Origin of the sequence: Pseudomonas sp. B16120, assembly GCF_044218845.1 — a bacterium.
In the GTDB taxonomy this organism is placed as follows: domain Bacteria; phylum Pseudomonadota; class Gammaproteobacteria; order Pseudomonadales; family Pseudomonadaceae; genus Aquipseudomonas; species Aquipseudomonas paracarnis.
On the sequence record NZ_CP162588.1, the window covers coordinates 4,954,920 to 5,012,590 of the forward strand.

At 60.6% G+C, this 57,671-nt stretch carries 47 protein-coding genes, 2 tRNA genes and 2 pseudogenes (1 of these 51 only partly in view); 24 read left to right on the plus strand and 27 right to left on the minus strand.

The features are described from left to right. Positions 1 to 126 precede the first annotated feature (126 nt). From gap to AB4P90_RS23180, 8 genes and pseudogenes are all read left to right on the plus strand, one after another. A complete protein-coding gene (gap, locus tag AB4P90_RS23145; RefSeq protein ID WP_003193921.1) occupies positions 127 to 1,128 on the plus strand; it encodes a type I glyceraldehyde-3-phosphate dehydrogenase in 1,002 nt (333 codons plus the stop codon). Positions 1,129 to 1,339: 211 nt separating this feature from the next. Continuing rightward, a complete protein-coding gene (locus AB4P90_RS23150) occupies positions 1,340 to 1,858 on the plus strand; it encodes an RNA polymerase sigma factor (protein WP_003193922.1) in 519 nt (172 codons plus the stop codon). 74 nt (positions 1,859 to 1,932) lie between these two features. Further along, positions 1,933 to 2,901 (plus strand): FecR domain-containing protein, encoded by a 969-nt coding sequence (locus AB4P90_RS23155; protein WP_019817338.1) that lies wholly within the window; start codon positions 1,933 to 1,935, stop codon positions 2,899 to 2,901. A gap of 115 nt (positions 2,902 to 3,016) precedes the next feature. Further along, positions 3,017 to 5,581, plus strand: a complete 2,565-nt coding sequence (locus AB4P90_RS23160; protein ID WP_395605402.1) for a TonB-dependent receptor — start codon at positions 3,017 to 3,019, stop codon at positions 5,579 to 5,581. Between the two features lie 137 nt (positions 5,582 to 5,718). After that, the gene (locus AB4P90_RS23165; protein WP_014719756.1) at positions 5,719 to 6,327 is read left to right on the plus strand and encodes a biliverdin-producing heme oxygenase; all 609 of its coding nucleotides are present in this window, start codon (positions 5,719 to 5,721) and stop codon (positions 6,325 to 6,327) included. A 169-nt stretch (positions 6,328 to 6,496) separates the two neighbouring features. Beyond that, positions 6,497 to 6,898, plus strand: a complete 402-nt coding sequence (locus tag AB4P90_RS23170) for a YbaN family protein (protein ID WP_014719757.1) — start codon at positions 6,497 to 6,499, stop codon at positions 6,896 to 6,898. 279 nt (positions 6,899 to 7,177) lie between these two features. Next, a pseudogene (locus AB4P90_RS23175) lies at positions 7,178 to 8,269 on the plus strand (cache domain-containing protein); the annotation flags it as partial. A gap of 381 nt (positions 8,270 to 8,650) precedes the next feature. Further along, positions 8,651 to 9,175 (plus strand): annotated as a pseudogene (locus AB4P90_RS23180) (methyl-accepting chemotaxis protein); the annotation flags it as partial. A gap of 135 nt (positions 9,176 to 9,310) precedes the next feature. Here the strand turns inward: AB4P90_RS23180 and AB4P90_RS23185 are convergent. Further along, on the minus strand, positions 9,311 to 9,874 hold the full coding sequence (locus AB4P90_RS23185) for an NAD(P)H nitroreductase (protein WP_038451385.1): 564 nt from the start codon (positions 9,872 to 9,874) through the stop codon (positions 9,311 to 9,313). A gap of 140 nt (positions 9,875 to 10,014) precedes the next feature. Here AB4P90_RS23185 and AB4P90_RS23190 point away from each other — a divergent pair, with 140 nt between their 5' ends. The 3 genes from AB4P90_RS23190 to AB4P90_RS23200 are packed head-to-tail and all read left to right on the plus strand — an operon-like array spanning position 10,015 to position 13,650. Beyond that, positions 10,015 to 11,454, plus strand: a complete 1,440-nt coding sequence (locus AB4P90_RS23190; RefSeq protein WP_191948876.1) for a di-heme oxidoredictase family protein — start codon at positions 10,015 to 10,017, stop codon at positions 11,452 to 11,454. A 31-nt stretch (positions 11,455 to 11,485) separates the two neighbouring features. After that, complete coding sequence (locus AB4P90_RS23195; protein ID WP_054918348.1) at positions 11,486 to 12,550, plus strand: imelysin family protein; 1,065 nt, start codon at positions 11,486 to 11,488, stop codon at positions 12,548 to 12,550. 2 nt (positions 12,551 to 12,552) lie between these two features. Then, positions 12,553 to 13,650, plus strand: coding sequence for a DUF1513 domain-containing protein (locus tag AB4P90_RS23200; protein ID WP_014719762.1), 1,098 nt, complete (start codon positions 12,553 to 12,555; stop codon positions 13,648 to 13,650). Positions 13,651 to 13,861: 211 nt separating this feature from the next. Here the strand turns inward: AB4P90_RS23200 and AB4P90_RS23205 are convergent, their stop codons facing one another. The 5 genes from AB4P90_RS23205 to colR all read right to left on the minus strand — a co-directional run bounded on the left by AB4P90_RS23205 (position 13,862) and on the right by colR (position 17,632). Beyond that, positions 13,862 to 14,089: a hypothetical protein gene (locus AB4P90_RS23205; protein WP_003193932.1), complete on the minus strand. Its 228-nt coding sequence runs from the start codon at positions 14,087 to 14,089 to the stop codon at positions 13,862 to 13,864. Beyond that, complete coding sequence (locus AB4P90_RS23210) at positions 14,086 to 14,805, minus strand: lipopolysaccharide kinase InaA family protein (protein ID WP_019817333.1); 720 nt, start codon at positions 14,803 to 14,805, stop codon at positions 14,086 to 14,088. The genes AB4P90_RS23205 and AB4P90_RS23210 overlap by 4 nt, the downstream gene beginning before the upstream one ends. Positions 14,806 to 14,809: 4 nt before the next feature. Next, positions 14,810 to 15,490 carry a class I SAM-dependent methyltransferase gene (locus AB4P90_RS23215; protein WP_034128620.1) on the minus strand — a complete coding sequence of 227 codons (681 nt, stop codon included), beginning with the start codon at positions 15,488 to 15,490 and terminating at the stop codon, positions 14,810 to 14,812. A 188-nt stretch (positions 15,491 to 15,678) separates the two neighbouring features. Then, positions 15,679 to 16,959, minus strand: coding sequence for a HAMP domain-containing sensor histidine kinase (locus AB4P90_RS23220; RefSeq protein ID WP_019817331.1), 1,281 nt, complete (start codon positions 16,957 to 16,959; stop codon positions 15,679 to 15,681). Beyond that, positions 16,949 to 17,632: a two-component system response regulator ColR gene (gene colR, locus AB4P90_RS23225; protein WP_003193936.1), complete on the minus strand. Its 684-nt coding sequence runs from the start codon at positions 17,630 to 17,632 to the stop codon at positions 16,949 to 16,951. The genes AB4P90_RS23220 and colR overlap by 11 nt, the downstream gene beginning before the upstream one ends. A 201-nt stretch (positions 17,633 to 17,833) precedes the next feature. Between colR and AB4P90_RS23230 the strand changes: the two genes are divergently transcribed. Together AB4P90_RS23230 and AB4P90_RS23235 are read left to right on the plus strand one after the other, a co-directional pair. Continuing rightward, complete coding sequence (locus tag AB4P90_RS23230; RefSeq protein ID WP_323558944.1) at positions 17,834 to 19,783, plus strand: LTA synthase family protein; 1,950 nt, start codon at positions 17,834 to 17,836, stop codon at positions 19,781 to 19,783. Between the two features lie 50 nt (positions 19,784 to 19,833). Continuing rightward, the gene (locus tag AB4P90_RS23235; protein WP_019817329.1) at positions 19,834 to 20,559 is read left to right on the plus strand and encodes a phosphatase PAP2 family protein; all 726 of its coding nucleotides are present in this window, start codon (positions 19,834 to 19,836) and stop codon (positions 20,557 to 20,559) included. 342 nt (positions 20,560 to 20,901) lie between these two features. Here the strand turns inward: AB4P90_RS23235 and groL are convergent, their stop codons facing one another. From groL to AB4P90_RS23260, 5 genes are all read right to left on the minus strand, one after another. Next, positions 20,902 to 22,548, minus strand: coding sequence for a chaperonin GroEL (gene groL, locus AB4P90_RS23240; protein WP_014719767.1), 1,647 nt, complete (start codon positions 22,546 to 22,548; stop codon positions 20,902 to 20,904). A 50-nt stretch (positions 22,549 to 22,598) separates the two neighbouring features. Further along, a complete protein-coding gene (locus tag AB4P90_RS23245; RefSeq protein WP_003193940.1) occupies positions 22,599 to 22,892 on the minus strand; it encodes a co-chaperone GroES in 294 nt (97 codons plus the stop codon). 247 nt (positions 22,893 to 23,139) lie between these two features. Next, positions 23,140 to 23,616 (minus strand): FxsA family protein, encoded by a 477-nt coding sequence (locus AB4P90_RS23250; RefSeq protein ID WP_003193941.1) that lies wholly within the window; start codon positions 23,614 to 23,616, stop codon positions 23,140 to 23,142. A gap of 66 nt (positions 23,617 to 23,682) precedes the next feature. Next, positions 23,683 to 24,414, minus strand: a complete 732-nt coding sequence (locus AB4P90_RS23255; RefSeq protein ID WP_102665942.1) for a HugZ family protein — start codon at positions 24,412 to 24,414, stop codon at positions 23,683 to 23,685. A gap of 102 nt (positions 24,415 to 24,516) precedes the next feature. Continuing rightward, entirely contained in the window at positions 24,517 to 25,524 is a 1,008-nt protein-coding gene (locus AB4P90_RS23260; protein WP_014719769.1) for a DUF481 domain-containing protein, read from the minus strand. Between the two features lie 193 nt (positions 25,525 to 25,717). Between AB4P90_RS23260 and AB4P90_RS23265 the strand changes: the two genes are divergently transcribed. The 4 genes from AB4P90_RS23265 to AB4P90_RS23280 all read left to right on the plus strand — a co-directional run bounded on the left by AB4P90_RS23265 (position 25,718) and on the right by AB4P90_RS23280 (position 30,495). Further along, a complete protein-coding gene (locus AB4P90_RS23265; protein ID WP_020301352.1) occupies positions 25,718 to 26,032 on the plus strand; it encodes an MGMT family protein in 315 nt (104 codons plus the stop codon). Between the two features lie 43 nt (positions 26,033 to 26,075). Beyond that, the gene (locus AB4P90_RS23270; RefSeq protein ID WP_014719771.1) at positions 26,076 to 27,608 is read left to right on the plus strand and encodes an AmpG family muropeptide MFS transporter; all 1,533 of its coding nucleotides are present in this window, start codon (positions 26,076 to 26,078) and stop codon (positions 27,606 to 27,608) included. Between the two features lie 197 nt (positions 27,609 to 27,805). After that, complete coding sequence (locus AB4P90_RS23275) at positions 27,806 to 29,521, plus strand: proline--tRNA ligase (RefSeq protein ID WP_014719772.1); 1,716 nt, start codon at positions 27,806 to 27,808, stop codon at positions 29,519 to 29,521. 20 nt (positions 29,522 to 29,541) lie between these two features. Continuing rightward, positions 29,542 to 30,495: a hypothetical protein gene (locus AB4P90_RS23280; protein ID WP_395605403.1), complete on the plus strand. Its 954-nt coding sequence runs from the start codon at positions 29,542 to 29,544 to the stop codon at positions 30,493 to 30,495. A 129-nt stretch (positions 30,496 to 30,624) separates the two neighbouring features. Here the strand turns inward: AB4P90_RS23280 and dinB are convergent, their stop codons facing one another. Then, positions 30,625 to 31,683: a DNA polymerase IV gene (dinB, locus tag AB4P90_RS23285; RefSeq protein WP_014719774.1), complete on the minus strand. Its 1,059-nt coding sequence runs from the start codon at positions 31,681 to 31,683 to the stop codon at positions 30,625 to 30,627. A gap of 278 nt (positions 31,684 to 31,961) precedes the next feature. On the opposite strand from dinB, the gene AB4P90_RS23290 reads away from it, so the two are divergent. The 4 genes from AB4P90_RS23290 (at position 31,962) to AB4P90_RS23305 (ending at position 36,484) form a co-directional block, all read left to right on the plus strand. Beyond that, positions 31,962 to 32,038: transfer RNA gene (locus tag AB4P90_RS23290), tRNA-Met, on the plus strand. A 166-nt stretch (positions 32,039 to 32,204) separates the two neighbouring features. Further along, positions 32,205 to 32,281: transfer RNA gene (locus tag AB4P90_RS23295), tRNA-Met, on the plus strand. Positions 32,282 to 32,561: 280 nt separating this feature from the next. Continuing rightward, positions 32,562 to 35,204 carry a bifunctional lysylphosphatidylglycerol flippase/synthetase MprF gene (gene mprF, locus AB4P90_RS23300; protein ID WP_014719775.1) on the plus strand — a complete coding sequence of 881 codons (2,643 nt, stop codon included), beginning with the start codon at positions 32,562 to 32,564 and terminating at the stop codon, positions 35,202 to 35,204. Then, positions 35,204 to 36,484: a virulence factor family protein gene (locus tag AB4P90_RS23305; protein ID WP_395605404.1), complete on the plus strand. Its 1,281-nt coding sequence runs from the start codon at positions 35,204 to 35,206 to the stop codon at positions 36,482 to 36,484. The genes mprF and AB4P90_RS23305 overlap by 1 nt, the downstream gene beginning before the upstream one ends. A gap of 135 nt (positions 36,485 to 36,619) precedes the next feature. Here the strand turns inward: AB4P90_RS23305 and recJ are convergent, their stop codons facing one another. Beyond that, positions 36,620 to 38,329 carry a single-stranded-DNA-specific exonuclease RecJ gene (gene recJ, locus AB4P90_RS23310; RefSeq protein ID WP_014719777.1) on the minus strand — a complete coding sequence of 570 codons (1,710 nt, stop codon included), beginning with the start codon at positions 38,327 to 38,329 and terminating at the stop codon, positions 36,620 to 36,622. Positions 38,330 to 38,486: 157 nt separating this feature from the next. Next, positions 38,487 to 39,029 carry a YaeQ family protein gene (locus tag AB4P90_RS23315; RefSeq protein WP_395605405.1) on the minus strand — a complete coding sequence of 181 codons (543 nt, stop codon included), beginning with the start codon at positions 39,027 to 39,029 and terminating at the stop codon, positions 38,487 to 38,489. A gap of 137 nt (positions 39,030 to 39,166) precedes the next feature. On the opposite strand from AB4P90_RS23315, the gene AB4P90_RS23320 reads away from it, so the two are divergent. After that, positions 39,167 to 40,366: a CaiB/BaiF CoA-transferase family protein gene (locus AB4P90_RS23320; RefSeq protein ID WP_038451405.1), complete on the plus strand. Its 1,200-nt coding sequence runs from the start codon at positions 39,167 to 39,169 to the stop codon at positions 40,364 to 40,366. A gap of 172 nt (positions 40,367 to 40,538) precedes the next feature. Here the strand turns inward: AB4P90_RS23320 and AB4P90_RS23325 are convergent, their stop codons facing one another. Then, positions 40,539 to 40,823 (minus strand): DUF3509 domain-containing protein, encoded by a 285-nt coding sequence (locus AB4P90_RS23325; RefSeq protein WP_020301357.1) that lies wholly within the window; start codon positions 40,821 to 40,823, stop codon positions 40,539 to 40,541. Between the two features lie 207 nt (positions 40,824 to 41,030). Here AB4P90_RS23325 and AB4P90_RS23330 point away from each other — a divergent pair, with 207 nt between their 5' ends. After that, positions 41,031 to 41,693, plus strand: a complete 663-nt coding sequence (locus AB4P90_RS23330; protein WP_003193955.1) for a response regulator transcription factor — start codon at positions 41,031 to 41,033, stop codon at positions 41,691 to 41,693. Here AB4P90_RS23330 and AB4P90_RS23335 read toward each other — a convergent pair. From AB4P90_RS23335 to xerD, 6 genes are all read right to left on the minus strand, one after another. Then, positions 41,662 to 42,906, minus strand: a complete 1,245-nt coding sequence (locus AB4P90_RS23335) for an EAL domain-containing protein (RefSeq protein ID WP_395605406.1) — start codon at positions 42,904 to 42,906, stop codon at positions 41,662 to 41,664. The genes AB4P90_RS23330 and AB4P90_RS23335 overlap by 32 nt on opposite strands. A gap of 276 nt (positions 42,907 to 43,182) precedes the next feature. Then, on the minus strand, positions 43,183 to 46,755 hold the full coding sequence (locus AB4P90_RS23340; protein WP_395606111.1) for a transporter substrate-binding domain-containing protein: 3,573 nt from the start codon (positions 46,753 to 46,755) through the stop codon (positions 43,183 to 43,185). Positions 46,756 to 47,019: 264 nt separating this feature from the next. After that, positions 47,020 to 48,429, minus strand: coding sequence for a threonine synthase (gene thrC / locus AB4P90_RS23345; RefSeq protein WP_014719782.1), 1,410 nt, complete (start codon positions 48,427 to 48,429; stop codon positions 47,020 to 47,022). A gap of 67 nt (positions 48,430 to 48,496) precedes the next feature. Next, positions 48,497 to 49,801, minus strand: coding sequence for a homoserine dehydrogenase (locus tag AB4P90_RS23350; protein ID WP_005791086.1), 1,305 nt, complete (start codon positions 49,799 to 49,801; stop codon positions 48,497 to 48,499). A 128-nt stretch (positions 49,802 to 49,929) separates the two neighbouring features. Beyond that, positions 49,930 to 50,661, minus strand: a complete 732-nt coding sequence (locus tag AB4P90_RS23355; RefSeq protein ID WP_005791088.1) for a thioredoxin fold domain-containing protein — start codon at positions 50,659 to 50,661, stop codon at positions 49,930 to 49,932. A 148-nt stretch (positions 50,662 to 50,809) separates the two neighbouring features. Next, a complete protein-coding gene (gene xerD, locus AB4P90_RS23360; protein WP_020301360.1) occupies positions 50,810 to 51,706 on the minus strand; it encodes a site-specific tyrosine recombinase XerD in 897 nt (298 codons plus the stop codon). 107 nt (positions 51,707 to 51,813) lie between these two features. Here xerD and AB4P90_RS23365 point away from each other — a divergent pair, with 107 nt between their 5' ends. Beyond that, on the plus strand, positions 51,814 to 53,622 hold the full coding sequence (locus AB4P90_RS23365) for a sodium:proton antiporter (RefSeq protein WP_014719784.1): 1,809 nt from the start codon (positions 51,814 to 51,816) through the stop codon (positions 53,620 to 53,622). On the opposite strand, the gene AB4P90_RS23370 is transcribed toward AB4P90_RS23365, so the two are convergent. The 6 genes from AB4P90_RS23370 to ffh all read right to left on the minus strand — a co-directional run. Next, positions 53,623 to 54,036 carry an acyl-CoA thioesterase gene (locus tag AB4P90_RS23370; RefSeq protein ID WP_003193963.1) on the minus strand — a complete coding sequence of 138 codons (414 nt, stop codon included), beginning with the start codon at positions 54,034 to 54,036 and terminating at the stop codon, positions 53,623 to 53,625. It abuts the gene before it with no gap. 82 nt (positions 54,037 to 54,118) lie between these two features. Further along, positions 54,119 to 54,469: a 50S ribosomal protein L19 gene (gene rplS, locus AB4P90_RS23375; protein WP_003175895.1), complete on the minus strand. Its 351-nt coding sequence runs from the start codon at positions 54,467 to 54,469 to the stop codon at positions 54,119 to 54,121. Positions 54,470 to 54,514: 45 nt separating this feature from the next. After that, positions 54,515 to 55,288, minus strand: a complete 774-nt coding sequence (gene trmD / locus AB4P90_RS23380) for a tRNA (guanosine(37)-N1)-methyltransferase TrmD (RefSeq protein ID WP_153475158.1) — start codon at positions 55,286 to 55,288, stop codon at positions 54,515 to 54,517. Next, positions 55,270 to 55,806, minus strand: a complete 537-nt coding sequence (gene rimM / locus AB4P90_RS23385) for a ribosome maturation factor RimM (RefSeq protein WP_395605407.1) — start codon at positions 55,804 to 55,806, stop codon at positions 55,270 to 55,272. The genes trmD and rimM overlap by 19 nt, the downstream gene beginning before the upstream one ends. Before the next feature lie 5 nt (positions 55,807 to 55,811). Further along, positions 55,812 to 56,063, minus strand: coding sequence for a 30S ribosomal protein S16 (rpsP, locus tag AB4P90_RS23390; protein ID WP_003175899.1), 252 nt, complete (start codon positions 56,061 to 56,063; stop codon positions 55,812 to 55,814). A 251-nt stretch (positions 56,064 to 56,314) separates the two neighbouring features. Then, positions 56,315 to 57,671, minus strand: partial view of a signal recognition particle protein gene (ffh, locus tag AB4P90_RS23395; protein WP_003193965.1) — the 3' portion only. It continues 20 nt past the right edge of the window; 1,357 of the gene's 1,377 nt are visible here — the last part of the coding sequence; its start codon lies beyond the right edge, outside the window — the gene reads right to left on this strand; it ends in the stop codon at positions 56,315 to 56,317.

A 57,671-nucleotide genomic window follows, 5' to 3' on the forward strand; every position in this document is an offset into this window, starting at 1 on the left:
CGGACCAGTTGATTCAGGTCACTCGTTGTAGATTGAACAAAATATTGCCACTAAAAAGGCTTGTTTTCTATTTTTATGCGAATAATCTTGTAATTCTTACAACAAATCGACGACAGGCACTTTCCGATGACTCTTCGAATCGCAATCAATGGTTTTGGCCGTATCGGCCGTAATGTCCTGCGCGCACTGTATACCCAAGGCTATCGCCAGGATCTGCAGATCGTCGCCATCAACGATTTGGGCGACAGTTCGATCAATGCCCATCTGCTCAAGTACGACACCGTACACGGCACTTTCGACGCAGAGGTTGCCCACGATCAGGAAAGCCTGACCGTCAATGGTGACCGGATTGCCGTGAGTGCCATTCGCAACCCCGCCGACCTGCCGTGGGCTGCGCACAAGATTGACGTGGTGTTCGAATGCACCGGTCTGTTCACCGACCGTGACAAGGCTGCCGCCCATATTAGCGCCGGCGCGCGCAAGGTGATCATTTCGGCCCCGGCCAAAGGCGCGGACGCGACTGTGGTTTATGGCGTAAACCATGACATCTTGCGTCAATCCCACCAGATCATTTCCAACGCATCGTGCACCACCAACTGCCTGGCGCCGGTGGCCCAGGTGCTGCACCGCGAGCTGGGTATCGAAAGCGGGCTGATGACCACCATTCACGCCTACACCAACGACCAGAACCTCACCGACGTGTACCACACCGACCCGTACCGCGCGCGTTCGGCCACCCAGAACATGATCCCGAGCAAGACCGGCGCCGCTGAAGCGGTGGGCCTGGTGCTGCCGGAACTGGCAGGCAAGCTGACCGGCATGGCGGTGCGTGTACCGGTGATCAACGTGTCGCTGGTGGACCTCACCGTGCAGTTGAAGAAAGAAGCCACGGCCGATGAAGTCAACGCCCTGCTCAAACACGCCAGCCAGCATTCGAAGATCCTCGGCTACAACACCCTGCCGCTGGTTTCCAGCGACTTCAACCATAACCCGCTGTCGTCGATCTTCGACGCTAATCACACCAAGGTCAGCGGCAAATTGCTCAAAGTGCTCGCGTGGTATGACAACGAGTGGGGCTTCTCCAACCGTATGCTGGATAACTGCCTGGCGTTGTGTAACGCCGAGTAACTCCACAAGATCGACCAGATCGTTCCCACGCTCTGCGTGGGAATGCCACCCTGGACGCTCCGCGTCCTGCTCTTAAAGTTGTGACGCGGAGCGTCACAGGATGTGTTCCCACGCAGAGCATGGGAACGAGCGGCAATCCACAGAAATAGCCACTTGCCATTTCAGTTGATGATAAGCATTATCATTCACTGCAAATCGGTCTGGTATCACTGTGAGCCAATCTCGCTTCAACCACGTCTTCCTCACCCAACGGGTGATCCTGCTACGAACTCTGCAACGCATGGTGCATAACCACAGCACTGCCGAGGACCTGTTGCAGGAAACCTACCTGCGCGTGACTCGGGCCCTGAGCGAGCGGCCAATCGACCACCTTGAACCCTTTGTCTACCAGACAGCCCGCAACCTGGCGCTGGATCACTTGCGTTCGCGCAGGATTCAGGCGCGTACCCTGCAGGAGGATGTCCCGCTGGATGTCCTGCAAAGCGTCGCCGCGCCGGCCAGCACGCCGGAGGAAGCTACCCAGGCAGAGCAGCTGCTGGAGCACCTGAGTGTCAGCCTCGGCCAGTTGAGCGCCCGCCAGCAGCGGATTTTCATCCTCAGCCGCCTGCACGGTTGCAGCTACCAAGAGATTGCCGATCAATTGGGCGTGTCCTTGAGCACGGTGCAAAAGGAACTCAAATTGATCATGGCTATCTGTGTGGGTGTGGCCGAACGGCTGGATCAGCCTTAAGCTTCACCCGACAGAGGTGTCGATCCAAGCTGTAGGAAAAATGAATAAAACGTGGCGAAGACCCGAGGAACACCGTGACGGACCCGAATAAACTGCGCCCCCATGCGTTGGCTCATGAGGTGTTGCAAGACGCGGCCATGGACCAAGCCCTCGATTGGCTGATCGCCTTGCAGTGCCCGCAACCTGGGCAGCAGGCCGCGTTCGACGCCTGGCTGGCCCAGGACCCGGCGCATGTCCACGCCTTCAGCAAGGCCCAGGCCGCTTGGGGTGACGCGCCGGTACACAGCGCCGCCGTGGCCCTCGCCGCACCGCGCAAGCCCAGCGGCTGGCGCCGGATCAGACCGCACTGGAAACCCCTGGCCACCGCCGCCGTGTTACTGGTCGGCCTGTTCAGTTTCAGCAATCTGCCGGTGCGTTTGCAGGCCGACCATCTGACGGTGGTGGGCGAGCGCCAGCGCCTGCAACTGGACGATGGCTCCAAGGTGCTGCTGAACACCAACTCGGCATTTTCCAGCACCATCAAGGACCACCAGCGCATTGCCCGCCTCTACCAGGGCGAAGCGTACTTTGAAATAGCGCCCACCCGTGGCCTGCCGCTGGAGATCGACGCGGGCCCGGTGCGCGCCAGCGTGCGCGACACCGCCTTTGCCGTGCGCTACCTCAATGGCGAAGCCCAGGTTCAAGTGCAGCGCGGCGATGTCGACCTGAGCAACACGTTCGACGATGCCCGCGTGCGCCTGAGCGCCGGTGAAAGCATCCGCATCGGCCCCAAGGGTTTCGGCCAACCGGCCAAGCTCGACCCCAGCAAGGATCTGGCCTGGGTGCAGGGCCGGCTGGTATTCGAAAACTGCCCGCTGAGCGAAGTGCTGGCTGAGCTGCGCCGCTATTACCCCGGCTGGATCGTCAACAACAACGAGCAGTTGGCCAGCGTCGCCGTCACCGGCAACTACCGCCTCGACCAGCCCCTGGACGTGGTGCGCTCTCTGGCTCACATCACCTCGGCCAAGCTGTCGGAGTACCCGGCGCTGGTGATCCTGAACTAAATGAGAATTATTTTTACTCGATGTTAACCGGCGATACGTCTCGTTATAGCCAATGCAACTGATTCCTATTTGGTTCGGTTCGCAACTATAAGATTCGTATCCCGGAGCGCTCTCGATGTCCTCTCGTTTCAACCGCCGGTCTGCTTCGCCCGTTTTGTCCTTGCTGACCGCCGCGATCCTGCTGGCTGGTGCGCCCGTCATGAGCGCCACCGCCGCGGAACCTGCCGCTCGCACCCATGCCAACTACACGTTCAGCATCGAACAGCAGCCACTGGTGTCGGCACTCAACGCCTTCACCGCAGTGACCGGCTGGCAAGTGGGCCTGCCGGCCGAACTGGGCCAGGGCGTGTCGTCCCCTGGCGTGCGCGGCCCGCTGCCAGCGGAAAAAGCCCTCGAGCGGCTGTTGGTGGGGACCAACCTGAGCTATCGCAAACTGGGCACTAACAACATCGTGCTGGAAAAACGTAGCGCCGGCAGCGCCCTCGCCCTGCAACAGGTGACCATCAGCGCCACCCGCAATGAACAGGATGTGAACAGTGTACCGAGCACCGTCAGCGTGCACGACCGCGCAGAACTGGACCGCCAGCACGTCAACAACATCCGTGAACTGGTGCGCTACGAACCCGGCGTCTCCGTCGGCGGCGCCGGTACGCGCTCGGGTAACGCGGGCTACAACATTCGTGGCATCGACGGCGACCGCGTCCTCACCCAGGTGGATGGCGTCGAAGTGCCGGACAATTTCTTCAACGGCCCTTACGCCAAGACCCGCCGCAATTACGTCGACCCGGAAATCGTCAAGCGCGTGGAGATCCTGCGTGGCCCGGCCTCGGCCCTGTACGGCAGCAGCGCCATCGGCGGCGCGGTGAGTTATTTCACCCTCGACCCGGATGACATCATCAAACCAGGCCAAGACGTCGGCGCCCGCCTGAAGACCGGCTACAGCTCCGCCGACGAGAGCTGGCTGACCTCCGGCACCTTCGCCGGGCGTGTGCAAGACTTCGACGGTTTGCTGCACCTGAGCCAGCGCAATGGCCATGAAACCGAGTCCTACGATGGCAACAACGCCACCGGCCTGGCCCGTACCGGCGCCAACCCGGAAGATGCGCGCACCACCAACGTGCTGGCCAAGCTGGGCTGGAACTATGGCGATGACAACCGCCTGGGCCTGACCTATGAGAAGTTCAAGGATGACCGCGACGTCAATCTGAAAAACGCAGTGGGCGGCCCGTTCATCGGTGGTCGGGGCATGAACCTGTACCGCGACCGTCGCGGTAACGACACCATTACCCGCGAGCGCTTCGGCCTGGAAAACACCTTCGCCCTGGAGTCGCCGATTGCCGACCGCATCAAGACCAGCCTCAACTACCAGATCGCCAAGACCGACCAGACCACCGCCGAAATCTACCAGGCCGGCCGTCGCGTCTTGCGTACCCGCGACACCCTTTACGAAGAAAAACAGTGGGTCTTCGACGCGCAACTGGACAAAGCATTCAGCCTCGGCGAAACCGACCACCAAGTGACCTACGGCACCACCCTCAAGCAGCAGAAAGTCACCGGCTCACGCGAAGGCTCGGCCTCGTGCCTGGCCATTGGCGCCGGCTGCACCGCCATCGGCGCGCCAAGCCCATCAGCCAGCGACAGCGTGAAAAAGGCCAGCGACTTCCCCGACCCGACCATCAACACCTACTCGCTGTTCGCCCAGGACCAGATCACCTGGGACAAATGGACCTTCCTGCCCGCCGTGCGTTATGACTACACCCGGCTCAAGCCCAAGCTGACCCAGGAATTCCTCAACACCGTCAACCCGACCGGCGCCTATGCCGTCGATGGCAAAGACAAGACCTGGAACCGCGTCACACCCAAGTTCGGCCTCACCTATGCCCTGACCGACAACTACACCTGGTTCGGCCAATACGCCGAGGGCTTCCGCACGCCGTCTGCCAAAGCACTGTACGGTCGCTTCGAAAACCTCAACCTGGGCTACACCGTCGAACCCAACCCCGACCTCAAGCCGGAAACCAGCAAAGGCATCGAAACCGGGATTCGCGGCAAATTCGACGAAGGCTCTTTCGATATTGCGGTGTACTACAACAAGTACCGCGACTTTATCGACGAAGACAACGCCGTGGTCGGCGGCACCGTGGAGCAGTTCCAGGCGGTCAACATCAAGCGCGCCACCATCAAGGGCGTGGAAGCCAAGGGCCGCCTGAACCTGGATACCTTCGGCGCGCCGAAGGGTCTGTATACCCAAGGCTCGGTTGCCTACACCTACGGTCGCAACGACGACAATGGCGAGCCGTTGAACAGCGTCAACCCGCTCAAGGGCGTGTTTGGCCTGGGCTACGACCAGGACAACTACGGTGGCCTGGTGAGCTGGACCGTGGTGAAAAAACAGGACCGCGTCGACAGCACCACCTTCCACGCGCCCGACGGCGGCACCGACGGCCCGTTCAAGACCCCGGGCTTCGGCATCCTCGACCTGACCGCTTACTACAAGGTGAGCAAAGACGTGACCGTCAACGGCGGCCTCTACAACCTCACCGACAAGAAGTACTGGAACTGGGATGACGTGCGCAGCTACGACAGCGTCGGCGAAGCCGGTGTGACCGGCCCGGCCAACCTCGACCGCCTGACCCAGCCCGGTCGCAACTTTGCGATCAACGTGATCTGGGACATCTGACCCATCCGCCTCACCTCGCCGCCCTTGCAGCCGCGGCGAGGTGAGGATTTTTTACTGTGCCGCGTCTTCTTGTTCGTCTAGTTGATAACAGCTCTCTTCAGGGCGCCCAGGCGCTTCTCTTCTCAAGGACTTTTTTCATGACCGCTTCTTCCACCGCAGAACGCCCAAGCCTGCGCTCCCAACGCCTGAACCAGATCACCAACGCGCCGCACACCAAGCTCGACGCCTTGGTGAAAGCTCACGCGCCGTTCGAAACCCAAGCCAACTTCGCCCGTTTCGTGGTGGCCCAGTACCTGTTCCAATCGGAACTGGTGGCCTTGTACAACGATGCCGAGTTGAACCAGATCATCCCTGACCTGGCCGCCCGCTGCCGCGCCGAAGCGGCCAAGCTCGACCTGGCAGACCTGGACACCGAAATCCCGGCCCCGGTTGCCGGTGCGGTGAATAACCCCAGCAAAGCCGAAGCTTTGGGCTGGCTGTTCGTCTCCGAAGGCTCCAAGCTGGGCGCTGCGTTCCTGATCAAGCGCGCCGTGGGCCTGGGCCTGAGCGAAACCTTCGGTGCCCGCCACCTGGGCGAGCCGGCCGGTGGTCGCGCCGAAGGCTGGAAAAGCTTCACCCGCACCCTCGACGGCCTGGCATTCAGTGCCGAAGAAGAAGCTGCCGTGGAAAAAGGCGCGATTGATGCGTTTGTGCGCTTCACCGTGTTGCTGGAACAGGCGTACGCTAGCGCCCCAGAACTGGCGTAAGTGTTCTGGTAATCAGCGGTTCAATGTGGGAGCTGGCTTGCCTGCGATGGCGGTGGGTCAGCTCCAGATATTTAACCTGATACACCGCCATCGCAGGCAAGCCAGCTCCCACACTTGGGTGCATTTCATGGCTGATAATGTGTAAACCTTCCCACCAGAAAACTGCAGCATGACCGGCAAACCCCAATCCTCCTCCAAAATCGCCCAAGTCCTCTTTGGCCTGCTGGCCTACGTGAGCCTGGGGATCGGCTTGGTGGCGATTGTCATACCGGGGTTGCCCACCACCGAATTCATCTTGCTCGCTGCCTGGGCCGCCACCAAAAGCTCGCCGCGCCTCAGCGCCTGGCTGGAAAACCATCGCCTGTTCGGGCCGATTCTGTCCAACTGGCGCAATGGCAAGATCATCGCCCGCCGCGCCAAGGTCAGCGCCACGGTGAGCATGTTGCTGTGCGCCGTGCTGATGCTGGTGATGCTCGATCACGGCTGGCCGGTGTACCTGGCGATTGCCGGGATGAGCCTGGGCAACCTGTGGATCTGGTCCCGCCCCGAGCAGCTCGCACGCCCCGTATAACGGCCGGTGTAGGCGTTTTCCTACCGCTCATCGCCTATTTCTCATGAATTGATTTGTGACGCCGATGTTTCAGGTACGGCGCCGAATGGACTTGGCTCTTCTGCGTGCATTCCAACAAGTCCATTCGTGAGTGAACCTATGTTCGACACCCTCTCCATCCGCTTGAAAATCGTGTTACTGTCCGGCCTGTGCCTGCTGGGTGTGATTGCACTGGTGGTCGGCATCAATATCTACAACACCAACCAGAACGATCGGCTGGTCAGTGATTCAAGCTCACGAATGCTCACCGCCAGCGTTGAGCAGTTGCTGCAATCCAAAGCGGCCGAACAGGCCGGCCACTTGCAGCAGACCTTCGGCGAAAACCTGCTGGTGGTCACCGCCCTGGCCGACCAGATCAAAGACCTGCGTCAGTTGGGCACCCAACGCGCCCTTGAAGCCGGGGCCCTGCGTGAAGAGCTCAACCGCAGCGTCAAAACCGCGTTCGAGCGCAACACCAAAGTGCTGGGCATCTGGTTGTCGTTCGAACCCAACGGGCTGGATGGCAAGGACAGCGAATTCATCGACGACAAGGCCCGCGTCTCCAATGAAAAAGGCCGGTTTTCCAGCTACTGGAGTCGTGCTGGCGGCGAAGGCCAGAACACCATCATGGTCGAAGATGACCTGACCAAGACCACCCTCAACCTCAGCGGCACGCCTTACAACATCTGGTACACCTGCCCACGGGACACGCGCAGCACTTGCCTGCTGGACCCGTACGAAGACACGGTGGCCGGCAAACCGGTACTGATGACCACCATTTCCCTGCCGCTGATCGTCGACGGCAAAGTCATCGGCGTCGTCGGCGTGGACATCGCCCTCACCGCCCTGCAAGCGACCACCGATGCTGCGCAGAAAGACCTGTTCAACGGTGCCGCCCACCTGGAGATTCTGTCCAGCACCGGCCTGATCGCCGCCTACAGTGGTGAACCGGCCAAAGTCGGCAAGAACCTGATCGACAGCATCGGCGCCGAAGGCAAGGAGATCGTGCAACTGTTGGCCAATGACCGTCCGGTGATCCGTGAGCAGGACGACACCATTCGTGCCGTGTACCCGCTCAAGCCGATTGCCGGTGCCAAATCCTGGGGCGTGGTGATCAAGCTGCCCAAAGCGGTGATGCTGGCCGACAACGAAAAACTGCAAGCCGTACTCGACGAGGCCCAGGCAACAGGCACGCTAAAAGCCCTGCTGGTGGCCGCCGCCGCTGGCCTGCTGGGCTTGCTGTTGATCTGGCTGACCGCTACTGGCGTGACCCGCCCTATCAATAGCGTGGCCGCCATGCTCAAGGACATCGCCAGCGGTGACGGCGACCTCACCCAGCGCCTGGCCTACGCCAAGAAGGACGAACTGGGCGAGCTGGTGAACTGGTTCAACCGCTTCCTCGACAAACTGCAGCCGACCATTGCGCAGATCAAGCAAAGCATCACCGAAGCTCGTGGGACGGCCGATCAGTCGTCCGCCATTGCGCGCCAGACCAGCGAAGGCATGCAGGTGCAGTTCCGTGAAATCGACCAGGTCGCCACCGCGTCGAACGAAATGAGCGCCACCGCCCACGATGTGGCCAACAGCGCCTCCAATGCCGCCAGCGCGGCACGCGGCGCCGACCAGTCGGCTCGCGAAGGCATGTCGATCATCGAGCAGAGCACCCGCGATATCACCACCCTGGCCGACGAAGTCAGCAAAGCCGTGGGCGAAGTCGAAGCCCTGGCGGTCAACAGCGAGCAAATCGGTTCAGTGCTGGAGGTGATCCGCAGCATTGCCGAACAGACCAACCTGTTGGCGTTGAATGCGGCGATTGAAGCGGCGCGCGCTGGGGAAAGCGGACGTGGCTTTGCGGTGGTGGCCGACGAAGTGCGCAACCTGGCCAAACGCACCCAGGACTCGGTGGAAGAAATCCGCCTGGTGATCGAGCGTATCCAGAGCGGTACTCGTGGCGTAGTGGCGACGATGCACTCCAGCCAGCACCAGGCGCAGAGCAATGCCGGGCAGATCCATCAAGCCGTGCAAGCCCTGGGCAAGATCAGCGACGCGGTCACCGTGATCAGCGACATGAACCTGCAAATCGCCAGCGCGGCCGAACAGCAGAGCGCGGTGGCCGAAGAGGTCAACCGCAACGTCTCGGCGATTCGCACCGTGACCGAAACCCTCACGGGCCAGGCCACCGAGTCGGCGGCGATCAGCAGCCAGCTCAATGCGCTGGCCAGCCAGCAGATGAAGTTGATGGATCAGTTCAGGGTCTGACTCGGTTCTGAAAACACTAAACATCTGGGTGGGAGCCGGGCTCGCCCGCGATGCAGACAACTCGGTGTATCTGTGAAACCGAGTCGATGCCATCGCAGGCAAGCCAGCTCTCACATAGAGCAGAACAGCGGTGAATTACCGGCCGGGCCAGGCCTGGACGAACGGCGTCAGGTCTTCCTTCGGCGCCGTACGCGGTGGGTTCTGCGGTGTGCCCAGGTAGAGAAAGCCAATCACTTCTTCATTCGCCGCCAACCCCAGGCCTTTGGCGACATGGGCCGAGTAGGACAATTCGCCAGTACGCCACACCGCGCCAATACCCTGGGCATACGCCGCCAGCAGAATGCCGTGGGCCGCACAGGCGGCGGCCAGCAATTGCTCGGACTTGGGCACTTTGAAATGCTCTTGCACACGTGCAATCACCACCACCACCAGCGGCGCACGCAGCGGGCCGTTCTGGGCTTTATCGATGGCGGCTTGCGGTGCGTCGGCGTCTTGCAGGCGGGCGGCTTCGGCCAACAGCGTGCCCATCTGTTCACGGGCTGCGCCTTCGACGGTGAGGAAACGCCACGGGCGCAGTTGACCGTGATCGGGCGCGCGCATGGCGGCGGCGAACAGCAGGTCGCGCTGCTCCTGGGTCGGTGCCGGGTCGAGCAAACGGGGCACGGAAACACGGTTGAGCAAAGCGTCGAGAGCCTGCATTGGCCACCTCCATAAAAAAATGTGCAGCCATTCTAGCGGGAAAGAATCGGGATGCCACCAAACGATAATTGCTCTTATTCAATCTGCCCTGCCCTGTTAGACTTTGCGCCTTAATTTTCTGCCCTCGTCCAGGAATCTCGATGTTCCGTGCGCTTTTGTACCTGCCTGCAGCGTTAATGGCTTTAAGCCTGACTGCTTGCGATGACGCCCCTCGCTTCACGAAAGCAGAGCCGGGTGAATCGCGGGCCGGTGGCGCGGCGACGGTAAACAAGCGCGACCAGAACGCCTTTTCCCTGCCCTCGGCCAACCTCGCGCCGACGCGGCGCCTGGACTTCAGCGTCGGCAACAGTTTCTTTCGCAACCCGTGGGTGATTGCGCCGTCCACCACCACGGCGCGCGATGGCCTGGGCCCACTGTTCAATACCAACGCCTGCCAGAACTGTCATATCAAGGATGGCCGTGGCCACCCGCCGCTGCCCGACGCGCCCAATGCCGTGTCGATGCTGGTGCGCCTGTCCATCCATCCCTCTATTACAGAGCAGCCAGCCTACGCCAAGCTCATCGAACAGATCGGCGTGGTACCCGAGCCGGTCTACGGCGGGCAACTCCAGGACATGGCGGTGCCCGGCGTTGCGCCGGAAGGCAAGGTGCGGGTCGACTACACACCGGTCAACGTCAGATTCAAGGACGGTACGGTGATTGAATTACGCAAGCCCGACCTGCAGATCACCCAACTCGGCTACGGCCCGATGCACCCCGGCACACGCTTCTCGGCGCGTATCGCCCCGCCGATGATCGGCCTGGGCCTGCTCGAAGCGATCAGCGATGCCGATATCCTGCGCAACACCGACCCCAAGACCGCCGACAAAGAGGCCATCGTGGGCCGCGCCAATTGGGTCTGGGATGACGCTCAGGCCAAAACTGTCCTCGGGCGTTTTGGCTGGAAAGCCGGGCAGCCCAACCTCAATCAACAAAACGTTCACGCGTTTTCTGGTGATATGGGCCTCACCACGTCCCTGAGACCCTTCGATGACTGCACCGACGCCCAAGTGGCCTGCAAACAGGCGCCCAACGGCAATGGCCCGCAGGGTGAACCGGAAGTCAGCGATAACATCCTGCGCCTGGTGCTGTTCTACACCCGCAACCTCGCGGTGCCCGCACGTCGGGACGTTGATACGCCGCAAGTGCTGGCCGGCAAGAACCTGTTCTACCAGGCCGGTTGCCAAGGCTGTCACAAGCCCAGCTTCACCACCGCCGCCAATGCCGCCGAACCAGAACTGGCCAACCAGATGATTCGCCCTTACAGCGACCTGCTGCTGCACGATATGGGCGAAGGCCTGGCCGACAACCGTAGCGAATTCAAAGCCACTGGCCGCGACTGGCGCACCCCGCCGCTGTGGGGCATTGGCCTGACGCAAACCGTGAGTGGTCACACCCAGTTCCTGCATGACGGCCGCGCCCGCAACCTGCTTGAAGCCGTGCTGTGGCATGGCGGTGAAGCCCAAGCGGCGCAGCAACATGTGTTGTCGTTCAATGCCGAGCAGCGTGCCGCGTTGCTGGCGTTCCTGAATTCTTTATAAGCTTTGCCCCACTTACAGAAGGGAGCTCGACATGTTTCGTCCCAAGTTGTTGTTCACCAGCCTCGCCGCCCTGGCCTTGGGCGCCTGCTCGCCCCAAGACCCGCAAGCAGTGACCTCGGCAGCCATCGCCAAGCAAGTGATCCTGCCGACCTACAGCCGTTGGGTTGAGGCCGACCGTCAGTTGGCCGTCAGCGCCCTGGCCTACTGCCAAGGCAAGGAAAGCCTGGACACCGCCCGCGCTGACTTCCTGCACGCACAAAAAGCCTGGGCCGAGCTACAACCGCTGCTGATCGGCCCGCTGGCCGAAGGCAACCGGGCGTGGCAGGTGCAGTTCTGGCCAGACAAGAAGAACCTGGTCGGCCGCCAGGTCGAGCAACTGGTCAGCGCCCAGCCGCAGATCGACGCCGCGGCCCTGGCGAAATCCAGCGTGGTGGTGCAGGGCCTGTCGGCCTACGAATACATCCTCTACGACGCCAAGCCCGACGTCGCCGACGAAGCCCAGAAAGCCCGCTATTGCCCGTTGCTGATGGCTATCGGCGAGCGCCAGAAACTCCTGGCCGAAGAGATCCTGGCCAGCTGGAACAGCACCGACGGCATGCTCGCGCAAATGACCAAGTTTCCGAACCAGCGCTACGCTGATTCCCACGAAGCCATCGCCGATCTGCTGCGCGTGCAAGTGACCGCCCTGGACACCCTGAAGAAAAAACTCGGCACCCCAATGGGCCGCCAGACCAAGGGCATCCCGCAACCGTTCCAGGCCGATGCCTGGCGCAGCCAGTCGTCCCTGCAGAGCCTGGAAGCCAGCCTCGCCGCGGCTCAGACCGTGTGGGTAGGCGTCGATAACAAAGGCCTGCGTGGCCTGCTGCCGGCGGACCAGAAGCCCCTGGCCGAGAAAATCGACGCCGCCTACGCAGCGTCGCTGAAACTGTTCGCCAGCAACCAGCGCACCCTCAACGAACTGTTGAATGACGACGCCGGGCGCCAGCAACTCAACGACATCTACGACAGCCTCAACGTAGTCCATCGCCTGCATGAAGGTGAACTGGCCAAGGCGCTGGGCGTACAACTGGGCTTTAACGCCAACGACGGTGACTGATGATGCTCAGGCGACAGGCTTTGGCGGTGGGCAGCGTGCTGCTCAGCGCTATCACCTTGGGTGGCTGGACGCTGTTCAAGCACAAAGACAAAGGCCCGCTGCTGCTGTCGGCGCGCGATGATGCCGATGGCAAGCACTACGCTGTCGGCTATCGCCTGGACGGCAAGCCGGTATTTGCCACCCAGGTCGGCCAGCGCTGCCATGACATCATCAACCACCCAACGTTGCCGATTGCGCTGTTCGTGGCCCGTCGACCGGGCACCGAGAGTTACCTGATCGACCTGCGCGATGGCAGGCTGCTGCAAACCCTCACCTCCAACGCCAACCGCCATTTCTATGGCCATGCGGTGATCCACAAGAGCGGCGACTGGCTGTACGCCACCGAGAACGACACTTCCGACCCTGGTCGCGGCCTGTTGGGTGTGTATAAGTTTGAAGGTGAGCGGCTGGTGCACAGCGGCGAGATCTCTACCCACGGCATCGGCCCGCATCAAGTCTCGTGGATGCCCGACGGCGAGACGCTGATCGTGGCCAACGGTGGCATTCGCACCGAAGCCGAAAGCCGGGTAGAAATGAACCTCAACGCCATGGAGCCGAGCCTGGTGCTGATGCGCCGTGACGGCAGCCTGATCAGCAAGGAAACCCTGGCCCAGCAGATGAACAGCGTGCGGCACATGGGCATCGCCAGCGATGGCACCATCCTCACCGGGCAACAGTTCATGGGCCCGTCCCAGGAGCGTTCCGAGTTGCTGGCGATCAAGCGCCCGGGGCAGCCGTTCGTGGCGTTCCCAGTGGCGGATGAACAGTTGCAGGCGATGGGGCATTACACCGCCAGCGTGGCGGTGCACAGCGAACTGCGCCTGGTGGCGTTGACGGCACCTCGTGGCAATCGCTTTTTTATCTGGGACATGGACACCGCCGAACTGCGCCTGGATGGGCCCTTGCCGGACTGTGCGGGGGTGGGTGCGGTGGCGGATGGGTTTGTCGTGACATCAGGACAGGGGCGGTGCCGCTTCTATGATTGCCGCCAGGAAAAGTTACTGGCAACACCACTGGAGTTACCGGCGGGGTTCTGGGATAACCACCTGCACTTGGTCTAAAGACCGACGACATCAAAATGTGGGAGCGGGCTTGATCGTTCCCACGCTCTGCGTGGGAATGCAACCCGTGACGCTCTGCGTCACTGGCGCTAACGGACGAGACGCAGAGCGTCTCAAGAGGCATTCCCACGCAGAGCGTGGGAATGATCATGCCTGGCGCACCATAAAAAAAGGGCCTCGCATGGCAAGGCCCTTTTCGGGGTCAATCGTTTCAACTTTGCGGCCTCATCGCTTGAGACATGCCGAACATGAATAACAGCAATTCATGGTCGGGCTTGGCCGCCACACTCGTCTTGGCAATGCGTGGCAGCAGGCATTGCCCGCCACCGTCTACCGCACTCAACACTTGTGTACGAGGTTGTTCCCATACCGCCAGGGCCAGGGCTGCAACACCCAATGCCCCGACCAGAAACAAACCTCGTGCGATTTCTAGCTTCATCTGGTTAAACCCTTGATAGCGCTGCCAAACGCCGTCTCGTAAAAGTAGCTGAGTTTTTTCCAGTCGGTATCATTCCACGACGAATGGCGACGCAATTGCAGCATGTCGTGGGACGCGGCCCGATAAGCGGTCAGGCGCTGGCGGCATTTCTCAAAGTCCAGCAGGGCCACTTCCACCGTCGCCGCATCAGGCTCACCGGTAACCCGCACGAAAATGTGCTTGATATACAGGCAACCGTGTTGCCAGCGGCCTTTGTGCATACGGGCCAAGGTGCCGGCCAACTCTTGCAGCAGGCGCTCGTGGACCGCCTCGCCATACTGTTCGCGGCCACCGGCGGCGTACCAGTTTTCAATCTCGTCGAAACCGTCCAGAGACGCGGTGACCAACAGGGCTTTCCACTGGTGCTCTGGGTCGCGACGTGCTTCGCAAAACACCAGTTCCGGCACACGCACATCCAGCAAACGCAGGCCTTTGAGGGCATCACGCTCACGCAGCACGGTCGGACGCCCAAAGGGGTGCAGCCAGCTGCGGTAAATGTGGCCGGTCTGGCGCTTGCAATAGAGCAAACGGCCATTAGGGCTTATGACCCGTTGCACGCCACTTTCACCACCACGTCGGCGGTTGGGTTCTTCCACCCATTCACCCTGTTGACGCCAGAAAAAATCAAATCGTTCTTCGGGAGCTACATGACTGCCTACTACGCACTCAACTGCCATCCTGTTACCTCTTGCGCAATACATACACTCGCCACATGGCGTAGAGCGGTATGAAGTCCAGGGATTCCTGAACACGGAAACCGGCCTGCTCGAATTCTGCCTCGACAGTAGCAGCCGGTAACACAAACCGGTTTTGGTAACCTTCTTGCTCACCTTTTCTGCGACGACGCACTTCGCTGCGCTTGCGCTTCCAGGCCTTGAAATTGCCGTCTACCCACAGCGAAATAATCACGCTGTCGCGGGTAACACGTTGAAACTCGCGCAATATTGTCAGCCTGTGCTCTGGCTCACCGATGTGGTGCATCAAGCGCATGCAGAAAATACTGTCGACGGAGTTATCTGGCAAATCGATATCAAAGGCAGACGTCTGCAAAGGGCGTACCCGTTTCACCACCTCTGCCGGTTGGGCAGCGGTGGCGATCTTTAACATCGACGCCGAATTGTCAGCTCCGATAATCACACGGTTGGGTTTTTCGGCCAGCAACGGCCAGAAACGTCCAGCGCCACAAGGCAGGTCCAACACCAGCCCCGGCTCGCCGGCCATGGCCAGCGCACCGCGCGCCAACTGCTCGTCGCGTTTGTGGGACAACCGGCGAGCCAGATTGTCCTGATGCTTGAGCAAATATTTCTGCGCGTGTTGATCGTCGTACTTGTCAGAAAATTCCAGCTTGATCGGGGAAGGCATCTTACGTCTCCAGTAACTGATGCCTACGACCTTAAGCAGCGAACTGTGATCAACAGGTCAACTCGTTGTGAAAATCTTGTCCTGTCCAATTGCATACATTTCAAGACTTTACAGAAACATTCAGTAGCACCGGGCCATCTTCGCCGAAAAGCGGGCAGTCTGCATCAGCAAAACGACAGACTGAAGGGTCAGGTTTTGACTGGGCTGAGCTCCACGTGAAAACGGCAGCCATTGGGCTCCATAGTGCTCAGGCTTACGCTCCAGCCCTGGCTTTCGCAGATCCGTTGCACCAGTGAGAGCCCAAGGCCAAGGCCCTCGCCACGCTTCTCGCTACCGCGCACGAACGGCTCGAACATCGCTTCGCGCTTCTCTTCGGGGATCCCGACACCGGAGTCCTCCACCGTGAAACCACTGGGCTCCAGGGTCAGGCGGATAAACCCGTGCTCGGTGTAATGCAGTGCGTTGCGCAGCAGGTTGCCCATCACCGCGTGCAAGAAGGTGGTGTTGTAGCGGGTGTCCAGGGGGTTACCCGGCAGGTAGATCAACGCCAGGCCTTTTTTCTCGATGGGCTCGCGCCAGATACCGAGCAGGTCTTCGGCCACCTGGGTGAGGTTGCCTTGGGGTGAACTGGCAGCGTCGTCGTGTTTGGCGCGGGCCAGCATCAGGAAGGTTTGCACCAGCTCGCGCATTTCTTCACAGGCACGGGCTATGCGCTCTACCTGGTTGCGACCACGTTGATCGATGGCCGGGTTTTCGCGCAACAGTTCGCAGGAGCTGGCCAGGACCATCAAGGGCGTGCGCAACTCATGGCTCACATCGCTGGTAAACAATTGCTCACGTGACAGCGCCTGGCGTAAACGCCCCAAGGTGGCGTCGAACGCCACCGCCAGTTCGCCCACTTCATCGGCGGCGTAATCCGGCGCCAGGGGCGGTGCCAGGCCCAACAGTTGGTCACGATGACGGACCTGGCGGGCCAGGCGTACCACCGGCGCCATCACCTTGCGGGCCAGCACCCAGCCGAGGAACGCCGCCAGCGCCAGGCTGAGTACGAACCCCACCAGCACCACCGCAAACAGCACGCGCTCACGCTCTTCGAAATCGCTCTGGTCTTGCAGCAACACATAACGTCGGCCATCGACCACTTCAACCATGGCGTGGTACGACAGCGCCTCGCGAAACACCTCATGAAACCCCGGGTCCAGATGGCGCAGGTCCTTGGGCAGTTCAAAATCGCCACGCCCGCCGCTGAAATAGAACAGCTGGTCCGGCTCCGGCCGATGGTTCCAGTCTTCGACGCTGTCCATCAACAGCAGGCGTTGCAAGTCGCCGCCCAAGCCCGCCGAGATCAACTTCTCTTCCACCAGGTGCACGGTCGCAATGATGCCGATGGCGAAGGCCCCCGCCACCAACGCACTCATCAAGGCGAAGGCGATGATGATCCGTTGGGCAAGGCTTTGCTTAAACTCCATCACGCCCCTCGGCCAAGCGATAACCCACACCATGCACCGTTTGCAGCAATGGCTTGGCGAAGGGTTTGTCGATCACTTGGCGCAATTGGTGAACATGGCTGCGCAGGCTGTCGCTGTCCGGGCAGTCGTCTCCCCACAGAGCTTCTTCGAGAACTTCCCGACGCAGAACGTGCGGGCTTTTCTGCATCAGCACGGCGAGCAGTTTCAGACCCACGGGGTTGAGCTTGAGCAGGCGCCCTTCGCGGGTGACTTCCAGCGTATCGAGGTCGTAGTTCAGGTCACCCACTTGCAGGGCACGACGCCCGCCGCCCTGGGCACGGCGCAACACCGCTTCGATACGGGCGGCCAGTTCCGACAAGGCGAAGGGTTTGAGCAGGTAGTCATCGGCGCCGGACTTGAAGCCCTGCAGCCGGTCGTCCAGTTGATCGCGAGCGGTAAGCATGATTACCGGCGTGTCGCGGCGCGCGTCTTCGCGCAGGCGTTTGCACAGGGTGTAGCCATCGATGCCGGGCAACATGATGTCGAGCACGATCAGGTCGTAATGCTCGGTGGCCGCCAGGTGCAGGCCCGACAAACCGTCCTGCGCACAGTCCACTGTGTAGCCTTTGAGCCCCAGGTAATCGGCCAGGTTGGCGAGGATATCGCGGTTGTCTTCAACCAATAGAATTCGCATGGGCAGTGTCTCCGTACGCGGTAACGGCCGTGTTGGCTCGCGCAGCTTAAGGCCAAGCGGGGCTCAGGGATAGAGCGCAGAGCCCCGCTGATAAAGGTTTTCAACTGTTTGCAGAGCCGAACAAGTTTTTCACTATAGCTTCACAAACTGACTACAGCCTCAGGAAGAAGATCGCCCCCCATTGATCTAAGGAACATAGACATGGGTTTTTTCAAAACTGCACCAATGCGCTATTTGTTGTTGATTACCGGTACCTGGTTACTGGTTTTCCTGCTTACGCGCAGTGTGCTGCTCATCACTCACCTGGATGAAGTCGGCGGCAACCTGCTGCCGGTGTTTGGCGTAGGTGTGCTCTACGACCTGGCCTTCCTCGCCTACGCAGCCTTGCCGCTTGGCCTGTATTTGCTGCTCTGCCCGCCAGCCCTGTGGCGCCGCCGTGGCCATCGCTGGTTCCTGCAAGCGGTGCTGACTGTCAGCCTGTTCGCCATGCTGTTCACCTCGGTGGCCGAATGGTTGTTCTGGGATGAGTTTGGCGTGCGCTTCAACTTTATCGCTGTCGATTACTTGGTGTACTCCGATGAGGTACTGAACAACCTGCTGGAGTCTTACCCGATCGGCAAGCTGCTGAGCCTGCTGGCGATGCTTGCACTGATTCTGAGCGTGGCTCTGCGCAAGCCCTTCAATGCCGCGATGGCAGCGCCCTTGCCTGCGCTGCGTGGCCGTTTGGTCAACGCCCTGGGCCTGCTGGTGCTCGCCGGCCTCAGCCTGCAACTGGTCAGCCAGGACAGCCCACGCACCCAAGGCGGTAACGCGTACAACAACGAATTGGCCAGCAACGGGCCTTATCAGTTCTTCGCCGCCTTCCGTAACAACGAACTGGATTACACCCAGTTCTACAAAAGCCTGCCGACCGACGTCGTCGCCAAGCAGTTGCGCGCCGAACTGAGTGAGCCCAACGCCCGCTTTATCGACCCGGACCCGCTGGATATTCGCCGTGCCATCACCAACCCCGGCACACTGCGCAAGCCCAACATCGTACTGGTGACCATCGAGAGCTTCAGCGCCAAGTACATGGGCAGCAATGGCGATGCGCGCAACCTCACGCCCAATCTGGATGCATTGCGCCAACAGAGCCTGTACTTCAATAACTTCTACGCCACCGGTACGCGCACCGACCGAGGCCTGGAAGCCATTACCCTGGCAATCCCGCCGACGCCGGGACGTTCGATCGTCAAGCGCATCGGCCGCGAAAGCGGGTTCGCCAGCCTGGGGCAACAGCTCTCGGCCATCGGTTATGACAGCGTATTTGTCTACGGCGGGCGCGGTTACTTCGACAATATGAACGCGTTCTTCAGCGGCAACGGTTATCGGGTCGTGGACCAGAGCAGCGTGCCCGAAGCAGAAATCTCATTCAAAAACGCCTGGGGCATGGCCGACGAAGACCTGTTCAAACAGACCTTGAAACTGGCCGACGCCGATTACGCCAAGCAGCAGCCGTTCTTGCTGCAACTGATGACCACCTCCAACCATCGCCCTTATACCTACCCGGACGGGCGTATCGATATCAAGTCCGGCAAGGGCCGCGACGGCGCGGTGAAATACACCGACTACGCCATCGGCCAGTTCCTCGAAGCTGCACGCCAGAAGCCGTGGTTCGATAACACGATCTTCGTGTTCGTCGCCGACCACACGGCCGGCAGCGCGGGCAAGGAAGACCTGCCGATCACCAACTACCAGATACCGCTGTTTATCTACGCGCCCAAGCTGATCGACGCACGGGAATCCGCCCAACTGGCCAGCCAGATCGACCTGGCGCCGACCTTGCTGGGCCTGCTCAACCTGAGCTACGAATCAACATTCTTTGGCCGCAACCTGCTGCAAGACAACCCATTGCCTGCACGGGTAGTGGTGGGCAATTACCAGCACCTGGGTCTGTTCGATGGCAAGGACCTGGCAATCCTCAGCCCGCGCCAAGGCTTGCGTCGCCACGACCAGGCCTTGGGCGAGAGCCAGGAGCTGCGCGTCGGTAGCGATGACCCCTTGATTCAACGGGCGATCACCTACTACCAGGCCGCCAGTTATGACTACAAACAGCAACTGCTGAGCTGGAAAGCGCCCAAGGAAGAGGCTCCAGTCTTAAGCAAACGCTAATCAAAAAGCCCCGTGCAGGTGAGCACGGGGCTTTTTTACCAAGGTTCGAGATGAAATCCGCCTCCTCTTTACCAGTTTCCAAACCGCTTGATTTTTGGCTGTGCCTGGGCCTGCCTGCCAGCGCTGCGGTGGCCTTGCTGTTGCTTGAACTGACGTCACTGGACATGGACCTGGCCAGGCATTTCTATAGCGCAGAGGCTGGCGGCTTCATTGGCCGCTATAGCTTCTTCCTTGAAGACATCCTGCATGACCGTGCCAAGCAACTGGTGATCCTGTTTTCGGTGCTGGCGATTCTGGGCCTGGTCGGCAGCTTCATCCTGCAGCGGCTCAAGCCGTACCGCCGTGAACTGGTGTGCCTGGTGCTGTCGCTGGGAATGGCGACGGCGTTCGTGTCGCCATTGAAAACCATCACCGCCGTGCAATGCCCTTGGAGCCTCAAGGAGTTCGGCGGCCAGGAAACCTACAGCGAACTGCTCAGCCCGCGCCCGCCGACCGATAAACCCGGCCGCTGCTGGCCCGGCGGGCATGCCGCCACCGGGTTTGCCTTGTTCGCCTGGTTCTTCGCGCTGCGGGATCGACGGCCACGGCTGGCGCGCTACGCGTTCATCTTTGCTGTCGGCCTGGGCAGCGTGTTTTCAGTCAGCCGTATGCTGCAAGGGGCGCATTTCTTTTCCCACAATGTGTGGACAGCGATCTTTTGCTGGCTGATCTGCCTGGGGCTGTATTGCTTGTTGCTGTACCGGCCCTCACGGCAAGCCGTAATGCCGGTCAGTTAAGCGAATGCAACGAAGATCAAATGTGGGAGCTGGCTTGCCTGCGATTGGCCATAAGTATCGACACAACTTTGCAGCGGTCGACGGCAACTACAACCTCGATAACCACGCTGGCCGAACGCAGGCTTGAACTCCTGGGTAACCCGGCAGGATGCGCTCTGATCCAACATTCCTGCAGGCTGGCAGGCCGTCTTCGCAGGCAAGCCAGCTCCCACATTTTGACCGCCGTGCATCAGTTAGATAAGCGTGGCTGTCAGGCCGCCGTCGGGTGGGTACAGCCGTGCATAAAAAAGCCCCGCCTGCATCACTGCAGGCGGGGCTTTTTATAGCGCCGGGTAGGCTGGCTTACATCATGCCGCCCATGCCACCCATGCCGCCCATGTCTGGCATACCGCCGCCAGCCGAGCCTTCTTTCTTCGGTGCTTCAGCGATCGCAGCTTCGGTGGTCAGGATCAGACCGCCGATGGAGGATGCTGCTTGCAGCGCGGAACGAGTCACCTTGGTTGGATCCAGGATGCCCATTTCGATCATGTCGCCGTACACGCCAGTCGCAGCGTTGTAACCGTAGTTACCTTTGCCGTTCTTGACTTCGTTGACCACAACGCTTGGCTCGTCGCCGGAGTTGGCAGCGATCTGGCGCAGCGGTGCTTCAACGGCACGACGCAGTACAGCGATACCTACGTTCTGGTCAGCGTTGTCGCCGGTCAGCTCAGTCAGGGCTTCCAGAGCACGGATCAGCGCAACGCCACCGCCAGGTACCACGCCTTCTTCAACGGCTGCACGGGTTGCGTGCAGGGCGTCTTCAACGCGGGCCTTCTTCTCTTTCATTTCAACTTCGGAGCCAGCGCCAACCTTGATCACTGCAACGCCGCCAGACAGCTTGGCCAGGCGCTCTTGCAGTTTTTCACGGTCGTAGTCCGAGGAAGTCTCGGCAACCTGTGCACGGATCTGAGCGATACGAGACTCGATGTCGCCTTCAACGCCAGCACCGTCAACGATGATGGTGTTTTCCTTGGACAGGGTCACGCGCTTGGCGCTACCCAGGTTTTCCAGGGTGGCGCTTTCCAGGCTCAGGCCGATCTCTTCGGAGATAACGGTACCGCCGGTCAGAACGGCGATGTCCTGCAGCATGGCCTTGCGACGGTCGCCGAAGCCTGGCGCCTTGACGGCTGCAACCTTGACGATGCCACGCATGTTGTTCACAACCAGAGTCGCCAGGGCTTCGCCTTCAACGTCTTCAGCCACGATCAGCAGTGGGCGGCCGGCTTTGGCAACGGCTTCCAGCACTGGCAGCATTTCGCGGATGTTGGAGATCTTTTTGTCGACCAGCAGGATCAGCGGGCTGTCCAGCTCGGCAACCATGGTGTCCGGCTTGTTGACGAAGTACGGGGACAGGTAGCCACGGTCGAACTGCATGCCTTCTACAACCGACAGTTCGTTTTCCAGGCCCGAGCCTTCTTCAACGGTGATCACGCCTTCTTTACCGACTTTTTCCATGGCTTCGGCAATGATGTCGCCGATGGAGCTGTCGGAGTTGGCAGAGATGGTGCCTACCTGAGCGATGGCCTTGGTGTCGGCGCATGGCTTGGACAGGTTCTTCAGCTCTTTGACGATGGCGATGGTCGCCTTGTCGATACCGCGCTTGAGGTCCATCGGGTTCATGCCGGCAGCAACGGCCTTCAGGCCTTCGTTGACGATCGACTGAGCCAGTACGGTTGCGGTGGTAGTACCGTCACCTGCGTCATCGTTGGCACGGGAGGCAACGTCTTTGACCAGCTGCGCGCCCATGTTTTCGAAACGGTCTTCCAGTTCGATTTCTTTGGCGACGGAAACGCCGTCCTTGGTGATGGTCGGAGCGCCGAAGCTCTTCTCGATGATCACGTTACGGCCTTTCGGGCCCAAGGTCGCTTTTACTGCGTCAGCCAGTACGTTGACGCCAGTGAGCATTTTCTTGCGGGCGGAGTCGCCGAATTTAACTTCTTTAGCAGCCATGATCGATATTCCTTAAATACTTTGTAGTAACGGGAAAATGAGCGAGGAAATCAGTCTTCCAGAACGGCGAGAATTTCGTTCTCAGCCATTACCAGCAGGTCTTCGCCGTCTACTTTCACAGTGTTGCTGCCGGAGTAAGGGCCGAAAACAACCTTGTCACCCACTTTCACGGCCAGTGCGCGTACATCACCGTTCTCCAGGGTTTTGCCTGGGCCAGCAGCGACGATCACACCGTGGTTGGCTTTTTCAGCAGCCGAACCTGGCAGAACGATCCCGCCAGCGGTTTTCTTTTCTTCTTCGCTGCGACGGATTACGACGCGGTCGTGCAGAGGACGAAGCTTCATTGTCGATCTCTCCTAATTGTGTTTTTCATCGGCCGGTATCAATTCCGGCGGGTTAAATTCCGGCGGTGCCGGTCGCGGCTCGCGGGGCGAGACGCGGAAGTCTGTCTGATGTCACCACCAGAAACCTTGCGGTGACCGTTACATAAGGGCGCCCAGGCTTATTACAAGGGGCCGAGGATGAAATTTTTTGTGTCGGCTCAAGGGTAAATGCAACACGGCACCCGAAGGTGCCGTGCCAGTGAAGCGGTTACTTAGGGTCGCGGTGTTCGAACTCGCCTTCGATCACATCACCTTCACGCCCCAGGGGTTGGCGTGGAGCCGGGCCACCACGGGGTTGCAGGTCGTCGGCGAACGCACGCTGGCGCATCGCGGCCTCTTCAGCACGCTGGCGCATTTTGCCGGCCAGCAGCTTGCGGGTGAACGGCAGCAACAGCACCAGGCCGAGCACATCGCTGATAAAACCCGGCAGGATCAGCAGGCCACCGGCCAGGGCCATCATCAGGCCTTCAAGCATGGTCTGGGCCGGCAGTTCGCCGCGGTTCAGGCTTTCACGGGCACGCAGCGCGGTGGCCAGGCCGGCGACACGCAGCACCAGGACGCCGAGCATGGAGCCTACGATGATCAGCAACAGTGCCGGGAAAAACCCGATCGCACCGCTGACTTTAACGAATACGAACAGCTCCAGCACCGGGAACAGCAGAAAGAGCAATAAAAAAGGGCGCATCAAATGGTTCCTCAACGCAAGAATGCCTTGCCAGTTCACCTTAGATGACGTCGCCGTTGTGTGAATTCAAGCAGTAGCCGCGGTTTTTTTCGGCCAGACTTCAGCGTGCGCCAATGAAACCAGGGCTTCACGCACTTGTGTCGGCGTATTGCAGGGCTCGGCAAACCCTAGCCAATGTAACGATTGGCCAATGCGCAGGTGCATGCCTTCGCTGTCGATGCCGGCCAACTGTGCAGGCTCGGTGGTCGGCAAGCCGCCCAGCTCGACGTAATGGGCGATGGCCTTGGTGTGATCGCTGTTCATGTGCTCGATCATGCTGCGCTCGGCCTTGCCCGCAAACGGGTTGGCCAAGGTTAACTGGTCGACCCAATGGATCGCGCCAAACCCACCGATGTAACGGTGACGGACGGGGTTGAGCACCCAGAAATCGAAATCGTGGGCCTTGTGGTAGTTGGCCGAATCAGGGAAGTAGCGGTAGTAGCGCTCGGCCGCAGCTTCGATGACGGCGGGGTCTTCCAGCTTCTCGGCTTCGGCCAGGTAGGTCAGGCGCCCCACGGCTTGCACATCATCGGCCTCGCGCTCACCCACCAACAGCGAACACTTGGGATCTCTTTGCAGGTTGTGGGTGTGCTGGGCAATGCGGCTGATCAGGATCAGCGGGCGGCCCTGCTCGTCCAGGCAGTAGGGCACCACCGAGCCAAAGGGAAAGCCGGGCATGGCTTTGGACTGTGTGGCGAGCGCCCCACGGTATTCCTTGAGCAATAGCTCTCGGGCGTTCTTGGCAACCTGCGTGCTCAATAGATGACTCCTCGGGTGTTCCGCCGCCCATGGCATATGGGAATGGATCTCAACACAAGGTAATCAATATCTGCGCAGGTTGCCAGAGTGGCCGACGCCGGTTTACCAGGCCACGCCGAAGCCTGCGGTGTAACGGGTCTTGCTCAAGCTGCTATCGGAGTCGCCGCTGATGACGTCACGCTCGGCCTTGAGATTGAGGGACGCCCATTCGGTGACTTTGTAGCGCAGGCCCATCTCGGCATCCAGGGAGTAATCGGCCGGGCCGTCCAGAGGCTTGCCCAATTCGCCGTTGGTGAAGAACTCCACGGTCTTGCCCACCAGGTAGCGGTTGTAATTCCACTTCATGGCCAGAGAGTAGAAGTTGTCCTTGCCGCCGTCGGCATATTCGTAATCGGTACGGTTGACCAGCGATCCGAGGGAGAACGCGCCCAACTCATCGTCCCAGAACTGGTAGCCCGGGCCGGTACCCACGGTGCGCTGGCGCGCCAGGTCTTCGACCTTGTCGCGTTTGTAGGTCAGGCGCCCCTGCCAGAACCAGTGCTCGGTGATAAAACGGTCCAGGTCGTATTCCAGGGCCCAGTTGTCGGTGGTGGTGACGTCGTCCTGGAACTCGCGGTTATATTCGCCCTTGCCCGTATGACGCCACTGGCCGTGACGGGCCGAGGTCTTGAAGTCGATGTCGTAGTCGTTGGTGTCTTTGTCCGCGCGTTTGTAGTCCAGCGCCAGGTCGACATTACCCTTCCACACCAGGTCTTCGATCACGGGCTTGGGCTTCATGATCTGTTGGATACTTGCCAGTTCCACCGTCTTGGGCGCCTCGCCATTGGCCAGCACCACCTTGCCGTCATCCGATGCCTGCAAGGACTTGGCCTTTTCACCGCTGTAGGCGTCCTGCTTGACCAGCAGCTCCTGGTCACTTTCCAGGGTTTTGACCTGCTTCCAGTCCACCGGAATGGAGCCTGCGTAGGTGGTTTGGATCAGCAACTTGCCACCGTCGAAGACTTTTATCTTGCCAGTGAGCCGGTCACCGTTTTTCAACCAGACGGTATCGGCGAGCAAGGGCGTGGAAGCACTGAAAACAGCAAGGCACAACAGGGTTCTGGACAACATAAGCAGGTACGGGGCTCAGGATAGGCGAAAAAAGGGGCGTTATAGTGTTACATGGCTAGAACTGACTCAAGGATTTATATTGAGTTCAATACTCATCGTCATGTTTACAGACGTTTCTGACAAAACAACGACGATCTCAACGGATATCTCCACAGTGATCCCACCTGCAGATGCACCACAAAGCCCTGCCGAGATGCGCCGCACCGCCTTGTACCTGACGTTATCGCAGGTGCCCGAAGGCTGCGTGGTGAGTTACGGCGAGCTGGCCCACCTGGCGGGTCTGGGCCGTGCTGCCCGCTGGGTCGGGCGCACCCTGAGCCAGTTGCCGCAAGACACGCGGTTGCCCTGGCATCGGGTGCTGGGTGCCGGTGGTCGGATAAGCCTGCCGGTGGGCAGTGCCTCGGGCGACGAACAACGTGCGCGTTTACGTAGCGAAGGCGTCACTATCCTGAACAATCGTGTTGATATTCAGCGTCATGGCTGGCGCCCGGTAGAGCACAGCGGTTAGAGTGCGCGCTTTGTTTCCGCAAATCTGAGGCAGACTCCAGCCCATGCCCCGTAAAACCTGGCGCGCCGCGCTCGCCGCCTATGCCAGCCCTTCGACGTTAGTGCTGTTGTTGCTCGGTTTCGCCGCCGGCATGCCTTACATGTTGGTGTTTTCGACGCTTTCGGTGTGGCTGCGTGAAGCCGGTGTGGCTCGCGAGACCATTGGCTATGCGAGCCTGATCGGCCTGGCCTACGCCTTTAAATGGGTCTGGTCGCCGCTGCTCGATCAATGGCGCCTGCCGTTGCTTGGTAAACTGGGGCGTCGTCGCTCCTGGCTGGTGCTGGCCCAATCGCTGGTGATCCTCGGATTGATCGGCATGGGTTTTTGTGACCCGCAAAAACACCTGTCCTGGTTGATCGCCATCGCGGTGATCGTCGCCTTCGCGTCGGCCACCCAAGATATCGCCGTGGATGCCTACCGCCTGGAAATCGCCGACGACAGCCGTCAGGCCGCCCTGGCGGCAAGCTACATGTCCGGCTATCGCATTGCCGCCCTGCTGGCCACCGCCGGTGCGCTGTTCTTTGCCGAAGGCTTTGGCTCCACCGGCTTCAACTATAAACACTCGGCCTGGACCGGCACCTATGTGTTGTTCGGCGTGTTGATGGTGCCGGCGTTGCTCACCACCTTCCTCATGCGTGAACCTGATGTGCCACTGCGCACCCAGTTGCAGGCCGGCCGCTACAGTTTCATGCACCAGTTGGTGTCGGTGTTTGTGCTGATCGTGCTGTTGGTCTCGGTACCGGCGATGTTCACCCAGTTGTACAACACCGACTTCGCCAGCGTGCTGTTCCAGGGCGTGAGTTTGTGGGAACTGCTGATGGAAGACCGCGCGTTCCTGCGCGCCATCCTCTATATCATCCTCACTACCCTGTGCCTTTCAGCCATGGGCCGCCGGGGCCTGGCGCCCGTGCTCACGCCGGTCAACGACTTTATCCTGCGCTACCGTTGGCAGGCGCTGCTGCTGCTCGGGCTGATTGCCACCTATCGCATGTCCGACACGGTGATGGGCGTCATGGCCAACGTGTTCTATATCGACCAGGGTTTCACCAAGGACCAGATCGCCGGAGTGAGCAAGATCTTCGGCCTGATCATGACCCTGCTCGGCGCCGGCATGGGCGGCCTGTTGATCGTGCGGTTCGGCATATTGCCGATCCTGTTCATCGGCGGCGTGGCCTCGGCCGGTACCAACCTGCTGTTCGTGATGCTCGCCGACATGGGCCCCGACCTGCAGATGTTGATCGTCACCATCTCCCTGGACAACTTCAGTTCGGGCATGGCCACCTCGGCATTCGTGGCTTACCTGTCGAGCCTCACCAACCTCAAGTTCTCCGCCACCCAATATGCGCTGCTCAGTTCGATCATGCTGTTGCTGCCACGTTTGATCGGCGGCTATTCAGGCGTGATGGTGGAGAAGTTCGGTTACCACAACTTCTTTATGATCACCTGCCTGCTGGGCGTGCCGACGCTGCTCCTGATTGCGTTGCATTGGTTCCAGGAGAACCGCCGCGCCCGGCTGAATCCCCCGCCGGAAGACTGACACGACTCAGTCAATGTGGGAGCTGGCTTGCCTGCGATAGCGGTGGTGAACCCAGCGCCGCTATCGCAGGCAAGCCAGCTCCCACACAAGCGACCGTTACGACAGATACGCCCCGCCACCTCACGCCTGTACTCCGGCGACAAGCGCCCGTACAATCCCAAGTCATTTCAAGTCCAAGCAACCGACAACGGCCTACCATGCGTACCAGTCAATATTTGCTCGCCACACAGAAAGAAACGCCTTCCGACGCGGTTGTAATCAGCCATCAGTTGATGCTGCGCGCCGGTATGATCCGCAAACTGGCCTCGGGCCTGTACACCTGGTTGCCCATGGGCTTGAAGGTGATGCGCAAGGTCGAAGCCATCGTTCGTGAAGAAATGAACGCTGCCGGCTCTCTGGAAGTGTTGATGCCGAGCACCCAACCGGCTGAGTTGTGGCAGGAATCCGGGCGCTGGGAAGAGTACGGCCCTGAGTTGCTGCGCTTCAAAGACCGTCATGGCCGCGATTTCTGCGCCGGCCCGACGCACGAAGAAGTCATCACCGACCTGATGCGCAACGAGTTGAGCAGCTATAAGCAGTTGCCGCTCAACCTGTATCAGATCCAGACCAAGTTTCGTGACGAGATCCGCCCACGCTTCGGCCTGATGCGTGGCCGCGAGTTCATCATGAAGGACGCCTATTCGTTCCACGCCGACCAGGCTTCCCTGCAAGCGACCTACGACCGCATGCACCAGGCCTACTGCAACGTGTTCACGCGCCTGGGCCTGAAGTTCCGCCCGGTTGAAGCGGACAACGGCTCCATCGGCGGTGCCGGCTCCCACGAATTCCACGTGCTGGCCGAGTCTGGCGAAGACGATATCGTGTTCAGCAACGGTTCCGACTACGCGGCGAACATCGAGAAGGCCGAAGCCATACCACGTGAAACCTCGCGCCCTGCTCCCACCGAGGAGCTGCGCCTGGTCGACACGCCAGACACCAAGACCATCGCGGCCCTGGTGGAGAAATTCAATCTGCCGATTGAAAAGACTATCAAGACCCTGATCGTGCGCGCCGAAGAAGAAGGCAAGCTGATCGCCCTGGTGATCCGTGGTGACCACGAGCTCAACGAAATCAAGGCCGCTAACCAGCCTGGCGTAGCCAGCCCGCTGGTCATGGCCACCGATGCCGAACTGCGCGACGCCATTGGCGCCGGTGCCGGCTCCCTCGGCCCGCTGAACCTGCCACTGCCGATCATCATCGACCGTTCCGTTGAGCTGATGAGCGACTTCGGTATCGGCGCCAACATCGACGACAAGCACTACTTCGGCGTGAACTGGGAGCGTGACCTGCCGGTTCCGACCGTGGCCGACCTGCGCAACGTCGTGGCCGGCGACCCGAGCCCGGATGGCAAGGGCACCCTGGAGATCAAGCGCGGCATCGAAGTCGGGCACATCTTCCAGCTGGGCAACAAGTACAGCAAGGCGATGAAGTGCGAAGTACTGGGTGAGAACGGCAAGCCGATCACCCTGGACATGGGCTGCTACGGCATTGGCGTATCCCGCGTGGTGGCCGCTGCCATCGAGCAGAACAACGACGAGAAAGGCATCATCTGGAGTGACGCGCTGGCGCCGTTCCAGGTGGCCCTGGTGCCATTGCGCTATGAAACCGAGCAAGTACGCGAAGCCACCGACAAACTGTACGCGCAACTCACCGCCGCCGGTTTTGAAGTGCTGCTCGATGATCGGGACAAGAAAACCAGCCCGGGCATCAAGTTCGCCGACATGGAACTGATTGGCATCCCGCACCGGATCGTGGTCAGTGACCGCGGCCTGGCGGATGGCAATCTGGAATACAAGAGCCGGACCGAAGCCGAAGCCCAACCGTTGCCGGTGGCTGAGGTGCTGTCTTTCCTCCAGGCGCGTATTCGTCGCTGAAAACCAGATCAAGAGAAGTCATGTTCAAGCGAAACACCAGAGCCCTGGGGGGCGCCGCCTTGTGCGGCGCCCTGCTGGTCAGCGGCTGCGCCAATCAGATGTCGCAACGCAGTGAACACGAGGAGCGGATCGAGCGTAAGTTGCTCGACCACAGCCTGCAGATCGATGTAGGCGAGCCTAAAGTGCTGGAGCTGCCGCAACGCCGGCTTCGCATTCATGAGCAGAAGACCTTCGAGGTCACCGAATTCGAAGTCACCCGTCGTTACGACCGCTACACACCCTACCAGCCCTGGCGCAAACTCTATGAGATGCCCCTGGGTGCCGTGGCGCTGGTGGCGGGCGTGGGTGCTAACGTGGTGAATATCTTCGCCCTCGGCAACCTGCCCACGAGTGTGACCCATGACTGGTTGAGCTATGGCGTGGACGGCATCAACCCGTTCATGAACGTGCAATCCCACGGCCGTGCGCAACAGAACCTGGCGGCCATCGATGAAGTCCAGCGTGACAAGCGCCTGGAGTATTCGAGCCTGCCCTGGAGCGAGCGCCCGGTGCAAGTCACCGCCGGCAAGCAGACCCACGAGCTGACCACCGACCGTAACGGCATACTGCGCCTTAACCTGTTGGACAGCCCCTTTGCCGAGCAGGACCTGAACCGCGTCACCACGCTGAAAATCACTGTGGCGGATGGCCAGGACGACGTGCATACCGACTCGACCCTGGCGGTCAGCAACACGCTGCGCAGCAAGCTGCTCGAAGCCCATGCCCTGATCTATGACGACCTGGAAGATGACGAAGTGAACCAGTGGGTACACCGGGTCAAACGCTTGTCGGAGCTGGGCCTGGAAGAAGAAGCCAGCGAGCTGGAACAAAGCCTGATTGAACTGACGCGCAATGATCCGGAGTTGCAGCAGGAGTTTGTGCAGGCGTTGACCAAGGATGGGGGGCGGTTAGTCGCCGATCCTGGCGCACGCTGATCGTGCAATACCTGTGAAGATCAAACTGTGGGAGCTGGCTTGCCTGCGATAGCGGTGTATCAGTTAAAGCATTCTTGACTGACACACGGCTATCGCAAGCAAGCCAGCTCCCACATTTGTTTCGGGTTTTTACCAGGAAAACTCGAGCTGTTCGTTGCCGCCGCTCAGGTCCAGCAACCGTACGCCTATCCCCAGCAACCGCACCGGCTTGCCCCCGCGATTGAACGCCTGGGTCATCAACTGTTCATAACTCTCCAGATCCCGTCCTGCCCCGGCCTGCTCCAGCGTCGTCTGGGTAAAGTCATGAAACTTCACTTTCACGAACGGCTTGCCCGCCCGGTAGCTGCTGTCGATACGCGCCATGCGCCCGGCCAGGGTCTCCATCAGCTCCGGCAGTTTCGCCAGGCAGCTTGAAAGATCCGGCAAGTCCACATCGTAGGTGTTTTCCACGCTAATCGATTGCCGACGGCTGTCGTTTTGCACCACACGGTCATCAATTCCACGGGCCAGGCTCCAGAGGCGCTCGCCAAAACTGCCGAATTCGCGCACCAGCGCCAGTTTGTTCCAGTCGCGCAATTGCAGGCAGTCTTCGATGCCCAGGCGCGCCAGCTTGTCAGCGGTGACCTTGCCCACGCCATGCAGCTTGCTGACACGCAACTGCGAGACAAAGTCTTCAACCTGATCCGGCGTGATCACAAACAAGCCGTTGGGCTTTTTCCAGTCGCTGGCGATCTTGGCCAAAAACTTGTTGGGCGCCACGCCGGCAGACACAGTGATATGCAACTGGTTGGAGACCCGGCGCCGAATGTCCTGGGCAATACGCGTGGCGCTGCCGCCAAAATGCGGGCTGTCAGACACATCAAGGTAAGCCTCATCCAGCGACAACGGCTCGATCAAGTCGGTGTAGTCGCGGAAGATCAGTTGGATTTCTTTCGACGCTTCTTTATAGGCATCCATGCGCGGCTTAACAATGGTCAAGTCCGGGCAGAGCTTCAAGGCATGACGTGACGACATCGCCGAACGCACCCCATACGCTCGCGCCTCGTAGTTGCAGGTAGCGATCACCCCCCGCCGGTCCGCCGAACCGCCCACCGCCAAGGGCTTTTGCGCCAGGCTCGGGTCGTCACGCATCTCGATGGCGGCGTAGAAGCAATCACAGTCAACGTGGATGATTTTGCGCTGCGTCATATAAACGGGGTGTGAACCAACGGGTGGCCAGTATCGCATTCACACCTGTATATAGCACCAGTAGTTTGATTCTTCCTTCCAAGTGGTAGGAAGTTTCCTTGATGAATTTATTTTTTCAATCGAATTCGGGCTTCCGATAGAGCTGAAAGCCATGGCCTGACTGGCCCAGAGCACTTCACGCCCCCTCTTTGGAGAGCTAACCGATTGAACCACAAGCGCTTTTGTTTGATTCACAGGTTGACACACTCGCGTTCCTCTGTAGAATGCCGACACACAGACGCGGGATGGAGCAGTCTGGTAGCTCGTCGGGCTCATAACCCGAAGGTCGTCGGTTCAAATCCGGCTCCCGCAACCAAACATCAAAAAAGGCTACTCGAAAGAGTGGCCTTTTTTGTGCGCGCTTGTTTTTGCCTGCACAATGCAGCCAACACCTTGATTTCAGAATAATTAGCGCTTATTTCAGCGATCAGCTCATTAACGGTTGACACCCCGCCGCCGGGCTGTAGAATGCCGCCCACAGACGCGGGATGGAGCAGTCTGGTAGCTCGTCGGGCTCATAACCCGAAGGTCGTCGGTTCAAATCCGGCTCCCGCAACCAAACATCAAAAAAGGCTACTCGAAAGAGTGGCCTTTTTTGTATCTGACGAAAAAGTTCTTCTGAAACAATGACATGGCATCTTTCATGAAACCGTAGACGGTTTGCAGAGTCCATCTCATTGCACGCTATGCTCAATGCTCAAGCGCTACCCCTCTACGACCAATGGCCGCAGTCGCCGCGCCCGGTGATCCGCGTTAATATTTGTAATTATTTTGTCCATAGGGATTGGTAACTTGGCTGGATACCTCCATCCTGTCGCGCACAATCCACGAGGTGATTGATGCGCGCCAACTCGTCTGAACCACAAGACACCGTTACAGCAGAACAACCGATCACTCCCACCCGTTTGCGGTGGCTGGACCTGTTGAGCAAATACCGCCAGCCCATCGGCCTGGCCGTGACGCTTCTGCTGTTTGCAATCGCCCTGATCGCCTGCCGGCACCTGCTGCTGGAGCTGGACCTCTACGCCCTGCACGATTCGATCCTGGAAGTGCCCAAGCCGGCCCTATTGGGGGCCTTCGCGGCGGCGGTCGCCGGTTTTGTAATCCTGCTCGGCTATGAGTTCTCCGGCGCGCGTTATGCCGGCGTGCAATTGCCCGCCAAGACCCTGGCCCTGGGTGGTTTCACCGCCTTTGCTATCGGCAACGCCATTGGCTTGTCGATGCTCTCGGGGGGGTCGGTGCGTTACCGTTTATATGCACGCCATGGCATCGGCGCCTCGGAAGTGGCGCACATGACCGTATTCGCCAGCCTGGCCCTGGGCTGTGCCCTGCCGCCGCTGGCCGCGCTGGCCACGTTGAGCAACTTGCCGGCCGCCTCCACTTACCTGCATTTATCGCAAAGCCTGCTCGGCGGCATTGCCGGCGCCGTGCTGCTGTTGTCGGCCCTGCTGTGCATCGGCATCTATCGCCGCCGCCTGCCGGAACAGCCCTACCCCGACAACCTGCTGGTCAAGGCCGGGCGCCGTACCCTGCGCCTGCCTGGCCGACGCCTGACTTTCCTGCAACTGATCATCACCGCACTGGACGTCGCCGCAGCCGCTACCGTGCTGTATCTGCTGTTGCCGGAAGCGCCGCCCTTCGGCCCGTTCCTGTTGGTGTACCTGCTGGCCCTGGCCGCCGGTGTGCTCAGCCATGTGCCGGGCGGCGTGGGGGTATTCGAAGCGATCCTGCTGGCGGCCTTTGCCGACAAACTTGGTGCCGCGCCCCTGGCTGCTGCCTTGCTGCTGTACCGCATGATCTACGTGGTGCTGCCGCTGCTGATCGCCTGTGTATTCCTGCTGGTCAACGAGGCCCAGCGCCTGTTCCAGACCCAGCAAAGTCTGCGGGTAGCGTCGGGGCTGGCAGCGCCAGTATTGGCCGTCCTGGTTTTTTTGTCCGGCGTGGTCCTGCTGTTTTCCGGCGCCACGCCAGAGATCGACTCACGCCTGGAAAACATCGGCTTCCTGATTCCCCATCGTCTGATTGACGCGTCGCACTTCGGTGCCAGCCTGATCGGTGTGTTGTGCCTGTTGCTCGCCCAAGGCCTGCGCCGGCGGTTGTCGGCCGCCTGGATGCTGACCATGGTGTTGCTGCTGGTTGGCGCCCTGCTTTCGCTGCTTAAAGGCTTCGACTGGGAAGAAGCCAGCCTGATGACCATGACCGCAGTGCTGCTGGCCATCTTCCGGCGCTCGTTCTACCGCGCCAGTCGCCTGACCGAGTTGCCGTTTTCGCCGCTGTACCTGGTGGCCAGTGTCTGTGTGCTCGGCGCTTCGATCTGGCTGTTGCTGTTTGCCTACCAGGACGTGCCCTACAGCCACCAACTCTGGTGGCAGTTCACCCTCGACGCCAACGCCCCACGTGGTTTGCGTTCGCTGCTCGGCGCCGCCGTGTTGCTGGTGATCGTGTCGCTGACCTGGCTGCTGCGCACGGCACGCCCGGTCATCCACCTGCCGACCCCGGAAGAACTGGAGCGCGCCAGCAAGATCCTGATGGCCTCGTCCCAACCCGACGGCGGCCTGGCGCTCACCGGCGACAAGGCGCTGCTGTTTCACCCTAACGATGAAGCCTTCCTGATGTATGCCCGTCGCGGGCGTAGCCTGGTGGCCTTGTACGACCCGATCGGCCCGACCCAACCGCGCGCCGAGATGATCTGGCAGTTCCGCGACCTGTGCGACATCCACCACGCCCGTCCGGTGTTCTATCAGGTACGCGCCGAGAACCTGCCGTATTACATGGACATCGGCCTCACCGCGATCAAACTGGGTGAAGAAGCCCGCGTCGACCTGAAACGCTTTGACCTGGAAGCCAAGGGCAAAGAAATGAAGGATTTGCGCTACACCTGGAACCGTGGCACCCGGGACGGCCTGTCCCTGGAAATCTGCGAACCGGGCAAGGCGCCGATGGATGAATTAAAAGTCATCTCCGACGCCTGGCTTACAGGTAAGAATGTGCGGGAAAAGGGCTTCTCCCTGGGCCGTTTCAGCGATGACTACCTCAAGCACTTTCGTATCGCGATCATTCGCTTCGAAGGGCGCCCGGTGGCCTTCGCCAATCTGCTCGAAACCTATAATCATGACCTGGCCAGCCTCGACCTGATGCGTGCCCACCCGGACGCGCCCAAGTTGACCATGGAGTTCATGATGGTGGGCCTGATTCAACACTATAAGAGCCACGACTACGCGCGCTTCAGCCTCGGCATGGTGCCGTTGTCGGGCTTGCAACCGCGCCGTGGCGCACCGCTGACCCAGCGCCTGGGCTCGATGGTGTTCCGCCGTGGCGAGCAACTGTATAACTTCCAAGGTTTGCGCCGCTTCAAAGACAAGTTCCAGCCCGACTGGGAACCCCGTTACATGGCCGTGCCCGCAGGACTGGATCCGCTGGTGGCATTGGCCGATACCGCCGCCCTGATTGCGGGCGGCTTGACTGGATTGGTGAAACGCTGATGATTCGACGCTCCTGGCGGTATGTATTGGCTTTAGTGGTGCTGCTTGCGCTGATCGCGGCGGGTGGCTTCTGGTACTGGAACCGCCCCGCCCCGCAACCGACCCTGGAGCACTTGCCCCAGGCCGACGGTTCGGTAATGACCCGCGTAACCCCGGCCAGCAACGCAAAAGCCCGCGTGGCCGTGGCGGTGATGGCCGACGAAACCCTGACCGACGGCCAACTGATTGCCCTGAGCCAGGGCGGTGCTGCGCAACTGGTTCAGGTGGTGCTGCCCAAGGATGACTGCGCACTGCAGGAAAAAGCCCTGCAAGGCGCCCTGGCCCAGCTCAAAGGCCCGGCAACTCTGGTCAGCGGCATCGGCCCTGGCGCCGCACTCGCCTGGCGCTGGCTGGCCACCCAGAACGACGACAAGGCCAACGCCATCTCCGTGGGCTTCGCCCTGAAACAGGAAGGCTGCAACGACCCGCTGCCGAAAACCGCCGCCCATGGCAGCTGGCTGGTGGCGTGGAACGATAACCCCGACGATGAAAGCGCCAGTTTCGTACGTGACACACCGCGCGCTACTACCAGCATCAGCGACTACGACATTCATTACCCACAGGTGCTGAATAACGAACTGCGCAAGCAACTGGTCGGTTCGGACAATGGCGGCCTGGCGATTCCAGTGGTAGAAGTGCCTGCCGGCCAAGCCAAGGACACCGTGACCCTATTCCTCTCCGGTGACGGCGGCTGGCGCGACCTGGACCGCGACGTGGCGGGCGAGATGGCGAAGATCGGCTACCCGGTGGTGGGCATCGACACCCTGCGCTACTACTGGCAGCACAAGACGCCGGAGCAAAGCGCCAAGGACCTCACCGAGCTGATGCAACACTACCGGCAAAAGTGGGGCACCAAGCGCTTCGTGCTGACCGGTTACTCGTTCGGCGCCGACGTATTGCCGGCCATCTACAACCGTATGCCAGAGAACGAACAGCAACGGGTGGACGCGATCATCCTGCTGGCCTTCGCCCGTACCGGCAGCTTTGAAATCGAAGTGGAAGGCTGGCTGGGCAACGCCGGCAAAGAAGCCGCCACCGGCCCGGAAATGGCCAAGCTGCCGCCTGAGAAAGTCGTGTGCATCTACGGCGCCGAAGAAGTCGACGAGAGTGGCTGCACCGACAAGACCGCCGTGGGCGAAGCCATGAAGCTGCCGGGCGGGCATCACTTCGATGAGAACTACCCGGCGCTGGCCAAGCGGTTGGTGGATATTATCGTCAAGCATCAGGCCAAAGCCGAATAACTCCAGCTTAACCTAAGACCCAATGTGGGAGCGGGCTTGCCCGCGATAGCGCTGGCTCAGTCACAGTAGCGTTGACTGACACTCCGTCATCGCGGGCAAGCCCGCTCCCACAGTGGTACGTGGTGTTGATGAAAACTAGCGCGGTTCGATGTGCGCAATCATCAGTTGCACCGTCTCATTGCCACGAAATTCATTCACATCCAGCTTGTAGGCCAATTCCACCCAACGCACCGTCGGGTTTGGCCACACTTCGCGGTCCACACCAAAGGCGATGCCATCGAGCTTCACCGACCCGCACTCGCTCTTGAGCACCACTTTCAAATGCCGCTCGCCCACCACCCGCTGCTCCACCAACTGGAATACCCCGTGAAACAACGGCTCGGGAAAGTGCTGCCCCCACGGGCCGGCATGGCGCAGGGCGCGGGCCAGTTCCAGGTGAAATTCTTCCACCGCCAGGGTGCCGTCTGAAAGCAGGCGGCCGGTGAGGTCTTCTTCGCGCAGTTGCCGGCGCACTTCGGCATCGAAGGCTTGCGCAAACAACGGGAAGTTGGCCTCGGGCAAGGTCAGCCCCGCCGCCATGGCGTGGCCGCCGTACTTGGTGATCAGGTTGGGGTGCTGGCTGGCGACGACCGCCAGCGCATCGCGGATATGAAAGCCTTGCACCGAGCGTCCAGAGCCCTTGAGCAGGCCATCACCGGCATCGGCGAAGGCGATGGTCGGGCGGAAATAACGCTCCTTCATGCGTGACGCGAGGATCCCGATCACCCCTTGGTGCCACTCCGGGTCAAACAGGCACAGACCGTACGGCATCGACTCCACCGGCAGGTCCTTGAGCTGGGCCAGGGCCTCGCGTTGCATGCCTTGCTCGATGGATTTACGGTCCTGGTTCATGCCGTCCAGTTGCGCGGCCATTTCCCGTGCGGCGGCGAAGTCCGTGGTAAGCAAGCATTCAATGCCCAGGCTCATGTCATCCAGGCGTCCGGCCGCGTTCAGACGCGGGCCGAGGATGAAACCCAGGTCGGTGGAGGTGATACGCGCATGATCACGCTTGGCCACTTCCAGGATCGCCTTGATCCCCGGCCGCGCCCGACCGGCCCGAATACGCTCCAGCCCCTGGTGCACGAGGATGCGGTTGTTGGCGTCCAGCGGCACCACGTCAGCGACGCTGCCCAGGGCCACCAGATCAAGCAGTTCACCGATGTTCGGCTGGGGCTTGTTGTCATACCAACCCAGGCTGCGCAACCGTGCACGCAGGGCCATCAATACATAGAAGATCACGCCGACGCCGGCCAGGGCCTTGCTGGGAAATGTGCAGCCCGGCTGGTTAGGATTGACGATGGCGTCAGCGGCCGGCAGTTCATCGCCGGGCAAGTGGTGGTCGGTCACCAGCACCTGCAACCCCGCCGCTTTCGCCGCCGCCACGCCTTCGACGCTGGAGATACCGTTGTCCACCGTGATCAGCAACTGCGGCTCACGCTCCAGCGCCACCGCGACGATTTCCGGGGTCAGGCCGTAGCCGTATTCGAAGCGGTTGGGCACCAGGTAATCGACATGGGCCGCGCCAAGCAAACGCAGGCCCAGGGTGCCCACGGTACTCGCCGTGGCGCCATCGGCGTCGAAGTCACCGACGATCAGGATGCGCTGGCGTTGCTCCAGGGCCGTCACCAGCAAGTCCACCGCCGCATCGATGCCCTTGAGCTGCTGATAGGGAATCAACCGCGCCAGGCTCTTGTCCAGCTCGGCCTCCGACTGCACCCCGCGTGCGGCGTAAAGGCGGGTCAACAGCGGCGGCAGTTCACCGAGAAAAGGCAGGACGGCGGGCAATGGGCGGGGATCGATACGCATGGGGTGACGGGAGCTTCTCTTCTAATACATCGGTTAAACACAGATAGTGAACGCAGCAGAGATCAAGTGTGGGCGCTGGCTTGCCTGCGATGCATACGACTCGGTACATCAGACACACCGAGTGGATGCCCTCGCAGGCAAGCCAGCTCCCACCTTTTCAACCGCGCTCGCCGACCAGCCATTGCAGTTGCACTTCATGCTGGCCACGGTCATCGGTCACAAAGATCGTGCCTTCGCTGACCATCACGTCCCACTTGATCACCCGCGGCATGTCCTTGGCCAGGGTCTCCAAGACTTCCTGGGGCACGGCAGCGATGTGCACGTTTTTCAGGTTGTTGGCCACCGGCACCACCTTGCCTTCCCACACGCGCAGGCTGCCATAGGCCAGCAGGCTGGTGCGTTCGGTGCGACGCGAGCACCAGGTCAGGCGGTCGGCATCTGGCTGGCCGACTTCGATCCAGTGCAAAACCCGATCATCCAGGCTTTTTTCCCACAGGGCCGGTTCGTCTACATCCGACAGGCCACGCCCGAACGCCAACTGCTCGTTGTACCAGAGGGCGTAGGCCAGCAGGCGCACGGTCATGCGCTCTTCGGTTTCCGAAGGGTGGCGGGCGATGGTCTGTTTGACGCTCTCGTACACCGAGCGGTCGAGGTCGGTGAGGTTGAGTTCGAATTTGTAGGTCGTGGACGGCTGGGCCATGAACGGGCTTCTAAAGACAAGGAAAGGCGGCCAGTCTAACCGATGGCGAGGGCATTGAACGAATACTGCGCTGCATCCGGGCGGCTCGCCTATGTTAAAAAGCAGGACATCATCGTCCCGCGCTCGTAAGGATCCCCATGTCGCTCACTGCCAAACCACTTGCCGGCCTGAAAGTCATCGAACTGGGCACTTTGATCGCCGGCCCGTTTGCCTCACGCATTTGCGCTGAATTCGGCGCCGAGGTGATCAAGGTCGAATCCCCGGACGGCGGCGACCCGCTGCGCAAATGGCGCAAGCTGTATGAAGGTACTTCGCTGTGGTGGTTCGTGCAGGCGCGCAACAAGCAGTCGCTGACGCTCAACCTCAAGCACCCTGAGGGGCTGGCGATCCTCAAGCAACTGTTGGCCGACGCCGACATCCTGATCGAAAACTTCCGCCCAGGCGTGCTGGAGAAACTCGGCCTGAGCTGGGAAACCCTGCACGCCCTCAACCCCAAGTTGGTGATGGTGCGCCTCTCGGGCTTCGGCCAGACGGGCCCGATGAAGGACCAGCCGGGGTTTGGCGCGGTGGGCGAGTCCATGGGCGGCTTGCGCTATATCACCGGCTTCGAGGACCGCCCGCCCGTGCGCACCGGTATCTCCATCGGCGACTCGATTGCCGCGTTGTGGGCAGTGATCGGCGCGCTGATGGCGCTGCGTCACCGCGAAGTCAACGGCGGCCTGGGCCAAGTGGTGGATGTGGCGCTGTATGAAGCCATCTTCGCCATGATGGAAAGCATGATCCCCGAGTTCGATGTGTTCGGGTTTATCCGTGAGCGCACCGGCAACATCATGCCCGGCATCACCCCGTCCTCGATCCACACCACCGCAGACGGCAAGCATGTGCAGATCGGCGCCAATGGCGATGCAATCTTCAAGCGCTTCATGCGGGTGATCGGCCGTGACGATTTGGCGAACGACCCTGCACTGGCCAGCAATGACGGGCGTGACGCTCACCGCGATGAGCTGTACGGCGTGATTGATCGCTGGGTCAATTCGCTATCGCTCGACCAGGTGATTGAGCATCTGAACAAAGCCGAGGTGCCCGCCAGCCGCATCTACAGCGCCGAAGACATGCTGGGCGACCCGCAATTCCTGGCCCGGGAAATGTTCCTCAAGGCGCAGTTGCCGGGCGGCAAGGACTTCAAGATGCCCGGCATCGTGCCCAAGCTCTCGGACACACCGGGCAGTTGCGAATGGGTGGGGCCGCAACTGGGTGAACACAACAGCCTGGTGCTCAATGCCTTGGGCTACGACGCGGCGGCTATCACTCGCCTGCGCGAGGATGGCGCGATCTGACAAATCCCAGGCAAAAAGAAACCCCGAGCAGTGGGGAGACAACTCGGGGTTAAACGTGGTCTACAAAAAGACCCGCACAGCAAGCGACAAACACCGGAGCACAATGCCTGCTCTTGCTGTTACAAACTCTGACTGACCACCTTGTAGGAAGGTTCCGAAGAAAAATAATGTTTCATGCCAGTGCGCCGCCACGGGTTTGGGAGGCGTTGCGCAAGGCAGCGATGACTGAAGGTTCCAGGCGCCCTTCGGCGATTTTCAGGTCGCGGAGCAGGCAATCCACCACATCCACCAGCGCGCGCTTGTCGCTCAATTGCGCACGATCGACTTCACGTTCAACCACGATGGCGCCACCGGGGTTCTTCACGGTTACCAGGCAGTCGTCGCGCATACCGGCAGAGGTCAGCGTAACCTGATAAGGGCTCAGTGCTTGGCTGAGCAATAGGTTGATACTTTCCATCTCGATCACCACTCAATCATTCGAAAAAGGTTCGAAAAACAAAAATGTCACGAAGAGGCTGACATTCAAGTGACCCGTGCTCAAAGCAGAAAGTTCTACCTTTTGTGTAATCCACTGCTTGAGGAAAACGAGCATGCACGGAAAAGATGACAGAGAAAAAACAACGGCGCACAGGCTAGAATCCCTGGATTGTCCCGGGAGCCTGCCTTGAGAGCTGCGTCTGAACCGCCCTTGCGTATCGTGATTGCCGACGATCACCCGATTTTCCTGATTGGCCTGCGCGCCGTGCTCGAGCGTGACACGCACATCAGCATCGTCGGCGAGGCCAATTCCCCCCAGGCCCTCAGTGCGTTGTTGCAACACTGTGCCTGCGATGTGGTGGTGACCGACTTCATGATGCCCGTCGAGCCCCAAGCCGACGGGTTGCGCTTGATCGAGCAACTGCGCCGGCACTATCCGCACCTGCCCATTGTGGTGGTGACCATGCTCAACAATGCCGGGTTGTTTCATTCCATCCTGGCGTTGGGCGTGATGGGCTTGCTGAGCAAGGCCAGCCTGGCCGATGAGCTGCCCCAGGCGATCCGCCAGGTTCGCCAGCAACGTACCTATGTGGCCCAGACCATCCGCCAGGCGCTGAGCCTGGCCGGGGAAGTCGGCGCTGATCGCCTGCACTCCCAGGAGCACCTGTCACCCCGGGAACTGGAGGTGATTCGCCTGTTGGCCAGTGGCATGACGGTGGGCGAGATCGCCGCGCACCTGCACCGCAGCAAGCAGACCGTCAGCGCGCAAAAAGTCAGCGCCATGCGCAAGCTGGGGCTGGTCAACGATGCCGCCCTGTTTATTTACGTGCAGGAACACGGGCTGGCCTAGCCTGGAACGCGATCCATTGCTTGAGCGTCTCGGCCTCCATCGGCCGGGCGATAAAGCAACCTTGCAGCCACGCCGCGCCCAGTTCGCCCACGGCGTGATAATCGGCGGCGGTTTCCACGCCGGTGACCACCACGGCGACATCCAGGCGCGCCGCCATGCTCATGGCGCCCGCCACCACAGCGGCCTTGCGATCATCATTGGCCATCCCACAGGCAAACACCGGGGGAATTTTCAGCTCGGTAAAAGGCAGTTCCAGCAAATGCTGCAGGCTGGTGCCGCCCATGCCGAAGTCGCCGATGGACAACTGGCAACCCAACATGCGCAAGCGCAGCAACCCAGTGACATGGGCGCTGTCGGTTTTCAGCGTCGAGGTTTCCACCAACTCCAGGGTCAGGCTATGGGCGGGCACACCATGAAGTTGCAGCAAACCTTGCAGCACCTGGGGGAAGTGCTCGCGCTCCAGCATACGCCCGGGAATGTTCACAGCTACCGGCAGCACTCGGCCGCTTTCGCCCATCACCTGGTTCGCCAGGCCAAGCGCCTGCTCCAGCACATGCCAGGTAAACGCCTCTTCCATGCCGGCAAACTCCAGCACTGGCAGGAACTCGTCAGGCAGCAATAGCTCACCGTCCTGCAACTGCCAACGCGCCAGCGCCTCCACCCCTTGCAACACACCGGCCTGACTGACGATGGGCTGGTACCAGACCCTGCCACAAGCTGCGATAGTCGCCTGGCTGACATCCGCCGAGGGCGGCAGTTGTTCCTGCTCGCTCAAGCTCAGCAGTTGACGGACGCGCTCCCAGGACAGCACCGCTGGCCCTGGACGCAAGTGCTCCTGACAATCGCTCAATACTTGCCCGATCAGCTTGGCCGAGGCCGGCTTGGGCAAGCACGCCAAGACCTTGAGCCCCAATTGGCGAGCCATGTTCGCCACGCCTTCCAGCACGTCGGGCTCGGCGTTGCTGAGCAGGATCAACACCTGGGCCAGGCGGCGTTCCGCCAACTCACGGATCAACGCCAGGCCATCGCCCTGCTCCAGGTACAGATCGCAGATGGCGATATCCACCGGGCCTTTGCTGTCCAGGGACTGGCGGGCAATTTCGACCGTTTCCGCGGCCCGCACATTGAACACACCGTTGGCATTGAGCATCTGGTGCAGGGCCATCAGTTGAAACGGGTTGTCTTCGAGGATCAGGACGTTCAGGGATCGCATGGGTAAGGGTGTCGGTACAGAGAAAGACCTGCACAGTAGCCATACGCTGCGCCGTGTCCCATAGGACGTGTCCTAAAAGCTTCTTTAAATGTGGGAGGGGCAAGCCTTGTCGGTCAAGCGCAGACCTCCTGTGGGAGCTGGCTTGCCTGCGAAGGCGGTGTGTCAGTCGCTACATCTGTTACTGCACTACCGCTATCGCCGGCAAGCCAGCTCCCACATTTGATCTTCGTTGCCTTGAGCATTGCGTTCGCTTGGCTGATCGGCATACGGGCTGGGTTACGCATCCAGATAAGGTTGCAGGTCGCGACGAAACGCCTTGAGCACCTCGGACAAGCGCAACCAGGGTTCTTCAAGCTCGGCGCCGCGCTGTTCACGGGCGCATTGCTCAAGGGCGACACAGGCCTTGGCCAGTGGCAGTGCGTCCACCAGCGAGCAAATGCCCTTGAGCCGGTGCAGCGATGCATTCAAGCGTGCCACGTCGCGCTCGGCCAGGGCACCCGCCAACACCTCGTGTTCGTGGTCCAGGCTCTTGGCCAGTTCCTGCAACATGCTTTGCAGCACCGGGCCATCGGCCTGGGTCATGGTGCGCAGGGCCTCGATATCGAACGAACGCTGGGGTGCCAGGCGTGCCAGCACTTGGGTCCAGTGTTCCAAGGTCACCGGCTTGACCAGCAGTTCATCCATACCGGCGTCCTCGCAGCGGCGTTGTTCATCTTTCATGGCGTTCGCGGTGCAACCCACCAGCGCGCTACGAGGCCGTTGCTCCTCGGCTTCGAGGCGCCGTATCGCCGCACTCAAGGCATAACCGGACATGCCGGGCATCTGGCAATCGGTGACCAACACGTCAAAACGCTGCTCACGCCAGCGTTGCAACGCGGCCTCGGCCGACTCCAGGGCGACCACTTGATGACCGAGGAACTGCAACTGCTGCGCCAGCACCAGGCGGTTGGCCGCCAAATCATCCACCACCAGTATCGACAGGCTGTGCCCCGTCGGTGACAACGTCGCGGTGGGCGTTGCCGGCACATCATCGGTGCTGACCCGGTCCAGGCGCAGGTCAATGCACACCACCGTCCCCTCGCCCACCACGCTATCGAGGTGAATGCTGCCGCCCATCAATTCCACCAGTTGCTTGCAGATACTCAGGCCCAGCCCGGTGCCACCGTGTTGCGCAGCGGTCAAGGCGCTCACCTGAGTAAAAGGCTTGAACACCCGCGGCTGTTGCTCGGCGCTGATGCCCGGGCCACTGTCCTTGACGCACAGGTGCAGGTATTCGGTATCGGTCTCATCCCGTTGGCAAGTCACGCTGAGGTGAACCCCGCCCCGCTCGGTAAATTTGAGCGCATTGCCCAACAGGTTGTGCATCACCTGGCGTAACCGCAGCGGGTCGAACCAGTAATAACCCTGAGCAGCCGGATCAAACGCCAGGGTCAGGTGCAGGCCCTTCTTTTGCGCTGTGGCTTCGAACAGGCTCTGAATGCCCTCGAAAAAACGCTTCAACTCGGTGGTCTGTGGCGCCAGTTGCAGGTGGCCGGCCTCGATCTTGGCCAAGTCCAGGCTGTCGCCCATCAGCGCAATCAGCTCGCGCGCCGAACGATGGGCCACCTGCAGCGCCTCGGAAACCGGCTGGCCGCTTGCCAGGCAACGCTCTTGCTCCAGTTCGAGCAAGCCAATGATGGCAGTCATGGGAGTGCGAATCTCGTGGCTCAAGGCCGAGAGAAATGCACTTTTGGCGTAGTTCGCTTCGTCGGCGGCCTGGCGTGCGTCCATCAACTGGCGCTCCAGGTCTTTGCGTTCGTTGATATCGATCCAACCGCCCAACAACCCCTGCAGGCGGCCCTGGGCGTCAAAAAAAGGCACGGTCCACTGGTAGACGTGATAACTGCCGCCGTTGAGTTCCAATTGCCGGTCGACAAACAACGGCTGCTGCGTGGCCAATTGCTCCATGTGGCCTTCGTGCAGCCGCGCCGCTGTGGCGTCGGGCACGACCTTGCTCTCCATCAGCGTCAGGCCCTGGATCAGCTCCAGCCGGGTCGCCAATTGCTGTTCATAACTTTTATTGCAGGTCACCAGGCGCCCGTCCAGGTCGCGGACGAACAGCGGGTTGGGCATGCCGTCGAGCAGTGCGCGCTTGAACGCCAACTGGTCGTTGAGCCGTTGCTCGGCCTCCAGCCGTTGGCGAATCTGGCGCTTGAGCCGGCTGTTCCACACCAGCGACACCAACACAAACAGCAGCGCCGTGGCCACCGTCCAATAGGCCCATGGCGGTACGCGTTGCCAGGCCGGCAGCGGAATCGCCACGGCACCGATCCAACGCAGGCGCAACGCACTCAGCTCAGCCACCGGCAACGCCTCCAGGGCCTTGTTCAGAATGCTCAGCAGCTCAGGTTGGTCCTTGCGCACCGACAGGCAGTTGGACGACCACTTGCCATCGACACTGCGTCCGATACGCAGACCATCTTCCGGGTAACTCTGCACTTCCACTTCAGTTTGAATGGTAGCGGCCTCCTCGCCCCGTCGTACCAGCTCACGGGCCTGGTTGTAATTGTCTACCAGGCGCAAGGTGATGTTCGGATGCGCATGGCGAATATCATTTTCCAATACATGACGTGCCGGCAGCGCCAGCACCTTGCCGTCCAACTGCTTCAAGCCCGTCAGGGGCGAGGCATCGGCACGTTCGATAAACACCCAGCCGGACCCACCATACCCATGGCTGAAGTTGAGCACTGTGCTGCGCTCGCGGTTAACGGCCAGGGTCGTGTTCATCTGCGCCCTGCCCGTTTCCAGCCATTCCAGGGTTTGCGCGGTGGAGTGCACCTCTTCAAAGACAAATTGCAAACCGGTCATGCGCGTGATGCGATGCAACAAATCCACATTCAAGCCAACCCAGTGGCCATCCTTATCCTTGAATATATACGGAGACATCTGCTGGGCCACCACCACGACATGGGGATGCTCACGCACCCAGGCCTGTTCCGACGCCGACAACGCAATGCGCTCACCACTGATACCGACGCCGAGCCCGGTGGTCCAGCGCGCGAGAATTTCGCGCTGCACCGACTCGTCGAGGCTTGCCAGCGCGCGATTCATCATGGCCCCCAGCAACGGATCTGCCTGGCGGGTGGCGAAGGCAAAACCGATGGGCGCCAGCCGGCTCTGCTCCTTGATCTGCAACCCCAGGTAAGGCCGCAGCGATTTATAGGCGCGCACAATCACTTCGTTGCCGATAAACGCATCGACGTCACCTTGCTTCAAGGCTTCGAGGCCGCTGTAGAGGTTGGGGGCGAGCATGATGTGGCTGTCGGGATACGCCGCGTGAACCTTCTGCACGTTGGCGTAGCCGTCGAGCAACACCAGCTTCTTGCCAGCCAGATCGTCGCCTTGGGTATCGTCGCGACGCAGCACCACCACCGAGCGGTCGGGCATGTAGTCCGGGGTGAATTGCAGGCCAGGTACGTCACGCTCGTAACCATTGGCACTGGTGAGAATGTCGATGGTGCCGTTGCGCAGCGCTTCGACCGCCTGGGCGCGCTCGGAGAAGCCCAGCACTTGCATGGGCACACCCAGCCGCGCGCCAACCAGGCTCAAATAATCGGCGCTGATGCCCTGGTAGCGATTGCGGTCGCGGGTGATATCGATCGGCTGGTAGTCATCTATCGAGATACCCACTTTGAGTGTCCGATGCGCCGCCAACCACTGCTGCTCCGTTGGCGCCAGCGGCATAGGTTCAAGCGGGATAAACGCCGGGACCAGTTTGAACGGCAGGCTGACGGCGGCCAGGCTCATGGGCACCTGGATGAGCCACAACAGGCACACCAGCTTCAACGTCCATTGGATCAACACCTGCACCGGTTGGGTTTCCTTGATTGGGCGACTGGGCAAGTATGGCTCGCCAGAATGAAAAAGCCCGTCACGAGGACGGGCTTGGCCGACTGCAAAAAGCTGAATGCATACCTGTAGCAGCCTGATATCCGCCTCAGGGTCAGCGGGTGAGTTAGCTGAATATGGGAGCCGGGCTTGCCCGCGATGCAGACGCCTGGGTATTCAGTCGTACCGAGGCGCCTACATCGCAGGCAAGCCAGCTCCCACACAAACCCGCTACCCCATTCTTGATTAGAGCGGTTTGCCCCGATTGCCATGCTGGCTGACAAACGCCTGCACTGTCTTCAGGTCATTGGCCAATACGGTGCAGCGCTCTTCGCGCTCGAACAGGTCGGTCAAATGCTCCGGCAACTCCAGGGCCTTGCCAATGCCGGCTTTCTCGACCGCTTCCGGGAACTTGACCGGGTGCGCGGTACCGAGGATCACCATTGGAATATCCAGGCTGCGGCGGCATTCGCGGGCGGCTTTCACGCCGATAGCCGTGTGCGGGTCGAGCACTTCGCCGGTTTCGGCATAGACCTGCGCGATGGTTTCGCAGGTCTGCGCATCGTCCACGGCCAGGGAATCGAACAGCTTGCGGGTTTCGGTCCAGCGCTCTTGCTCGACGCTGAAACCGCCACCTTGCTTGAAGCTGTTCATCAACTCGGCCAGGGCTGCGCCGTTGCGACCGTGCATGTCGAACAGCAAGCGTTCGAAGTTCGACGAGACCATGATGTCCATGGACGGCGACAGCGTGGCGTGCAGGGTTTCCTTCACATACTGGTTGCCGCTCATGAAGCGATGCAGGATGTCGTTGCGGTTGGTGGCGACGATCAACTGGTTGATCGGCAGGCCCATGTTGCGTGCCAGGTAACCGGCGAAGATGTCGCCGAAGTTGCCGGTCGGCACCGAGAACGACACCGAACGCGCCGGGCCGCCCAACTGCAGCGATGCATGGAAGTAGTAGACGATCTGGGCCATGATCCGCGCCCAGTTGATCGAGTTCACCGCCACCAGACGCGTGCCCTTGAGGAAGCTCTGGTCAGCGAAGCTGTTCTTGACCATTTCCTGGCAGTCGTCGAAGTTGCCTTCGATGGCGATGTTGTGAATGTTCTCACCGAAGATGGTGGTCATCTGCCGACGTTGCACCTCCGACACGCGCTTGTGCGGGTGCAGGATGAAGATATCGACGTTTTCGCAGTGCTTGCACCCTTCGATGGCCGCCGAGCCGGTGTCGCCGGAGGTAGCGCCGATGATCACCACGCGCTCGCCGCGCTTTTCCAGCACGTAGTCGAGCAGGCGACCGAGCAGTTGCAGGGCAAAGTCCTTGAACGCCAGGGTCGGGCCGTGGAACAGCTCCAGTACCCACTCGTTGCCGTTCAACTGGCGCAGAGGTGCGATGGCGCTATGGGCAAACACGCCGTACGTCTCTTCCAGGATCTTTTTAAAATCCGCATCCGGAATGCTGCCGGTGACGAACGGGCGCATCACTCGGAAAGCCAGCTCGTGATACGGCAGGCCGGCCCAGGAGGCGATTTCTTCCTGGGTGAAGCGTGGCAGGTTTTCCGGCACATACAGGCCGCCGTCGGTGGCAAGGCCTGCCAGCAGAACGTCCTCGAAATTCAGGGCCGGTGCCTGGCCGCGGGTGCTGATGTAACGCATGACTGGCTCCTCTAAAACATTCTCGAACAGGGGCCGCCGAATGGACGGGGCCCCTGGAACAAATCGGTTAGTTCAAGTGTTCGACGCGAATCCGCACCACCGGGCCGACCACGCCTTGCAAGGCTTCCAGGGCATGGATGGCATCGTTGATGTGCTGTTCGAGCACGCGGTGGGTCAGCAGGATCATCGGCACCTGGCCGTTTTGCTCCTCGACTTCCTTCTGCATGATCGACTCGATGTTGATACCGCGCTCCGACAGGATGCTGGCCACCTGGGCCAGCACGCCTGGATGGTCCTGGGCCTGGATGCGCAGGTAGTAGGCACTTTCGCAGGCTTCGATCGGCAGGATCGGGTGGGCCGACAGCGAGTCCGGCTGGAAGGCCAGGTGCGGCACGCGGTTTTCCGGGTCGCTGGTCATGGCGCGAACCACGTCCACCAGGTCGGCGATCACAGACGACGCGGTCGGCTCCATGCCGGCACCGGCGCCGTAGAACAGGGTGGAACCGGCGGCGTCACCGTTGACCATCACCGCGTTCATCACGCCATTGACGTTGGCGATCAGGCGGTCGGCCGGGATCAGCGTCGGGTGCACCCGCAATTCGATACCGGCCGGGGTGCTGCGCGCTACGCCCAGGTGCTTGATGCGGTAGCCCAGGGCTTCGGCGTAGTTCACGTCGGCGGTGGTCAGCTTGGTGATGCCTTCGGTGTAGGCCTTGTCGAATTGCAGCGGGATACCAAAAGCGATGGACGCCAGGATGGTCAGCTTGTGGGCCGCGTCGATGCCTTCCACGTCGAAGGTCGGGTCGGCTTCGGCGTAACCCAGGGCCTGGGCTTCGGCCAGCACGTCTTCGAAGGTACGGCCCTTCTCGCGCATTTCGGTGAGGATGAAGTTACCGGTGCCGTTGATGATGCCGGCCACCCAGTTGATGCGGTTGGCGGACAGGCCTTCGCGGATTGCCTTGATCACCGGGATACCACCGGCCACCGCGGCTTCGAACGCCACGATCACGCCTTTCTCGCGGGCCTTGGCGAAGATCTCGTTGCCGTGCACGGCGATCAGCGCCTTGTTGGCGGTGACCACGTGCTTGCCGTGCTCAATGGCCTTGAGCACCAACTCGCGGGCCACGGTGTAGCCGCCAACCAGTTCGATGACGATATCGATCTCAGGGTTGGTGGCCACGGCGAACACATCGTTGGTAATCGCAATACCGGTCGTTTCGAACTGAGGCTTTGGCGAACGCGTGGCAATCTGCGCCACTTCAATCCCGCGACCTGCGCGGCGGGAAATTTCTTCAGCGTTACGCTGAAGTACGTTGAAGGTACCGCCACCGACGGTCCCTAACCCACAGATGCCTACTTTGACCGGTTTCACTGAAGAACTCCCCATGAAACGGCCGACGCTAGGTCGGCCGTGAAAACAGCCGCACAACTGCGGCTCTCAATTAATGACTCGCCGACGGTTCGGCGGGCCATGATCGTCAAAGGCTCAACGATAAATGCTTACTTGGCACCCAGTGCCAGTTTGGCAACTTGCGGCGCCGGCTGGTAGCCCGGAATCACCTGGCCGTCGGCCAAAACGATGGCCGGTGTACCGTTCACACCAATGGACTGGCCCAGGGCGAACTGCTTGGAAACCGGGTTGGCGCATTTGGCCGATTTGATTTCCTTGCCGTCGACCATCTTGTCCATGGCCGCCTTTTTGTCGGCCGAACACCATACGGCTTGCAACTGCTCGTCACCCGGCGAACCCAGGCCCTGGCGCGGGAACGCGACGTAGCGCACTTCCACGCCCAGCTTGTTCAACGCCGGAATTTCGGCGTGCAGCTTGTGGCAGTACGGGCAGGTGGTGTCGGTGAACACGGTGATGTGGGTCTTGGTCTCGCCGATGGCCGGGTACACCACGGTTTCAGCCACCGGGATACCGTTGATCAGCTTGGACACACCCAGGCGCTCGGCCTTCTCGGTCAGGTTGACCGGCTTGCCGTCCTTGAGCTGGAACAGGTAGCCCTGGACGATGTACTGGCCATCGGCACTGGCGTACAGCACACGGCTGCCCTTGAGCTTGACTTCATACAGGCCGGCCATGGGGCTAGCGCTGATGCTTTCGATCGGGGTATCGAGCGCCAGGTTGGCCAGGCTCTTGCGAATGGTCTGCTCGGCCGCATCATCGGCGACCGCAAAGGTGGAAACCAACGCAATGGCTGCGGCGGCAATAATCTGGGTCAAGCGCATGGGAACTCCTGAAGGCAGAGGCAGGGACGGGAGCAGAATACTGATCTGGACCACAATGGATGCCGTCCCCTTTGCGAACCGGCAAAGCCTACCACAGTTGGGCGGGAGGGCAGACCGCGACAGGTAAAATGGGCCATTTCTGACGGTTTTATCCGCGCGGGTGATGCTTGGCGTGCATATCCTGCAAACGTGCGCGCGCCACATGGGTGTAGATCTGGGTTGTGGATAAGTCGCTGTGGCCGAGCAGCATCTGTACCACGCGCAAATCCGCGCCGTGGTTGAGCAAGTGGGTGGCGAAGGCATGGCGCAAGGTGTGGGGTGACAGCGCCTTGCCGATCCCGGCCACTTTGGCCTGGTGCTTGATGCGGTGCCAGAAGGTCTGGCGGGTCATCTGCTCGCCGCGCTGGCTGGGGAACAGCACGTCGCTGGGGCGCCCACCGAGCAGTTCGTGGCGCGCATCGCGCATGTAGCGCTCGACCCACACAATCGCCTCCTCGCCCATGGGCACCAGCCGCTCCTTGCTGCCCTTGCCCATCACGCGCAACACGCCCTGGCGCAGGTTGACCTGCTCCAGCGTCAGGCTGATCAGTTCGGTGACGCGCAGGCCGCAGGCATACAGCACCTCAAGCATGGCGCGGTCGCGCTGGCCGATGGCCTCGCTCAGGTCCGGGGCCGCGAGCAAGGCATCGACGTCGGCTTCCGACAAGGATTTGGGCAACGGCCTGCCGAGTTGCGGCATGTCGATTTGCAGGGTCGGGTCGACGGCAATGAGTTTTTCCCGCAGCAGGTAGCGATAAAAGCCACGCACGCCGGAGAGGAATCGCGCAGTGGAGCGCGGTTTGTAGTTCTGCTCCAGGCGCCAGGCCAGGTGATCGAGGATCAACTCGCGCCCGGCATTGATCAGTTCGAGGTTTTTCTCCTGCAGCCAGCCGTTGAACAGCGCCAGGTCGCTGCGGTACGCCTGGCGTGTGTTGTCCGACAGGCCTTTTTCCAACCAGAGGGCGTCGAGGAAGCGGTCGATCAGGGGATGGTCAATGGCAGGCATGGGCACTCAAGCGACTTAGCACAAGGCAATACGCGTATTATTTAAGGAACTGTGACAAGAGCCATTAGTCTTTCATAGCCCGCTATTTCAAGGAACAGGAAGCTTTAATGAACGAACAACAGATTTTGTTGGCTTTTGGCGGCATTGGCGTGGCCGCACTCGGCTGCCAGTGGCTGGCCTGGCGCCTGAAACTGCCGGCGATTCTGTTTCTTCTGCTGAGCGGGATTCTGGCAGGGCCGATACTCGGATGGCTCGACCCGCAGGAAATGTTCGGCCCTCTGTTGATGCCATTGGTGTCGTTGGCAGTGGCGCTGATCCTGTTTGAGGGCAGCCTGACCCTGCACCTGTCGGAATGGAAGGAAATCGGCAGCGTCGTCCACCGGCTGGTCACCGTCGGCGCACTCTCGACCTGGGCGGTGATCACCCTGGCCACCCACTGGCTGCTGGGTTTCGACTGGATGCTGGCACTGCTGTTCGGCACCCTGACACTGGTCACCGGCCCAACCGTGATCGTGCCCATGTTGCGTGTGGTGCGCCCCAAAGCGTCCATCGCCAATATCCTGCGCTGGGAAGGCATCGTCATCGACCCGATTGGCGCACTGCTGGCGGTAGTGGTGTATAGCTTTATCATCGCCAGTGCGTCGGGCGATGGTTTGAGCCACAGCCTGCTGACCTTCGGCGGCGTCATCCTCTGCGGCAGCCTGTTCGGCATCGCCGGTGGCTGGGTACTGGGGCAGATCATGCGCCGCCAGTGGTTGCCGGAATACCTGCATAACCTGGCGACACTGGCGGGCGTGCTGGGTATCTTCATCGCTTCCAACCAGGTGATGCATGAGTCCGGCCTGCTGGCGGTCACGCTGATGGGCATGTGGATGGCGAACATGAAAGGCGTGGATGTACGGCACATCCTGCACTTCAAGGAAAACCTCAGCGTGTTGCTGATTTCCGGGCTGTTTATCCTGCTGGCGGCACGCCTGGACCTGAACGCCATGATCGCCCTGGGGCCGTTCGTGTTGATCCTGCTGTTGATCATCCAATTCATTGCACGCCCGTTGAACGTGGCGCTTTCGACCTTTGGCTCGGGGTTGAACTGGCGCGAGCGCGCACTGCTGGCCTGGATCGCCCCACGGGGCATTGTGGCGGCGGCGGTGTCAGCGATCTTTGCGATCCGCCTGGATGAGGCTGGCCACGAAGGCGCGTTGTTGCTGGTGCCGCTGACCTTCGCGGTGATCATCGGCACCGTGGTGCTGCAAAGCGCCACGGCACGCCCCTTGGCCCGCCTGCTCAAAGTCGCTGAGCCGGCGCCTAGCGGCTTCTTGATCGTGGGTGCGAACGGCCCGGCGCGAGCACTCGGCAAGGCGTTGCAGCAATTGGGCAGCCGCGTGTTGCTGACGGATTCCAGCTGGGAAAACATCCGCGCCAGTCGTATGGAAGGCTTGCCTACGTACTTCGGCAACCCGGCCTCCCAGCATGCCGAATCCCATCTGGACCTGGTCGGCCTGGGGCACCTGCTCGCCCTCTCGCCTTCTGGCGAACTGAATGCCTTGGCCACCATGCGTTTTCGCCATGACTTCGGCCATCGCCTGTTCGCCCTGGCCAGCAGCCAGGAAAACCGTCGCACCGACAAGCACAAGGCCAGTCATGAACACCGCGGACACTTGCTGGGCAGCCAACCCTTGAGCTACACCAAATTGGCCAGCCTGCTGGGCCAAGGCGCCGAGTTGTACAGCACCAGCCTCACCGACGGCTTTGGCTGGGAGCAGTACCAGGCGTTGCACGGCGAGCGCGCCACCTTGCTGTTTGCCAGGGACACCAGCGGCTGGGTGCACGTGGTCTCGCCCGAGAGCAATTTGAAGCCCGTAGCGGGCTGGACCTTGCTGGCGGTCATTCAACCGCAGGCCAGCACCGCCGAGTAATCAGTCAACAAAGCCAGGCAGTACTGGGACAGGGCGTTTATCTGCGTCAATCGCGACAAAGCTGAATACGCCCTGGATCGCCTTTTCACGGCCATCAGCGCTCATGCTCTCGACGAACACTTCAACTTCGACCTTGAGGCTGGTGTTGCCGACCTTGATCACCCGACCGATCAGCTCAACGATAGAGCCAGCCGGGATCGCATGGTTGAAGTCGATACGGTCGGTGGAGACCGTCACCAAAGGTAAGCGACAGAAACGCGTGGCGGTGATGAACGACACTTCGTCCATCCAGGCCAGGGCAGTGCCGCCGAACAGCGTGTTGTGATGGTTGGTGGTGGGCGGGAACACGGCCTTGGTCACGTGGGTGACGGACAGGTCGGTGCGGCGCTGGATTTCTTCGAGGCGGGTGGTCATGGGTCAATACCGGCAGATAGGCAAATTTCAGGCACAAAAAAGCAGCCCGTAGGCTGCTTTTTTCTGCATCGGGAAGCTGGACTTAAGCCAGTTTTTCCTTGATGCGAGCTGCTTTACCGGACAGGTCACGCAGGTAGTACAGCTTGGCTTTACGTACGTCACCGCGACGCTTGACGGCCATGCTGTCGATTTGCGGGCTGTAGGTCTGGAAAGTACGCTCTACGCCAACACCGTTGGAGATTTTACGAACAGTGAAAGCACTGTTCACACCACGGTTACGCTTGGCGATTACCACGCCTTCGAACGCTTGCAGACGCGAACGGTCGCCTTCCTTCACTTTCACCTGAACGACAATGGTGTCGCCCGGGGCAAAGGTAGGGATCTCTTTGGTCATCTGCTCTGCTTCGAGTGCAAGGATGATTTTGTTAGTCATGCTGTGCTCCTAAGGTAAGTCAATGGACCTACCATCGATACGTTGTTAACTATCGTCCCGCGCGAGGATGTATTCCTCGAGCAGCTTCTTCTCTTCTCCAGAAAGCGAGCGGCTTTCCAGAAGATCGGCGCGTCGTTCATAGGTCCGACCAAGGGACTGCTGTAAACGCCAACGCCGGATGTGTGCGTGATTGCCACTTAGCAATACGTCGGGAACACGCTGATCCACATACACCTCCGGACGGGTGTAGTGCGGGCAATCCAGCAAACCATCCGTGAAGGAATCTTCCTCCGCAGAGTCCGCATGCCCTAAAGCTCCGGGCAGCAGTCGTGTAACCGCATCTATCAGGACCATCGCCGGCAGCTCGCCGCCAGACAGGACATAGTCCCCAATCGACCACTCTTCATCGACATGAGCTTCAATAAAACGCTCGTCAATGCCTTCATAGCGACCGGCAATCAGGATCAAACTTTCCTCATTCGCCAGTTCGCGTACCGCCGCCTGTTTCAGCTGACGGCCTTGAGGGGACAGGTAAATTACCTTCGCCTTCTCCCCGGCGGCTGCCTTGGCCTGAACCAACGCATCTTCCAGGGGCTTGATCTTCATCACCATGCCCGGGCCACCGCCAAATGGGCGATCGTCCACAGTGTGATGTCGATCCGTCGTGTAGTCTCGCGGGTTCCAACAGGTGAGCTGCAACAGCCCCTGTTTCACCGCCCGACTGGTGATGCCGTACTCGCTGATGGCGGAAAACATCTCGGGAAACAAACTGATCACTTCAATGCGCAAATTAGCCACGCTTAGAAGTCCGCGTCCCATTCCACCTTCATCTCGCCCGCTGCCAGGTCGACGGACAACACGCATTGCTCGGTATAGGGCAACAGGCGTTCACGGTCATCCAGGCTGCCAGCGCAAGGCTTGACCACCATTACATCATTGGCGCCGGTTTCCAGAAGATGATCGATTTTCCCCAGCAATTGCCCGAGTTGATCAATAACCTTCAGACCTTCGAGCTGGTACCAGTAGTACTCGCCGTCGGTCAATTCAGGGAACAGGTTGCGCGGCACGCAGATCTCATAACCGGCCAGAAGACGAGCTTCTTCACGATCATCAAGACCCTTGAGCTTTGCGACCAGGAACTTGTCGCTCCCGCGTCCACTGACCAGCTCAACCTGCTTCACACTCCCTTCGCGCTTGAGCGTCCAGGTTTTGTACTGCAACAGGTTTTCAGTCGGATCAGTAAAGGAATACACCTTCACTTCGCCGCGAACGCCATGAACAGAGTAAATCTTGCCGATAACGATCAAATCATCAGCAACAGCTGGCGTCGCGTTCATATTGCTCAGGCTGCGGCCTTAGCCGAGTCCTTCAACAGTTTTGCAACGCGCTCGGATGGCTGTGCGCCAACGCTCAGCCAGTAGGCTACGCGCTCTTGGTTCACGGACAGACGAACTTCTTGACCACGAGCAACAGGGTTGAAGAAACCAACCTGTTCTTTGTGCGAACCGTCACGCGGGTTGCGGCTGTCGGTTACGGTCAAGTGGTAAAACGGGCGCTTTTTGGAGCCGCCAAGGGCAAGACGGATTGTTAGCATGTGAACATCGTTCCTGTAGTCGGTGCTGCAAATCTAAATGCACAGCGGGCATAGGTGCCCGAAAGGCCGCATATTCTAAGGAATATCCGGACTTTTGCAAATGTCTTTTTCTGGCGCCTATCAGCGTGCCATTCAGATCTGCTATAGAGCCGTCGGTTAAAACGGCGAGTCAGCGCCCGCCAACGGCGGGTTTGCTGGAGATCCCACATCCCTGTGGGGCGGAGCGCAAGCAAGGCTTGCGCTCGAATACTTTACATTTTAGGCATGCCGCCGCCGGGCAACATACCGCCCATGCCGCGCATCATCTTGGCCATACCGCCCTTGGCGGAGAATTTCTTCATCATCTTCTGCATCTGCTTGTGCTGCTTGATCAAGCGACCGATGTCCTGCACCTGGGTGCCGGAACCCATGGCGATCCGGCGCTTGCGCGAACCGCTGATCAGCTCAGGGTCGCGGCGTTCGGCCGGGGTCATGGAGTTGATGATGGCTTCCATCTGCTTGAACTGTTTCTCTGCCGCGCCCTGGGCGTTGCCCATTTGCGCCAGGTTCACACCGCCGATGTTGGGCAGCTTGTCCATCAGGCCGCCGAGGCCGCCCATGTTCTTCATCTGTTGCAGCTGGTCGCGGAAGTCTTCGAGATCGAAGCCCTTGCCCTTCTTCAGCTTCTTGGCCAGTTTGTCGGCCTTGTCCTTGTCGAGCGTGGCTTCGGCCTGCTCGATCAGGCTGAGCACATCACCCATGCCGAGGATGCGCGAGGCGATACGCTCAGGGTGGAACGGCTCGAGCGCTTCGCTCTTCTCGCCCATACCGATGAACTTGATCGGCTTGCCAGTAATGGCACGTACCGACAGCGCGGCACCGCCACGGGCGTCGCCGTCGACCTTGGTGAGGATCACGCCGGTCAGCGGGAGTGCGTCACCAAAGGCCTTGGCGGTATTGGCCGCATCCTGGCCGGTCATGGCGTCGACCACGAACAGGGTCTCGACCGGGTTGATCGCGGCATGCAGCGCCTTGATCTCGCCCATCATCTCTTCGTCGATGTGCAGGCGACCGGCGGTATCGACGATGACCACGTCGATGAACTTGAGCTTGGCTTCTTTAATAGCCGCGTTGGCAATGTCGACCGGCTTCTGGCTCAGGTCGGACGGGAAGAAGGTCACGCCCACTTCGCCCGCGAGCATTTCCAACTGCTTGATGGCCGCCGGACGGTACACGTCGGCCGATACCACCATCACGGATTTCTTCTTGCGCTCTTTAAGGAAGCGCGCCAGTTTGCCGGCGGTGGTGGTTTTACCCGCACCTTGCAGACCCGCCATCAGCACGACGGCTGGCGGCACGGCGCTGAGGTTCAGGTCTTCGTTGGCCGCGCCCATCAGGCTTTCGAGCTCGGCCTGGACGATCTTCACAAAGGCCTGGCCCGGGGTCAGGCTGCGGGACACTTCGGTGCCGACCGCACGCTCCTTGACCGAGTTGACGAAGTCCTTCACCACCGGCAAAGCCACGTCGGCTTCCAGCAACGCCATGCGCACTTCACGCAGGGTGTCTTTAATATTGTCCTCGGTCAGCTTGGCCTTGCCGGTAACGTGGCGCAGCGTCTGCGAGAGACGG

Excerpts from the sequence above, each read along its gene's own strand:
- gap (WP_003193921.1), top strand. The coding sequence starts at position 127 with ATGACTCTTCGAATCGCAATCAATGGTTTTGGCCGTATCGGCCGTAAT.
- AB4P90_RS23160 (WP_395605402.1), top strand. The coding sequence starts at position 3,017 with ATGTCCTCTCGTTTCAACCGCCGGTCTGCTTCGCCCGTTTTGTCCTTG.
- AB4P90_RS23165 (WP_014719756.1), top strand. The coding sequence starts at position 5,719 with ATGACCGCTTCTTCCACCGCAGAACGCCCAAGCCTGCGCTCCCAACGC.
- AB4P90_RS23170 (WP_014719757.1), top strand. The coding sequence starts at position 6,497 with ATGACCGGCAAACCCCAATCCTCCTCCAAAATCGCCCAAGTCCTCTTT.
- AB4P90_RS23185 (WP_038451385.1), bottom strand. The coding sequence starts at position 9,874 with ATGCAGGCTCTCGACGCTTTGCTCAACCGTGTTTCCGTGCCCCGTTTG.
- AB4P90_RS23190 (WP_191948876.1), top strand. The coding sequence starts at position 10,015 with ATGTTCCGTGCGCTTTTGTACCTGCCTGCAGCGTTAATGGCTTTAAGC.
- AB4P90_RS23195 (WP_054918348.1), top strand. The coding sequence starts at position 11,486 with ATGTTTCGTCCCAAGTTGTTGTTCACCAGCCTCGCCGCCCTGGCCTTG.
- AB4P90_RS23200 (WP_014719762.1), top strand. The coding sequence starts at position 12,553 with ATGCTCAGGCGACAGGCTTTGGCGGTGGGCAGCGTGCTGCTCAGCGCT.
- AB4P90_RS23205 (WP_003193932.1), bottom strand. The coding sequence starts at position 14,089 with ATGAAGCTAGAAATCGCACGAGGTTTGTTTCTGGTCGGGGCATTGGGT.
- AB4P90_RS23210 (WP_019817333.1), bottom strand. The coding sequence starts at position 14,805 with ATGGCAGTTGAGTGCGTAGTAGGCAGTCATGTAGCTCCCGAAGAACGA.
- AB4P90_RS23215 (WP_034128620.1), bottom strand. The coding sequence starts at position 15,490 with ATGCCTTCCCCGATCAAGCTGGAATTTTCTGACAAGTACGACGATCAA.
- AB4P90_RS23220 (WP_019817331.1), bottom strand. The coding sequence starts at position 16,959 with ATGGAGTTTAAGCAAAGCCTTGCCCAACGGATCATCATCGCCTTCGCC.
- colR (WP_003193936.1), bottom strand. The coding sequence starts at position 17,632 with ATGCGAATTCTATTGGTTGAAGACAACCGCGATATCCTCGCCAACCTG.
- AB4P90_RS23230 (WP_323558944.1), top strand. The coding sequence starts at position 17,834 with ATGGGTTTTTTCAAAACTGCACCAATGCGCTATTTGTTGTTGATTACC.
- AB4P90_RS23235 (WP_019817329.1), top strand. The coding sequence starts at position 19,834 with ATGAAATCCGCCTCCTCTTTACCAGTTTCCAAACCGCTTGATTTTTGG.
- groL (WP_014719767.1), bottom strand. The coding sequence starts at position 22,548 with ATGGCTGCTAAAGAAGTTAAATTCGGCGACTCCGCCCGCAAGAAAATG.
- AB4P90_RS23245 (WP_003193940.1), bottom strand. The coding sequence starts at position 22,892 with ATGAAGCTTCGTCCTCTGCACGACCGCGTCGTAATCCGTCGCAGCGAA.
- AB4P90_RS23250 (WP_003193941.1), bottom strand. The coding sequence starts at position 23,616 with ATGCGCCCTTTTTTATTGCTCTTTCTGCTGTTCCCGGTGCTGGAGCTG.
- AB4P90_RS23260 (WP_014719769.1), bottom strand. The coding sequence starts at position 25,524 with ATGTTGTCCAGAACCCTGTTGTGCCTTGCTGTTTTCAGTGCTTCCACG.
- AB4P90_RS23265 (WP_020301352.1), top strand. The coding sequence starts at position 25,718 with ATGCGCCGCACCGCCTTGTACCTGACGTTATCGCAGGTGCCCGAAGGC.
- AB4P90_RS23270 (WP_014719771.1), top strand. The coding sequence starts at position 26,076 with ATGCCCCGTAAAACCTGGCGCGCCGCGCTCGCCGCCTATGCCAGCCCT.
- AB4P90_RS23275 (WP_014719772.1), top strand. The coding sequence starts at position 27,806 with ATGCGTACCAGTCAATATTTGCTCGCCACACAGAAAGAAACGCCTTCC.
- AB4P90_RS23280 (WP_395605403.1), top strand. The coding sequence starts at position 29,542 with ATGTTCAAGCGAAACACCAGAGCCCTGGGGGGCGCCGCCTTGTGCGGC.
- dinB (WP_014719774.1), bottom strand. The coding sequence starts at position 31,683 with ATGACGCAGCGCAAAATCATCCACGTTGACTGTGATTGCTTCTACGCC.
- mprF (WP_014719775.1), top strand. The coding sequence starts at position 32,562 with ATGCGCGCCAACTCGTCTGAACCACAAGACACCGTTACAGCAGAACAA.
- AB4P90_RS23305 (WP_395605404.1), top strand. The coding sequence starts at position 35,204 with ATGATTCGACGCTCCTGGCGGTATGTATTGGCTTTAGTGGTGCTGCTT.
- recJ (WP_014719777.1), bottom strand. The coding sequence starts at position 38,329 with ATGCGTATCGATCCCCGCCCATTGCCCGCCGTCCTGCCTTTTCTCGGT.
- AB4P90_RS23315 (WP_395605405.1), bottom strand. The coding sequence starts at position 39,029 with ATGGCCCAGCCGTCCACGACCTACAAATTCGAACTCAACCTCACCGAC.
- AB4P90_RS23320 (WP_038451405.1), top strand. The coding sequence starts at position 39,167 with ATGTCGCTCACTGCCAAACCACTTGCCGGCCTGAAAGTCATCGAACTG.
- AB4P90_RS23325 (WP_020301357.1), bottom strand. The coding sequence starts at position 40,823 with ATGGAAAGTATCAACCTATTGCTCAGCCAAGCACTGAGCCCTTATCAG.
- AB4P90_RS23335 (WP_395605406.1), bottom strand. The coding sequence starts at position 42,906 with ATGCGATCCCTGAACGTCCTGATCCTCGAAGACAACCCGTTTCAACTG.
- thrC (WP_014719782.1), bottom strand. The coding sequence starts at position 48,429 with ATGCGTTACATCAGCACCCGCGGCCAGGCACCGGCCCTGAATTTCGAG.
- AB4P90_RS23355 (WP_005791088.1), bottom strand. The coding sequence starts at position 50,661 with ATGCGCTTGACCCAGATTATTGCCGCCGCAGCCATTGCGTTGGTTTCC.
- xerD (WP_020301360.1), bottom strand. The coding sequence starts at position 51,706 with ATGCCTGCCATTGACCATCCCCTGATCGACCGCTTCCTCGACGCCCTC.
- AB4P90_RS23365 (WP_014719784.1), top strand. The coding sequence starts at position 51,814 with ATGAACGAACAACAGATTTTGTTGGCTTTTGGCGGCATTGGCGTGGCC.
- AB4P90_RS23370 (WP_003193963.1), bottom strand. The coding sequence starts at position 54,036 with ATGACCACCCGCCTCGAAGAAATCCAGCGCCGCACCGACCTGTCCGTC.
- rplS (WP_003175895.1), bottom strand. The coding sequence starts at position 54,469 with ATGACTAACAAAATCATCCTTGCACTCGAAGCAGAGCAGATGACCAAA.
- trmD (WP_153475158.1), bottom strand. The coding sequence starts at position 55,288 with ATGGGACGCGGACTTCTAAGCGTGGCTAATTTGCGCATTGAAGTGATC.
- rimM (WP_395605407.1), bottom strand. The coding sequence starts at position 55,806 with ATGAACGCGACGCCAGCTGTTGCTGATGATTTGATCGTTATCGGCAAG.
- rpsP (WP_003175899.1), bottom strand. The coding sequence starts at position 56,063 with ATGCTAACAATCCGTCTTGCCCTTGGCGGCTCCAAAAAGCGCCCGTTT.